42 protein-coding genes and 11 pseudogenes (1 of these 53 running past the window's edge) are annotated in these 57,671 nt (G+C 69.2%); 26 read left to right on the top strand and 27 right to left on the bottom strand.

Annotation, left to right across the window (positions count from 1 at the left end):
- Window positions 1-354 precede the first annotated feature (354 nt).
- A pseudogene (locus ACSURM_RS38030) lies at window positions 355-726 on the top strand (Scr1 family TA system antitoxin-like transcriptional regulator); the annotation flags it as partial.
- 148 nt (window positions 727-874) lie between these two features.
- On the opposite strand, the pseudogene ACSURM_RS38025 reads toward ACSURM_RS38030, so the two are convergent.
- A pseudogene (locus ACSURM_RS38025) lies at window positions 875-1,060 on the bottom strand (glycosyltransferase family 2 protein); the annotation flags it as partial.
- Between the two features lie 366 nt (window positions 1,061-1,426).
- Here ACSURM_RS38025 and ACSURM_RS38020 point away from each other — a divergent pair.
- The 5 genes and pseudogenes from ACSURM_RS38020 to ACSURM_RS38000 all read left to right on the top strand — a co-directional run bounded on the left by ACSURM_RS38020 (window position 1,427) and on the right by ACSURM_RS38000 (window position 15,753).
- Window positions 1,427-2,236, top strand: a complete 810-nt coding sequence (locus ACSURM_RS38020) for a sterol desaturase family protein (protein WP_436960812.1) — start codon at window positions 1,427-1,429, stop codon at window positions 2,234-2,236.
- 40 nt (window positions 2,237-2,276) lie between these two features.
- Window positions 2,277-11,755 (top strand): annotated as a pseudogene (locus tag ACSURM_RS38015) (non-ribosomal peptide synthetase/type I polyketide synthase).
- Window positions 11,756-11,780: 25 nt separating this feature from the next.
- Entirely contained in the window at window positions 11,781-13,469 is a 1,689-nt protein-coding gene (locus tag ACSURM_RS38010; RefSeq protein WP_436961270.1) for a phytoene desaturase family protein, read from the top strand.
- Window positions 13,466-14,524, top strand: coding sequence for an MDR family NADP-dependent oxidoreductase (locus ACSURM_RS38005; protein ID WP_436960810.1), 1,059 nt, complete (start codon window positions 13,466-13,468; stop codon window positions 14,522-14,524). Before ACSURM_RS38010 ends, ACSURM_RS38005 begins: the two co-directional genes overlap by 4 nt.
- 35 nt (window positions 14,525-14,559) lie before the next feature.
- Window positions 14,560-15,753 (top strand): cytochrome P450, encoded by a 1,194-nt coding sequence (locus ACSURM_RS38000; RefSeq protein ID WP_436960808.1) that lies wholly within the window; start codon window positions 14,560-14,562, stop codon window positions 15,751-15,753.
- Here the strand turns inward: ACSURM_RS38000 and ACSURM_RS37995 are convergent.
- The gene (locus ACSURM_RS37995; protein ID WP_436961269.1) at window positions 15,743-16,081 is read right to left on the bottom strand and encodes a hypothetical protein; all 339 of its coding nucleotides are present in this window, start codon (window positions 16,079-16,081) and stop codon (window positions 15,743-15,745) included. The genes ACSURM_RS38000 and ACSURM_RS37995 overlap by 11 nt on opposite strands.
- Window positions 16,082-16,088: 7 nt before the next feature.
- On the opposite strand from ACSURM_RS37995, the gene ACSURM_RS37990 reads away from it, so the two are divergent.
- The 7 genes and pseudogenes from ACSURM_RS37990 to ACSURM_RS37960 all read left to right on the top strand — a co-directional run bounded on the left by ACSURM_RS37990 (window position 16,089) and on the right by ACSURM_RS37960 (window position 22,047).
- Window positions 16,089-16,619 carry a hypothetical protein gene (locus ACSURM_RS37990; protein WP_436961282.1) on the top strand — a complete coding sequence of 177 codons (531 nt, stop codon included), beginning with the start codon at window positions 16,089-16,091 and terminating at the stop codon, window positions 16,617-16,619.
- A gap of 86 nt (window positions 16,620-16,705) precedes the next feature.
- On the top strand, window positions 16,706-17,179 hold the full coding sequence (locus tag ACSURM_RS37985) for a hypothetical protein (protein WP_436960806.1): 474 nt from the start codon (window positions 16,706-16,708) through the stop codon (window positions 17,177-17,179).
- A gap of 404 nt (window positions 17,180-17,583) precedes the next feature.
- Window positions 17,584-18,480 (top strand): M60 family peptidase N-terminal accessory domain-containing protein, encoded by an 897-nt coding sequence (locus ACSURM_RS37980; protein WP_436960804.1) that lies wholly within the window; start codon window positions 17,584-17,586, stop codon window positions 18,478-18,480.
- Between the two features lie 30 nt (window positions 18,481-18,510).
- Window positions 18,511-19,436, top strand: a protein-coding gene (locus ACSURM_RS37975; RefSeq protein ID WP_436952712.1) for an IS5 family transposase whose coding sequence is annotated in 2 segments (ribosomal slippage) — window positions 18,511-18,888 and window positions 18,891-19,436 — 924 coding nt in all. Because the reading frame shifts where the segments join, the coding sequence is not laid out codon by codon here.
- A 27-nt stretch (window positions 19,437-19,463) separates the two neighbouring features.
- Window positions 19,464-20,237, top strand: a pseudogene (locus ACSURM_RS37970) (M60 family metallopeptidase); the annotation flags it as partial.
- A gap of 639 nt (window positions 20,238-20,876) precedes the next feature.
- Window positions 20,877-21,092 carry a hypothetical protein gene (locus tag ACSURM_RS37965; protein WP_436960802.1) on the top strand — a complete coding sequence of 72 codons (216 nt, stop codon included), beginning with the start codon at window positions 20,877-20,879 and terminating at the stop codon, window positions 21,090-21,092.
- 604 nt (window positions 21,093-21,696) lie between these two features.
- Entirely contained in the window at window positions 21,697-22,047 is a 351-nt protein-coding gene (locus ACSURM_RS37960) for a hypothetical protein (RefSeq protein ID WP_436960800.1), read from the top strand.
- 618 nt (window positions 22,048-22,665) lie between these two features.
- On the opposite strand, the gene ACSURM_RS37955 is transcribed toward ACSURM_RS37960, so the two are convergent.
- Window positions 22,666-22,938, bottom strand: a complete 273-nt coding sequence (locus ACSURM_RS37955) for a hypothetical protein (RefSeq protein WP_436960799.1) — start codon at window positions 22,936-22,938, stop codon at window positions 22,666-22,668.
- A gap of 175 nt (window positions 22,939-23,113) precedes the next feature.
- Here ACSURM_RS37955 and ACSURM_RS37950 point away from each other — a divergent pair, with 175 nt between their 5' ends.
- Complete coding sequence (locus tag ACSURM_RS37950; RefSeq protein WP_436960797.1) at window positions 23,114-23,326, top strand: hypothetical protein; 213 nt, start codon at window positions 23,114-23,116, stop codon at window positions 23,324-23,326.
- Window positions 23,327-23,655: 329 nt separating this feature from the next.
- On the opposite strand, the gene ACSURM_RS37945 is transcribed toward ACSURM_RS37950, so the two are convergent.
- Together ACSURM_RS37945 and ACSURM_RS37940 are read right to left on the bottom strand one after the other, a co-directional pair.
- Window positions 23,656-25,002: a Vps62-related protein gene (locus ACSURM_RS37945; RefSeq protein ID WP_436960795.1), complete on the bottom strand. Its 1,347-nt coding sequence runs from the start codon at window positions 25,000-25,002 to the stop codon at window positions 23,656-23,658.
- A 255-nt stretch (window positions 25,003-25,257) separates the two neighbouring features.
- A pseudogene (locus ACSURM_RS37940) lies at window positions 25,258-25,632 on the bottom strand (Tn3 family transposase); the annotation flags it as partial.
- Window positions 25,633-25,707: 75 nt separating this feature from the next.
- Here ACSURM_RS37940 and ACSURM_RS37935 point away from each other — a divergent pair.
- On the top strand, window positions 25,708-26,001 hold the full coding sequence (locus ACSURM_RS37935) for a helix-turn-helix domain-containing protein (RefSeq protein ID WP_436960793.1): 294 nt from the start codon (window positions 25,708-25,710) through the stop codon (window positions 25,999-26,001).
- Between the two features lie 16 nt (window positions 26,002-26,017).
- On the opposite strand, the gene ACSURM_RS37930 is transcribed toward ACSURM_RS37935, so the two are convergent.
- The gene (locus ACSURM_RS37930; protein ID WP_436960791.1) at window positions 26,018-26,230 is read right to left on the bottom strand and encodes a cold-shock protein; all 213 of its coding nucleotides are present in this window, start codon (window positions 26,228-26,230) and stop codon (window positions 26,018-26,020) included.
- 261 nt (window positions 26,231-26,491) lie between these two features.
- Here ACSURM_RS37930 and ACSURM_RS37925 point away from each other — a divergent pair, with 261 nt between their 5' ends.
- The 4 genes from ACSURM_RS37925 (at window position 26,492) to ACSURM_RS37910 (ending at window position 30,153) form a co-directional block, all read left to right on the top strand.
- On the top strand, window positions 26,492-26,665 hold the full coding sequence (locus ACSURM_RS37925) for a hypothetical protein (protein WP_436960790.1): 174 nt from the start codon (window positions 26,492-26,494) through the stop codon (window positions 26,663-26,665).
- A gap of 229 nt (window positions 26,666-26,894) precedes the next feature.
- Window positions 26,895-27,923: a tyrosine-type recombinase/integrase gene (locus ACSURM_RS37920; protein WP_436961268.1), complete on the top strand. Its 1,029-nt coding sequence runs from the start codon at window positions 26,895-26,897 to the stop codon at window positions 27,921-27,923.
- A complete protein-coding gene (locus tag ACSURM_RS37915) occupies window positions 27,920-28,246 on the top strand; it encodes a helix-turn-helix domain-containing protein (protein ID WP_436960788.1) in 327 nt (108 codons plus the stop codon). Before ACSURM_RS37920 ends, ACSURM_RS37915 begins: the two co-directional genes overlap by 4 nt.
- Window positions 28,243-30,153, top strand: a complete 1,911-nt coding sequence (locus tag ACSURM_RS37910) for an XRE family transcriptional regulator (protein WP_436960786.1) — start codon at window positions 28,243-28,245, stop codon at window positions 30,151-30,153. Before ACSURM_RS37915 ends, ACSURM_RS37910 begins: the two co-directional genes overlap by 4 nt.
- A 22-nt stretch (window positions 30,154-30,175) precedes the next feature.
- On the opposite strand, the gene ACSURM_RS37905 is transcribed toward ACSURM_RS37910, so the two are convergent.
- Both ACSURM_RS37905 and ACSURM_RS37900 read right to left on the bottom strand, forming a co-directional pair.
- Window positions 30,176-31,402, bottom strand: a complete 1,227-nt coding sequence (locus ACSURM_RS37905) for a hypothetical protein (RefSeq protein ID WP_436960784.1) — start codon at window positions 31,400-31,402, stop codon at window positions 30,176-30,178.
- Between the two features lie 55 nt (window positions 31,403-31,457).
- Complete coding sequence (locus tag ACSURM_RS37900; RefSeq protein ID WP_436960782.1) at window positions 31,458-31,760, bottom strand: chaplin family protein; 303 nt, start codon at window positions 31,758-31,760, stop codon at window positions 31,458-31,460.
- A 236-nt stretch (window positions 31,761-31,996) separates the two neighbouring features.
- On the opposite strand from ACSURM_RS37900, the pseudogene ACSURM_RS37895 reads away from it, so the two are divergent.
- From ACSURM_RS37895 to ACSURM_RS37885, 3 genes and pseudogenes are all read left to right on the top strand, one after another.
- Window positions 31,997-32,365, top strand: a pseudogene (locus ACSURM_RS37895) (DUF6233 domain-containing protein); the annotation flags it as partial.
- Window positions 32,366-32,461: 96 nt separating this feature from the next.
- Window positions 32,462-32,950, top strand: coding sequence for a hypothetical protein (locus ACSURM_RS37890; protein ID WP_436960780.1), 489 nt, complete (start codon window positions 32,462-32,464; stop codon window positions 32,948-32,950).
- A 283-nt stretch (window positions 32,951-33,233) separates the two neighbouring features.
- Window positions 33,234-34,448 (top strand): esterase/lipase family protein, encoded by a 1,215-nt coding sequence (locus tag ACSURM_RS37885; RefSeq protein WP_436960778.1) that lies wholly within the window; start codon window positions 33,234-33,236, stop codon window positions 34,446-34,448.
- A gap of 151 nt (window positions 34,449-34,599) precedes the next feature.
- Here the strand turns inward: ACSURM_RS37885 and ACSURM_RS37880 are convergent.
- From ACSURM_RS37880 to ACSURM_RS37825, 12 genes and pseudogenes are all read right to left on the bottom strand, one after another.
- A pseudogene (locus ACSURM_RS37880) lies at window positions 34,600-35,012 on the bottom strand (transposase); the annotation flags it as partial.
- 179 nt (window positions 35,013-35,191) lie between these two features.
- The gene (locus tag ACSURM_RS37875) at window positions 35,192-36,040 is read right to left on the bottom strand and encodes a helix-turn-helix domain-containing protein (protein ID WP_436960776.1); all 849 of its coding nucleotides are present in this window, start codon (window positions 36,038-36,040) and stop codon (window positions 35,192-35,194) included.
- A 9-nt stretch (window positions 36,041-36,049) separates the two neighbouring features.
- Window positions 36,050-36,289 carry a hypothetical protein gene (locus tag ACSURM_RS37870; RefSeq protein ID WP_436960774.1) on the bottom strand — a complete coding sequence of 80 codons (240 nt, stop codon included), beginning with the start codon at window positions 36,287-36,289 and terminating at the stop codon, window positions 36,050-36,052.
- Between the two features lie 640 nt (window positions 36,290-36,929).
- On the bottom strand, window positions 36,930-37,193 hold the full coding sequence (locus ACSURM_RS37865; RefSeq protein ID WP_436960772.1) for a hypothetical protein: 264 nt from the start codon (window positions 37,191-37,193) through the stop codon (window positions 36,930-36,932).
- A gap of 97 nt (window positions 37,194-37,290) precedes the next feature.
- On the bottom strand, window positions 37,291-37,485 hold the full coding sequence (locus ACSURM_RS37860) for a hypothetical protein (RefSeq protein ID WP_436960770.1): 195 nt from the start codon (window positions 37,483-37,485) through the stop codon (window positions 37,291-37,293).
- Between the two features lie 1,402 nt (window positions 37,486-38,887).
- Window positions 38,888-40,267, bottom strand: a complete 1,380-nt coding sequence (locus ACSURM_RS37855; RefSeq protein WP_436960768.1) for an FAD-binding oxidoreductase — start codon at window positions 40,265-40,267, stop codon at window positions 38,888-38,890.
- Entirely contained in the window at window positions 40,264-41,202 is a 939-nt protein-coding gene (locus ACSURM_RS37850; protein WP_436960766.1) for an NAD(P)-dependent oxidoreductase, read from the bottom strand. The genes ACSURM_RS37855 and ACSURM_RS37850 overlap by 4 nt, the downstream gene beginning before the upstream one ends.
- Window positions 41,199-42,323: an aminotransferase class I/II-fold pyridoxal phosphate-dependent enzyme gene (locus ACSURM_RS37845; RefSeq protein WP_436960764.1), complete on the bottom strand. Its 1,125-nt coding sequence runs from the start codon at window positions 42,321-42,323 to the stop codon at window positions 41,199-41,201. Before ACSURM_RS37845 ends, ACSURM_RS37850 begins: the two co-directional genes overlap by 4 nt.
- A gap of 14 nt (window positions 42,324-42,337) precedes the next feature.
- Window positions 42,338-43,642, bottom strand: a complete 1,305-nt coding sequence (gene glyA, locus ACSURM_RS37840; protein WP_436960762.1) for a serine hydroxymethyltransferase — start codon at window positions 43,640-43,642, stop codon at window positions 42,338-42,340.
- On the bottom strand, window positions 43,635-45,032 hold the full coding sequence (locus ACSURM_RS37835) for a phenylacetate--CoA ligase family protein (protein WP_436960760.1): 1,398 nt from the start codon (window positions 45,030-45,032) through the stop codon (window positions 43,635-43,637). The genes glyA and ACSURM_RS37835 overlap by 8 nt, the downstream gene beginning before the upstream one ends.
- Window positions 45,025-46,458 (bottom strand): MATE family efflux transporter, encoded by a 1,434-nt coding sequence (locus tag ACSURM_RS37830; RefSeq protein WP_436960758.1) that lies wholly within the window; start codon window positions 46,456-46,458, stop codon window positions 45,025-45,027. Before ACSURM_RS37830 ends, ACSURM_RS37835 begins: the two co-directional genes overlap by 8 nt.
- 560 nt (window positions 46,459-47,018) lie before the next feature.
- Window positions 47,019-47,465, bottom strand: a pseudogene (locus tag ACSURM_RS37825) (IS5 family transposase); the annotation flags it as partial.
- Window positions 47,466-47,874: 409 nt separating this feature from the next.
- On the opposite strand from ACSURM_RS37825, the gene ACSURM_RS37820 reads away from it, so the two are divergent.
- Entirely contained in the window at window positions 47,875-49,110 is a 1,236-nt protein-coding gene (locus ACSURM_RS37820; RefSeq protein ID WP_436960756.1) for an IS110 family transposase, read from the top strand.
- Between the two features lie 35 nt (window positions 49,111-49,145).
- Here the strand turns inward: ACSURM_RS37820 and ACSURM_RS37815 are convergent.
- A pseudogene (locus tag ACSURM_RS37815) lies at window positions 49,146-49,552 on the bottom strand (IS5 family transposase); the annotation flags it as partial.
- A gap of 1,021 nt (window positions 49,553-50,573) precedes the next feature.
- On the opposite strand from ACSURM_RS37815, the pseudogene ACSURM_RS37810 reads away from it, so the two are divergent.
- Window positions 50,574-50,789: pseudogene (locus tag ACSURM_RS37810) on the top strand (DUF6207 family protein).
- 480 nt (window positions 50,790-51,269) lie between these two features.
- On the opposite strand, the gene ACSURM_RS37805 reads toward ACSURM_RS37810, so the two are convergent.
- The 6 genes from ACSURM_RS37805 to ACSURM_RS37780 all read right to left on the bottom strand — a co-directional run bounded on the left by ACSURM_RS37805 (window position 51,270) and on the right by ACSURM_RS37780 (window position 55,247).
- Window positions 51,270-51,641 (bottom strand): fluoride efflux transporter FluC, encoded by a 372-nt coding sequence (locus ACSURM_RS37805; RefSeq protein WP_436960755.1) that lies wholly within the window; start codon window positions 51,639-51,641, stop codon window positions 51,270-51,272.
- On the bottom strand, window positions 51,638-52,048 hold the full coding sequence (locus ACSURM_RS37800) for a fluoride efflux transporter FluC (RefSeq protein ID WP_436960753.1): 411 nt from the start codon (window positions 52,046-52,048) through the stop codon (window positions 51,638-51,640). Before ACSURM_RS37800 ends, ACSURM_RS37805 begins: the two co-directional genes overlap by 4 nt.
- Window positions 52,049-52,215: 167 nt before the next feature.
- The gene (locus tag ACSURM_RS37795; protein ID WP_436960751.1) at window positions 52,216-52,503 is read right to left on the bottom strand and encodes a DUF6510 family protein; all 288 of its coding nucleotides are present in this window, start codon (window positions 52,501-52,503) and stop codon (window positions 52,216-52,218) included.
- A gap of 30 nt (window positions 52,504-52,533) precedes the next feature.
- Window positions 52,534-53,277, bottom strand: a complete 744-nt coding sequence (locus ACSURM_RS37790) for a ferredoxin reductase (protein WP_436961267.1) — start codon at window positions 53,275-53,277, stop codon at window positions 52,534-52,536.
- Window positions 53,277-53,876, bottom strand: a complete 600-nt coding sequence (locus ACSURM_RS37785; protein WP_436960749.1) for a sulfite oxidase-like oxidoreductase — start codon at window positions 53,874-53,876, stop codon at window positions 53,277-53,279. The genes ACSURM_RS37790 and ACSURM_RS37785 overlap by 1 nt, the downstream gene beginning before the upstream one ends.
- Window positions 53,877-54,107: 231 nt before the next feature.
- A complete protein-coding gene (locus ACSURM_RS37780) occupies window positions 54,108-55,247 on the bottom strand; it encodes an alpha/beta hydrolase (RefSeq protein ID WP_436960747.1) in 1,140 nt (379 codons plus the stop codon).
- A gap of 452 nt (window positions 55,248-55,699) precedes the next feature.
- Here ACSURM_RS37780 and ACSURM_RS37775 point away from each other — a divergent pair.
- Window positions 55,700-57,144, top strand: a pseudogene (locus ACSURM_RS37775) (catalase).
- A gap of 76 nt (window positions 57,145-57,220) precedes the next feature.
- Window positions 57,221-57,671 carry the 5' portion of an alpha/beta fold hydrolase gene (locus tag ACSURM_RS37770; RefSeq protein WP_436960745.1) on the top strand. It continues 377 nt past the right edge of the window, so the window shows 451 of its 828 coding nt (coding positions 1-451); the start codon lies at window positions 57,221-57,223; its stop codon lies beyond the right edge, outside the window.

The following is a 57,671-nucleotide window of genomic DNA, read 5'->3' as shown; positions in this document are numbered from 1 at the left end:
CATCGACCCGGACCCGTGCGACCACCCCTTCACCCTGGAGGCCGCCGGGCGCATCCTCGCAGCCACCCTGCGCCGCTGGGCCCAGGCCGGACCCGACCGGCGTGGAAGACATCACCCACGCCATCATCACCTTCGCCCGGCAGGCGCCTTGTCGAGCGCTCCGGCGACCCGATGGATCGGCGCCCAGACCGCGGGGTCGTCGACAAGGCGGCTGAGGTCCGTCATCTGGAGCTTCTCCAGTCAGTGCGAAAGCACCAGTGCCTCGTCCCCTTGCCGCCCGGCTCGGCCGGCAGACGTCGAAGCTGAGCCGTTTGCAAAACGGCAAGCAGACTCCCACCCGCGACGACCTCACGCGTGGGCGCGTGCACTGGACCGGCCGGACGTCGAACCAGAGCTACACGGGCTGCTGGCCGGGTTCGACACGGAGCAGCGAAACCGGTCGTGGCGGAAGCAACTGGCCGGCGGGCACCGCGGTCGTCAGGAGATTGTGATACGGCTGACCGAGAACACCACGCAGATCCGCGGCCTTGTGCGTCCCGGATCCCGGCGCTCTTCCAGACACCGGAGTACGCGCGCGTCGTTTTCGACACCCTTGCCGAGTTCCGCGGCATCCCGGCTACGACTGATACGGCCGTGCACAAGCGCATGCGCAGACAGGAAGCCCTGTACGACCCGGAAAAGTTGTTCCGGTTCGTGCTGTGCGAGGCGGCCCTGTACCACCGCCCGCGCCCGGTGGACGTGATGGCGGAACAGCTGGACCGGCTATGCAGCCTCTCGGGCAGAAACGCGTGGAGCTGGGCATCATCCCCTTCGATGCGCAGCTGCACCGCACCGCCCCGCACGCATTCTGGATCTACGACCGGCGCCCGGTCATCCCGCCCTGCTCGGGCGCAGCCTTCACCAGGACACGTTCGTCCTGGCGGGCGAAGTCCCGCAGCAGGTCCATCGAGTCGTCCGAGGACGCGTCGCCAGTCATCAGCAGTTCGAGATCGGTGTGCGTCTGCGCCAGCACCGACCGGACTGAAGGCCCGAGCGTGGCCGCCGAGTTGTGTACTGGCATCACCACAGAAACACAGAAACCAGGGGCCACCGCGCTGCTCCTTACCCGGATGGGAGTCGTCACGGACGTTGTCGTCGCCGGCCAAGGCTACGTGGGACTGCCGCTCGCCGTGCGCGCCGCCGAGGCAGGCCATCCGGCGACTGCGGTTGGAATCCGTGACGACTTGGCCTCAGAAGAAACGTTTCTGGAAAATCACCGACCACCTTTAGGCTGATCGATTCTCATACTTATTTCGCACGGAGATTACCCTACCTCACAGAGGGTATCCCCGCAACGAAGCACCCGTCCGCGAGGAGGTGCACTCTGAACGGGAGCAGCGTCCGCCGCGTCGCACGTCAAATCGCCTATCCGGCACTCTTTCTGACAATGACCGCCGTCGCCTTGACGGCACTTTATTTCCATCTCGATCCGGGCCCGGTCACCGCTCTTTTCCAAGTAGCCGTCATTTGCTATCTCGCGGCACTGGAGCGGCTCATCCCCTACGATCGCGAATGGCATCCGAGCCGCGGCGAATGGGGTTGGTACGGCGCGTATTTCCTGCTGACCGTCGCCGGCAGCATCGCCGCGCAGCTCCTCGTGTCGCTCTGCGTCCGTGTCATCTCTCCGGCGAGACCGGAACTTCCACTGTGGGCCGACATTCCGCTGGCACTGGCCGTCGGTTCCCTGGCCAGCTATCTGGGGCACCGACTGAGCCACGTCAACCCGTGGCTGTGGCGGCTGCACGGGATCCATCACGTCCCGGACAAGGTCAACGTCGCCAGCAACGGCGTCAACCACATTCTCGACATCGCCTTGACACAGAGCGCCGTACAGCTTTCTCTGGCATGGGTCGGATTCTCCCATGACGCGGTGTTCGTGGTAGGCCTCTTCGTCATCACCCAGGGTTACTTCATCCACGCCAATATCGATGTGCGTATCGGTGCGCTCAACCAGATCCTCGCGAGCCCCGAGCAGCACCGTCTGCATCACAGCATCGATCTCTCCGAAGCCGGTCACTACGGCTCGGATCTGGCAGTGTGGGACCGGATATTCGGCAGCTACACCTGGTATGACGGCCGGAAACCGGAACAGGTCGGTCTGCACGATCCGGCATCCTTTCCAAGAACCGAGGCCATCGTCTCCAGCCATGTCCAGATCGTGCGTCGCCGAGCGGTACCCGGCCGACAGCCCACCTGACGACGAAAATCCGCCACTCCGGTATTGCAAGGATTCAGCCATGTCGGAATTACACCACGCACAGCGAGAAAAGATCGCCATCGTCGGAATCGGCTGTCGGCTGCCCGGCGGAGCATCCGACTATCGGACTTTCTGGCGGAACCTGATCGACGGTAAGGACTGCCTCACCCCGACACCCTCCGATCGGTACGACATCGCCACACTCGCCAGCCGGGACAAGTCGAAACCTGGGCGACTGGTCGGCGGCCGCGGCGGATACATCGACGGATTCGACGAGTTCGACCCGGCCTTCTTCGGTATCAGCCCGCGTGAGGCCGCCCATATGGATCCGCAGCAGCGCAAGCTGCTGGAGGTCGCCTGGGAGGCTTTGGAGGACGGCGGGCAGAAGCCCGCGGAGTTGGCGGGCCGGAACGTAGGCGTCTTCGTCGGCGCGTTCACGCTCGACTACAAGATCCTGCAGTTCGCCGATCTCAGCTTCGAGACCCTGGCCGCCCACACCGCGACCGGCACGATGATGACGATGGTGTCGAACCGCATCTCGTACTGCTTCGACTTCCGCGGCCCCAGTGTCTCCATCGACACCGCATGCAGTTCTTCCCTGGTGGCCGTGCACCTGGCCTGCCAGAGCCTGAGCCGCGGTGAGAGCGAACTGGCCCTCGCCGGCGGGGCGCTGCTGCACAGTGCCCCGCAATACACCATCGCCGAGACCAAGGGCGGCTTCCTCTCCCCCGACGGCCGGTCCCGCACCTTCGACGCCTCGGCCAACGGCTACGTCCGAGCGGAAGGCGTCGGCCTGGTCGCTCTCAAGCGTCTGGACGACGCCCTGCGCGACGGCGACCCCGTCCACGCGGTCATCATCGGCAGCGGCGTCAACCAGGACGGCCGTACCAACGGCATTACCGTCCCGAACGCCGACGCCCAGATCACCCTCATCGAGCAGACCTGCGCCGAGGCCGGCATCACCCCCGGCAGCCTCCAGTACGTCGAGGCGCACGGCACCTCCACACCCGTCGGCGACCCGATCGAGGCGGGCGCGCTCGGCCACGCGCTGTCGATCGGGCGCCCACCCGGCGCTCCTTGCTACGTCGGGTCGGTCAAGACGAACATCGGCCACTCCGAATCGGCCGCCGGTATCGCCGGGCTGGTCAAAACCGTACTCAGCCTGAAGCACCGCACCATCCCGCCACACATCAACCTCGACGAGATCAACCCCGCGATCGACCTCGCGTCGCTGCCCTACGAGATCCCTACGCGCACGGTTCCATGGCCCTGCCACGACGGTCCGGCGCGCGCGGGCGTCAACTCTTTCGGCTTCGGCGGCACCAACGCGCACGTGCTGCTCGAAGCAGCCCCCGCGCCTGAGGCGACCGACGCACCGCAGCCACTCCCGTCGCCCCCCGGCTACTCCATCCTGCCGTTGACCGCACGGGATCCTGAGCGCCTCTTCGACGTCGCCGAGAACATCCGGCAGGAGCTCTCCGGCGTCCACGGTCCCCCAGCGCCGCTGCCCGACCTCGCCTACACCCTGGCCCGGCGCCGCCAGCATCTGGAGTCGCGGCTGTCCGTCGTCTACGACTCGCCCGCCTCGCTGGACGAGGCCCTCGGCGCCCATCTGAGGGGCGAAGCCCACCCCCGCGTGCTCCTGGACCAGCAGCGCGAGGAGCGGGACCGGCGGCTGGTCTGGGTCTTCACCGGCATGGGGCCCCAGTGGTGGGGCATGGGACGGCAGCTGTTCGACACCGAACCGGTCTACCGGGAGGCGGTCGAGGCGTGCGACCGCGAAATCCGTGAGCTCACCGGCTGGTCGCTGGTGAAGGAACTGGCCGCCGACGAGGCCCACTCCAAGATGAGCGAGACCTGGCTGGCCCAGCCCGCCAACTTCGCCGTGCAGGTGGGCCTCGCGGCACTGTGGCGCAGCCATGGCGTGCGACCGGACGCCATCGTCGGGCACAGCACCGGTGAGGTCGCCGCCTTCTACGAGGCCGGTGTCTATACCCTGCGTGACGCGGCCAGGATCGTCGTCCACCGCAGCCGTCTCCAGCAGCGGTTGGTGGGCACCGGTTCCATGCTGGCGGTGAGCCTGTCCGAGACAGATGCCCTGCGGCGTCTGCAGCCCTACGCCGGCCGCCTGTCGGTGGCCGCCGTCAACAGTCCGGGCGCTCTCACCCTCGCCGGAGACGAGCAGGCCCTCACCGAGCTCGCCGACGAGCTGCGGTCCGAGGAGATCTTCGCCAAGTTCCTGACCGTGCGGGTGCCGTACCACTCGCCGTACATGGACCCCATCAGAGACGAACTGCTCTCCTCGCTCGCCGGCATCGAGCCGCGGCCGGCGAGCGTCCCGCTCTACACGACCGCGGGCGAGGAGGCGGCCGGCCGACGCGCCGAGGGTCCCGAGCTGGACGCCGACTACTGGTGGCACAACGTCCGTGACAGCGTCCGGTTCAGTGACGCCATCGACCGTCTCGCCGATGACGGCCACCGGGTCTTCCTCGAAATCGGCCCGCACCCGGTCCTGGGCCATTCGATCAACGAATGTGCCGGCGCCCGGGGCGGCGAAGTGCGGGTCCTGCCGTCGATCCGCCGCCAGGAGGACGAGAGCGAGCGCTTCACCCTCTCTCTCGCGGCGCTGCACAACCTCGGCGTCGACATCGCCTGGGACGTCCTCCATCCCACAGGCCGGCCGGTGCCGCTGCCCCGCTATCCGTGGAAGCGAGACCGGTACTGGACGGAGCCCAAGCCGGTCGAGCAGGTCCGTCTCGGCCGCCTGGACCACCCCCTGCTCGGGCGCCGCCTCAATACCGCCGAACCGGTCTGGGAAGCCAGGCTCGATGTGGAGTCCCTGCCGTATCTGCGGGACCACCGGATCCAGGGCAGCACGGTCTTCCCGGCGGCCGGCTACGTGGAGATGGCGACGCAGGCCGCCCGGGTACTGACCGGCGGCGACGCCGTCCTCGCCGACATCGACCTGCGCAAGGCGCTGTTCCTGCCGACCGGCCCCGAGAGCCCTGTCGGCGAGAGTGCGACGGTGCAGCTGTCCGTCTGCACCGAAGACGCCGCGTTCACCATCGCAGGCGTTCCGCGGGACGATACGGGTGAGCGGAGCGTGCACGCCCGTGGTGCCCTGCGCTCCGCGCAGCGCGGACTCCGTAGGAGCGCACCCCGGCTCGACACCGACGCGATCCGTGGGGGCGGCGCTCGTCGGATGGACGGTGCCGAATGCTACGCGGCACTCGCCGCGCTCGGTTACCACTACGGACCGGCGTTCCAAGGGATCGAAGAGGTATGGATCGGCTCCAACGAGGCGCTCGCCCGCATCCGACCGCCCGTGTCGATCGGCGACGACGCCGCCCGCCACCATCTGCACCCTGTGCTGCTCGACGCCTGCTTCCAGACGCTGCTGACGCCGCAACTCCTGGTCCAGGGCCAGGATGCCGCGCCCGGCACCGGCATCCGGCTGCCGCTCTCGATCGACGAGGTACGCCTCGACGCCGTCGGGGACCAGCCGCTGTGGGCGCACGCCACCCTCACCAGCCGCGCCGACGGCGAACTCGTCGGGGACATCGCCGTCTACGCCGACGACGGCACTCCACTCGGCGGTATCACCGGGTTCCGCGCCGCCGACGTCGAAAAGGCATCCGCAGCCGTCGGCCTGACCACCATCGATTCCTGGCTCGCCGACATCTCCTGGGTCGAGACCCCGCACGAGTCCGGGACGGCGAGTACGGCCGAAACTCCCGCCCGGGACTGGCTCGTCCTCGCCGACGCGCAGGGCGTCGCCGATGAGCTTGCCACGCAGATCACCGCCCTGGGCGGGCGGTGCCATCTGGTGCGGCCAGGCCCGGGCTACGGCATGTCGCCGGACCAGCGCGAGTCGACGGTCGCACCGGGCTCCACCGCCGACCTGGAACGTCTCTTCGCCGAGCTGAGCGCGGCCGGGCAAGGGCCCTACGACCACGTAGCCCATTTGTGGAGTCTCGACCTCCCGCCCATCGACGCGGTCCGGACCGCAGCCGGCCTCCGCGAGCACGCCGGCCTCGGCGGCTACGCACTGGTCGCGCTCGCCCGGACACTGCCGGTCCACCAACCGGGCAGCAGGCTGCACATCGTCACCCGCGGCAGCCAGGCCGCCACCCCCGGCGATCCGGTCGAACCGCTGTCCGCACCGGCCTGGGGCATCGGGCGCGTACTGGGGCAGCAGGAGCTGACCGCCCACCGCGGCAGGCTCATCGACCTCGACCCCGCCTCCGGCGACGACGACGCGGCCCGTTGGGCGGACGCCCAGGCCATCCTGCGGGAAGCGACCGCCGCCGACAGCGAGGAGGAGATCGCGCTGCGCGGCGACCGCCGCTACACCAGCCGCCTCACACCGGTCGCCGACCTGCCCCGCCCGCTGCCGCTGCGTCTGCGCGCCGACGGCGCTTACCTGGTGACCGGCGCGTTCGGCGCGCTGGGCCGGCACCTCTGCCGCCGGCTGGTCACCCGCGGCGCCCGCCGCCTCGTCATCGTCAGCCGCACCCCGCTGCCCGACCGGGACCAGTGGCGCACCATCGACCCCGCCTCCGCCGCCGGCGACCGCGTCCGCTTCCTGAAGGAGCTGGAAGAGCTGGGCGCCCTGCCGATCCTGGCCACGCTCGACACCAGCGACGAGACAAGCCTGACCGCATGGCTCACCGACTACAGGCGGCGGGAGTCACCGCCGATCCGCGGCGTGTTCCACCTCGCCGGCCAGGTCCTGGACACCCTCCTGCCGGAGATGGACCGGGCGGCCTTCGACGCCGTGTACGACCCGAAGGTCCTCGGCGCGTACCTGCTGCACCGTCATCTGGCGGACGAGCCGCTCGACCACTTCGTCCTTTTCTCCTCGATCGCCTCGCTGCTGACCACCGCCGGCCAGACCAACTACGCTGCGGGCAACGCCTTCCTCGACGCGCTCGCCCACCACCGCCGCGCCCGCGGCCTGCCCGCCCTCAGCCTGGACTGGGGTCCCTGGGCCACGGGCATGATCGAGGAGCTCGGGCTGATCGAGCACTACCGCACTCATCGCGGCATGAGCTCGCTGTCCCCCGAAGCAGGCATGGCCGTCCTCGAACGCGTCATCTGCCAGGACCGCTCACAGCTGCTCGTCGCCACCGTCGTCGACTGGCCGGTCTTCCTCGCCTGGTACCCCTCGCCCCCGCTGCTGGTCACCGACCTGGCTGCGGCGGCGGACGGCGCGTCCTCCGCCGCGGACAGCGACGGCAGCGGCCTCGACACGCTCCACGCCTCCTTCCGCGACGCCGACGCCGACACCCGCCGGGCGCTGCTGACCAACCGTTTCACCCACATCGTCGCCGGTGTGCTGCGGGTGCGGCCCGAACAAGTCGACCCCGACGCCGGCCTGGGCGCCCTCGGCCTCGACTCCCTCCTGGCGATGGAGCTGCGCTCCCGTGTCCAGGCCGAGCTGGGCATCGCGCTGCCGGTCGTCGCCCTGCTCAGCAGCGCGCCTGTCAGCGACCTGGTCAGCCAGCTGTACGACGGACTCGTCGACCTGGTCTCAGCCGACGCGGATGCCGCCGGGGACGAGGCCGTCGTCGAACTCTTCCACGACGAGCGGCAGCATCCCCTGACCCAGAACCAGAAGGCGTTGTGGTTCCTCAAGCAGCTCAACCCCGACGGGTTCGCCTACAACATCGGCGGCGCCGTCGAGGTACGCGTGGAGCTCGACCCCGACCTGATGTTCGCGGCGTTCCGCGCCCTGATCGAACGCCATCCCAGCCTCCGCGCCAACTTCACGCATCAGGACGGCCGGCCCGTCCAGAAGGTCGCCCCGCCCGAGGACGCCGTGTTCCGGCAGGACGTCGGAGTCTTCGACGTCCAGGACTGGCCGTGGGAGGAGATCCACGATCTGATCGTCAGTGAGTACCGCAAGCCGTACGACCTGGAGCACGACCCGCTGGTCCGGCTGCGCCTCTTCCAACGCGGCCGTGACCGCTGGGTGCTGATGAAGGCCGTGCACCACATCATCTCCGACGCCATCTCGACGTTCACCTTCATCGAGGAGCTGCTCGCGGTCTACGAGACGTTGAGCCGGGGCCGGCGCCCCGAGCTGCCGCCCGTCCCGGCCCGCTACCTCGATTTCCTCAACTGGCAGAACCGGTTCCTCGCCGGCCGCGACGCCCGGCGGATGCTCGACTACTGGAAGAGTCATCTGCCGGCCGACACGCCGGTCCTGAATCTGCCGACGGACAAGCCCCGCCCGGCCGTCCAGACCCACAACGGCGCCTCAGAGTTCTTCGTCCTCGACACCGACCTCAGCGCACGCGTCCACGCCCTCGCCCGCGAGCACGACGTCACCGTCTTCATGGCGCTCATCAGCGCCTACTACCTGATGCTCCACCATTACTCCGGCCAGGACGACATCATCGTCGGCAGTCCGGTGACAGGCCGCACCCAGGAGGAGTTCGCCGGGGTCTACGGCTACTTCGTCAACCCGCTGCCGCTTCACCTCGACTTGGCCGGCTCACCGACCGTTGCCGAGCTCCTCGCCCGTGTCCGGGACGTCGTGCTCGGCGGCCTGGACCACCAGGAGTACCCGTTTGTGCTTCTGGTGGAGGAGCTGGGCCTGCGGCACGACCCGAGCCGGTCCGCCGTCTTCCAGGCGATGTTCATCCTCCTGACCCACAAGGTGGCCACCGAGAAGTACGGCTACCGCCTGGAGTACATCGAGCTGCCCGAGGAGGAAGGGCAGTTCGACCTCACCCTCTCCGTGTACGAGGACGAAGCCGACCGGCGTTTCCACTGCGTCTTCAAGTACAACACCGACCTGTTCCTCGCCTCGACGATGCGGCGGCTGGCATCCCACTATGTCAACCTGCTCGACGCCCTGACCCGCGCCGCCCCCTCGCAGCCCGCCGGCCGGTTGCAGATGCTCGGCCATAAGGAGCGCGAGCGCATCGTGGGCCAGTGGAGCGGAGCGGGGCACCGGGCCGCCGCGCCGGACGTGCCGGTCCATCGGCTCATCAGCCGGATCGCCGCCGAGCGGCCCGGAGCGATCGCCGTCTCCGCTCCCACCGAGGACGGCGGGAGCCGACGACTGACCTACGGCGAGCTGGAGCACCGCAGCCACGGCCGCGCCCGGCGGCTGCGCGAGCTGGGTGTCGCCGACGGAGCGGTGGTGGCCGTCTGCCTGGACAAGTCACCCGAGCTCGTCGTCACCCTGCTGGCGGTGCTCAGGGCAGGCGGCGCCTACCTGCCGCTCGACCCCGACAACCCGGCCGACCGGATGGCGTACATGGTCTCGCACGTCGGAGCCGCAGTGCTGGTGGTCGACGACGCCGGACGCGAGCGGTTCGCCGGCCTGCCGTGCCAGGTGCTCACCCTCGGCGACCTCACCGTGGAGACGTCCGGTGACGCACGTGAGCCGGCCGTCGACATGGACGCCCCCGCCTATGTCATCTACACCTCCGGCTCCACCGGCAACCCGAAGGCGGTGTCGGTCAGCCACCGCAACATCGCCTCGGCGTACGAGGCATGGCGGGTGGAGTACCGCCTCGGCCACGAGGTCACCGTCCATCTCCAGATGGCGAGCCCGTCCTTCGACGTCTTCACCGGCGACCTGGTGCGCGCCCTGTGCTCGGGCGGCACCCTGGTGCTCATCGGACGCGAGCTGCTGTTCAACACGGCGATGCTGTACACCGCCATGCGGGAGGAGCGCGTCGACTGCGGGGAGTTCGTGCCCTCCGTCGTACGGGGCCTGATCGCCCACTGCGAGCACGAGGGCAGCCGCCTGGACTTCATGCGCCTGCTGATCGTCGGCTCCGACAGCTGGAAGGTCGAGGAGTACGACCGGCTCCGTTCCCTGTGCGGCCCGGACACCCGCCTGGTCAACTCCTACGGCCTCACGGAGGCCACCATCGACAGCACCTACTTCGAGGGGCCGACGGACGGCCTGGAGCCGAGCCGGATCGTGCCGATCGGGCGGCCTTTCCCGGGGACCGAGGTGTACATCCTCGACAAGCACGGCGATCCGGTGGCGCCCGGAGTCCCGGGCGAGCTGTGGATCGGCGGCGCGGGTGTCACCACCGGATACGTCAGGGACCCGGAGCAGACCGCGCACCGCTTCGTCACCCGCACCCTCAGCCGCGAGCCGGGTACACGGCCTGTGCGTCTCTACCGCACCGGCGATCTCGCCTGCTGGGACAGCGACGGGCGAGTGCACCTCCTCGGCCGCGCCGACTCGCAGGTCAAGGTGCACGGCCATCGCGTGGAGATCGGCGAGATCGAGTCCCGTCTCGCGCAGTGGCCCGCGCTGGCGCAGACGGTCGTCACCCTGCGGCCGGACCAGCGCGGGGAAAGCACACTGTGCGCGTACGGCGTAGCGGCTCCCGGTACGGAGCTGGACTGGCGGCAGCTCCGCCGCATCTCGCCGCGCACCTGCCGACGTATCTGATCCCCGCCGCTTTCACCGAGCTGCCAGAGCTGCCCCTCACCCTCAACGGAAAGGTCGACATCGCGGCGCTGCCCGCGCCCCGGTACCCCGCCGACGACGAACGGCACGACCCGCCCGCGACCCTCTACGAGACGCGGATGGCCGAGCATTGGCGAGCCGTCCTCGGCCTCGGGCACGTCGGTCTCCAGCACGACTTCTTCGAGTCCGGCGGGAGCTCCATCAAGCTGATCGAGCTGATCCACGGCCTGCAGAACGAGTTCAACATCACCATCCCGGTCAGCCAGCTCTTCAAGGTGACCACGCTGCACGGCATGGCCAGGACGGTGGAACACATCGTCACCGGAAGGCTCCCCGGCGCCCAGCCCTATCTGCGCTTCAACCGCGGCGCGGGGTCCGTCGTCTTCTGCTTCCCGCCCGCCGGCGGCCACGGACTGGTCTACCGGCTGTTCGCGGCCGAGCTGCGGGAGTACGAACTCGTCGCGTTCAACTACGTCACCGGTGACGACAAGGTGGCCCGCTACGCCGATCTGATCGACACCCTCCAGCCGCAGGGCCCCTGCGAACTGCTCGGCTACTCGCTCGGCGGCAACCTCGCCTTCGAGGTCGCCAAGGAACTCGAACACCGCGGGCGCGAGGTCGGTGACGTCGTCATCCTTGACTCCTACCGCATCCCCGCCTGCTTCACCGCCGACGCCGACCATCTGGAGGAGTTCGAGCGTGAACTGCGCGAGCACCTGCGCAAGCACACCGGGTCGGAGCACCTCGCCCAGGAAACCCTCGACCAGGCCAGGGACTACATCGGCTTCTGCGGCCGTACACCCAATCTCGGTATGGTGCGCGCTCCCCTCACCGTGATCTCCGACGAGCGTAAGGTCGCCTTCTACGCGGCCGGCGAGCGCGGCACCTGGGACGGCAGCTCCGCCACGCGCAGCACGGTGCTGTGCGGCTCCGGCGTCCACGCCGACATGCTCGACCCGGGACATGTCGCGCACAACGCCGACCTGACCCGCTCGGCCCTTGCCAGGTGTCCGAGCGAGACCGGCATCGGCGCCTACGACGTCGCGCTGGGAGGTGAGGCATGTGGCTCGTGACGTGCGCAAACGCCGACGCCAGACAATGATCGTCATCGGTGGCGGGCTCGGCGGTCTGTCCACGGGGTGCTACGCGCAGATGAACGGCTACCAGAGCCGGATCTTCGAAATGCACGAGATCCCGGGCGGCTGCTGTACCTCCTGGGACAAGGGCGACTTCACCTTCGACTGGTGCGTCAGCTGGCTGCTCGGGTCGGGGCCCGGCAACGAGATGCACCAGATCTGGCTGGAGCTCGGCGCGCTGCAAGGCAAACAGATGCGCAACTTCGACGTCTTCAACGTCGTGCGCGGCCGTGACGGCCGAGCGGTGTACTTCTACTCCGATCCGGACCGCCTGGAAGCGCACCTGCTCGACCTCTCCCCCACCGACGCGAAGCCGATCAGGCAATTCTGCCGCGACCTGCGGAAGTTCAGGCAGTGCATGGCCGTCTACCCCTTCCTCACACCGTTGGGGCTGATGGGACGGCTTGAGCGCTGGAGGACGCTGGCCGCGTTCGTCCCGTACATCAACGTCATCCGGCGATCGATGACGACGCTCATGACGGACTACTCCGCGAGGTTCACCGACCCGCTCCTGCGCGAGGCGTTCAACTACATTCTCTACGAGTACCACCCCGCGTTCCCGGTGCTGCCCTTCCACTTCCAGCTGGCGTCGCACGCGAACGCGACGGCGGGCGTGCCGGAAGGGGGCTCGCTCGGCCTTTCCAGGTCGGTCGAGGAGCGCTATCTGCGGCTCGGCGGGCGGATCACCTACAACGCCAAGGTCGAAGAAGTACTGATCGAGAACGACCGTGCCGTCGGAGTCCGGCTGAGCGACGGACGGGAGTTCCGCGCCGACATCGTGGTCTCGGCCTGCGACGGCCACACCACGATGATGCGGCTGCTCGGCGGCCGGTATCTCAACGAGACCTACGAGCGCCTCTACACGAAGACCATCAAGGAACGGGGGATGCTCTACCCCGGCTACGTGACCGTGTTCCTGGGCCTGGACCGCCCCTTTCCGGCGGGCGAGCCCTGTTCGACGTACCTGCTCGGCGAGGAGGAAGCGGCGGAATTCATCGGCATGGGCAAGCCCAGCATGAACGTCCAGTTCCGCAGCATCCACTACCCGGAGCTGTCACCGCAGGGGAGCACCGTCGTATTCGTCAGCTACTTCTCCGACACCGACGTCTGGCGGAAGCTGAGCCAGGGACCGGAACAGCGGAGCCGCATGCACAAGGGAAAGGAGGTCCACACCCTGGCGGTACGCCGCGGCCGTGCGTACTACGCCGCGAAGCGCCAGGTGAAGCGCGCCGTCACGAAATTCCTGGACCGGCAGTTCCCCGGGCTGGCGGAGGCGGTGGTGGCGCGTGACATCGGGACGCCGCTCACCCAGGTCCGCTACACCGGCAACTACGACGGAACCATCGCCGGCTGGCTGCCGTTCGTGGAGAGCGCGGAGACGGTCGAGGAGGAAGTGAAGAAGAACGGTCCGGTGGCGCCGGGCCTGGCGAACTTCTACCTCGCCGGTGTCTGGTCATCGATCGGCGGTCTCATCCGGGCGGCTGCGGCGGGCCGCCATGTCATGCAGTTCATCTGCCGTGACGACGGCGTGGAGTTCACCGCCGGCATCGACTGGTCCCAGCCGCCGCCCACACACATCGTCATCCCGGTCGGCCGGCGCCCCGCCCCGTCCCGGATCGCACCGGCCCCCACCGTCCAGGAGTCTGAATGAAGATCGAGAAGTGGACCGTGCGCGAGCACGTGCCGGGCTCTCCCGATGTCGACCGGATCTACGAAAAGGTGGTCGAGGAGGTGGACGTCTCCTCCCTCAAGGAGGACGAGATGCTCTTCAAGACCCTCTATGTGTCCGTGGATCCCTATCTGCAGGGCCTCGCCCTTGAGACGCCCATCGGCACACACATGGTCGCGCATAGCATCCTGGAGGTGATCGCTGCCGGCCCGCGGGCGTCCTTCTCCGTCGGCGACCTGGTGCAGGGCTTCGGCGGCTGGCGCAGTCATGTGGTCGGCACGGGTGCGGGGTGGCGGTGGGAGCATGGCGAGTTCCCCGTGCCGTTCCCCGCGTACCGGAGGCTGGATCCGAGTCACTACGACGAGGCGCTGCCCCTCTCGACGGCGCTCGGCGTCATGGGCCCGCCAGGCCTGACCGCCTGGGGCACACTCACCAGGTTCTTCACCGTGAAACCGGGTGACACCTTCGTGATCAGCGGTGCTTCCGGCTCGGTGGGCTCGTTGGCTGGCCAGCTCGCCAAGCGCTCCGGCGCACGGGTGATCGGCACCACCAGCTCACCGGAGAAGGCCGGGTACCTGGCCGGGCTGGGTTTCGACGATGTCGTCCACTACCAGCAGGGTGACGCCCCGGAGAAGGTCCGCGAGGCGCTGCGGGCGGCGGCCCCGGACGGCATCGACAAGTACTTCGACAACCTGGGCGGGGCGATCACCGATGCGGTGTTCTCCATGCTCAACGTGGGCAGCCAGGTGGCCGTCTGCTGGCAGTGGGCGACCCAGGTCGCGGGCGACCATGTCGGGCCCCGCCTTCTTCCCTACATCATGTTCCCCCGTACGACCGTGCGCGGGATCTTCGCGGAGGAGTGGTACGACCAGGAGACACTCGCCGCGATGCATGACGAGCTCGGAGGAATGGTCCGTCGCGGCGAGATCGCCTACCACGAAACCGTCCGCCGCGGATTCGACTCCATCCCGGAGGCGTACCGCAGCTTGTACGAGGACAGGGCGGCCAATCGCGGCAAGGTCCTGGTCCAGCTTTAGGCCTCCCATTTCTCCCCGAAAGGCGGACATCGACGGTGCCCAACCAGCAGGAGACGCTCGCGTATCCCTTTGCTCAGGCCGAGAAACTGAAACTCCACCCTGTCTACGCCGAGCTGCGGAAACGGCCGCTGGCACGGGTGCGGATGCCGTACGGCGAGGACGCCTGGCTGGTCACCCGATACGCCGACGCCAAGGCGGTGCTGGGCGACCAGTGGTTCAGTATGGCCGCGGCGGCCGGGAGGGACCGGCCGCGCGTGCGACCAGTGGCGGTGAGCGGCGGTGGCCTGCTCTCCACGGACGGCCCGGATCACTCCCGGCTGCGAGGCACGGTGGCCAGGGCGTTCACCGCACGTCGTGTCGAGCGGCTGCGCGACCGCGTGCAGGAGATCGCCAAGGACCTGGTGAACCGTATGACGAAGGCGGGTGCCCCGGCGGACCTCGGTGACCAGTTCGCCTTCCCCCTCGCGATCACGGTGATCGGCGAATTGCTCGGGGTGAATCAGGACGGCCATCCCCGCATCCGGCACTGGCTGGACGTGATGATGTCCCACAACGTGACGGCTGACGAGTTCCACAAGTGGAACAACACTTTCGCCGCGTATACGGCGGACCTGGTGGAGCTACGGCGGCAACATCCGGGCGATGATCTGTTCAGTGCCCTCGTACGGGCGCACGATCAGGAGGGGCGCATCTCCATGCGGGAGTTGCTCGCCCTCACGCCGGTTCTCATCAGCGCGGGGTTCGTGACGACGTTCAACCAGATCTCCAACTCCTGCTATCTCCTGTTGGCGCGTCCCGACCGCTTCTCCTCGCTGCTCGACCGGCCCGAGACGGTCCCCCTCGCGGTGGAGGAACTGCTGCGGTACGTGCCGCTGCCCAACGGATTCGCCTTTCCCCGTTACGCCACCGAAGACGTCGAACTGGGCGGAGTGCTCGTCCGCGAGGGCGAGCCCGTCCTGATCGACACGGCAGCCGCCAACCGGGATCCAGCGGTGTTCGACGACGCCGAGGAACTCATCCTCGACAGGGCCGCCAACCCTCACCTCAGTTTCGGTTACGGCCCTCACTTCTGCATCGGTGCCCACTTGGCGCGCGTGGAGCTGCAAGTGGCCCTGGAAACGCTGCTGGAACACCTGCCAGGCCTCGAACTGGCCGTCCCCGAAGACGCACTGCGCTGGAAGACGGAGAGCATGGTGAACGGCCTCCATGAGCTGCCGGTCACCTGGTGAGACGCCTGCGACGCGCGCCGTTCCAGGTTCTCCGGTGCGCGCAGCCACGTCGCCGGGTCGGTCGTCCGGCCCTCCACGTACTCCTCGGGCATCGCGGCCTGCTGGTGGGCGTGGACGGCGACGGCCCGCCGGCGCCCCACACCGGCTCGCCGTCGTCGTCCAGGCGCTGCACGCGGTTCAGGACCAGGCAGCGGTCGTGCAGGAGGGGGAAGCCGTCCCGGTTGTCGAAGTCCCGGAACACCGCGACGACCAGGGCCGGGCGTCTTGGCGCGCCCGCGGTCCGAGGAGCACCGGGTCTGTGCGACCTCGTCTCCAGCCAGCGCAGCACGGTGGCGATGGCCAGCTCGATGACCCGGCGCGTCTTGTTGGCTCCCAACGCCCACAACGGCGTGGAAGCGCTGAATCTCGCCCGGCGCGCCCGGCAGGTGCTGGGTGAGCAGCGCCCGGCTGTCGCCGACGCCTGGCTGCTGACCGTGGAAGCCCTCGGGTACGCGGTGGCCGGCGACCGGCGCGGGGCAGACCAGGCCCTGACCGAGTCCCGTACAGCCGCGGAGGCGCTGACCTCCGAGGAGGAACCGCCGCCGTGGCCGTGGGTGTTCTCCTTCACTCCCGACAAGGTGGCCGCCTGCCGCGTCACCTGCGGCGCACGCCTGGGGCTGCCCGAGTGGGTACTCGCCCAGGACGTAGAAGCCCTGGCCACCGGACACGCGAAACAACGCGCGCTGCTCGTGCTCGACATCGCCGACGGTCACATCGCCGGCGGGCGGGTGGAGGCCGCGTTCGCCCTCGCCTCCCCGCGCCCTCGATGCCAGCCTGCGGTACCGGTCCGGGCGGACCGTGGAACGCGCCCGTGCCCTGCGCCGTAGCCTCACCACCGCCTCACCGCCGAAGGTGGTGCGGGACTTCGACGAACGCCTGCACGGCGTCTACCTGTAGGAAGGATGACCACGGCATGAGGGTGGGGATCACCGGGCACCGCGGACTGAGCACGCAGGTCGAGGAGCACGTGCGGGCTCTCCTGGCCGACCAGGTCAGCCAGTACGACCCGGCCGGACTCGTCGGCGTCTCCTGCATCGCCGACGGTCCCGACGCCTGGTTCGCCGAGACCGTCCTGGAGCACGGCGGCCGCCTGGAGGTCGTCATCCCGGCCGCCGAGTACCGCCAGGGCCTGCCCGACTGGCACCACCCGGTCTACGACCGGCTCCTCTCCCGCGCAGCCGACGTCCACCACACCGGCATCACCGAGTCGACCTCCGAAGCGCATCAGGCCGGATCCGAGATCCTCGTCGGCCTGGTGGATGAGCTGGTCGCGGTATGGGACGGGAAACCGGCGCGGGGATACGGAGGCACCGCCGACGTAGTCGCCTACGCCGAACAAACCGGCGTCCCGGTGCGGGTGCTGTGGCCCGAGGGCGCCAGCCGGTGACACCGTTGAACGCAGTGCCGCCCGCCCAGCAACGCGCTGTCCGACGAAGTCGCCGCTTGCGCCAAGGCGGTGGTGCCGCACTTCGCCCAGGCCGCCCAGGATCCCGTACAGCGCGGCAGCGCTACGTCCTCCCCACCGCGCCCCAGCCCCGTACGAAGGCGGCCAGGCCGCGGCGCTGCTCTTCCTCACGGGCGATCGCTGTCCCGTCGCTCCCGGCACCCTGACGTATGGCGGCGTCCCGCGTACCAGGCTGTTGTGACGGGGAAAGCCGAGTGTCACCCATATGGCCGAGTCGGAGGTGTGAGTGGCTTGTACTCGGTGCAGCCTGACTCGCGGGAAGCGCCAGCGAGGTGCCTGGCAGCACTGATGCTGCGCCAGCCTTGTCAGCCGTGAGGAACAACGCAATGACGACAGCCGACCAGGCCCGGATGCGGATCATTCCCAGCAGTAACGGGGTGATTTACCCGGGACAGACGATTTACTTCATCCCGTATTTCAGTAACGACGGTCCGGGCACCGCGGACCGGGTCACCATGGAAAGCACCGTTGCGCCGGGCCTGAAGGTCACCGAAGTCTACGGTGGCCCGTGTCGGCAGACTGGTGAGGCCACGGTGGCCTGTGAGTGGCCGAGCACCCCGCCCAGGGACCGGTTCGGCTGGACTAAGATCTCCGTCACCCTCGATGCCGACCATCCGGCCGGCACCACGGTCTCCGCCACCTTGGCATTAACCGCCTACCGCGACGGCAGCGCCAGTGACCGGGCCGAGCACACCATCACCTGGCAGGTGAAACACGCGCCCACCTACCCCGGCCCAGACAGCAGCGCTTTCCCTCATCCACGCACTCTCACCGTGCGAGCTGTGCCGTCGGCCGAGTCCGAGCGACGTCGCTTGGCCCAGCAGTTCGTGTGGGCCGACTTCCAGCCCACCGGCTACTACCTGAACCCGCACACCGACCTTTTCGTCACCGTCACTGGCCTGCCCGCCGACGCCCCCTCACCGGAGCTTATTGTCGGCACGCCCGCGCTGGCCCAGCCGGAGAATGAGCACGACATCACCCCGTCCCCCCAAACCTTCCCGCTCACCTCGGGCACCACCACGGTCCGTGTCTTCTACGGCGGGCTGCTCTACCTGCGACACACGACCGAGCCCGGCCGCACCGTGCCGGACGTGACCGTGACGCTCGGCGAGCAGGCCCTGCCCGTTCCCCTGTACCGGCAGGGAATCACCACACAGGCACAGTGGGCGGCCATGCTGGAGGCGGCCACCGTGCCGCTAGGACTTGTCCGGCCGATCATGTGACTACTTTGCGCTCGGGTCGTTGATGTGGACATGGGGCGGGGTGATCTGACGGATGCCGAGTGGGAACGGCTGCGGCCGTTCCTGCCGGTCAGTAACAGGCGTTGTGGCAGGTGGCGGGACCACCGGCAGGTGATCGACGGGATTCTGCATCGGGTGCGGACCGGGGTGCAGTGGCGTGACCTGCCCGAACGGTTCGGGCCGTGGAAGACCGTCTACGAACGCCACCGGCTGTGGTCGGCCGACGGCACCTGGGAGCGTCTGCTCCAGCAGGTCCAGGCCGCGGCCGACGCGGCGGGTGAGATCGACTGGGACATCGCGGTGGACTCCACCATCGTGCGTGCTCATCAGCACGCGGCCGGAGCCCGGACCGAGCCGCCGCCGGCGTCAAAGGGGGCCGAAGAGATGGAACACCAGGGCGAAACGCCGTGGCAGAGCCTGCTCGCCCGCCTGGTGGAGGTGGTGCTGGAGGTGAGGGCCTGGGGCGCTCGCGGGGCGGGTTCACCAGCAAGCTCCACCTGAGCGCGGACGGTCGCTGCCGCCCGTTGTCTGTGGTGGTCACCGGCGGGCAGAGGGCGGACTGCACCCAGTTCAAGCCGGTCCTTGAAAAGATCCGCGTCCCCCGGACCGGACCGGGCAGGCCGCGCAAGAAACCCGACAGCCTGGCGGCCGACAAGGCTTACAGCAACGGACCCTGCCGCGAGTACCTGCGACGGCGGGGCATCCGCCACACGATCCCCGAGAAGACCGACAGCCAGGCCGCCCGCCTGCGAAAGGGCTCGCGTGGCGGACGGCCACCCGGCTTCGACGAAGACCGCTACAAGAAACGCAACACGGTCGAGCGGGCGATCAACCGGCTGAAGCAGTCCCGGGCAGTCGCCACCCGCTACGACAAACGCGGGTACGTCTTCCTCGGCACCGCCACAGCGGCAGCCCTGATCATCTGGCTGCGAACTTGATCGCCCGGACAAGTCCTAGCCGAGCACGCCGGGCACCGCGTCATCCTCACCGGCCTCCTTCCCTACGTCCGACGCCACCAGGACGAGGACCAGGAGGCGCTTCTCGCGCTGTACGAAGAGATCATCGGGGCGCAGGACGCCATCAGCGGCCTGAACGGACAACCTGGCGGGCGCGACGCCCCCAGTCCGCTGCGCCCCATGGTCGTCACCACCCGGCGCGCGACCAACCCCAACTCCACCAACGTCCGCGCCGCCATGCCCTTGGAAGGCGACGGCGGCGAGCTCTACCGCGTGGACCGGCTAAAGACCAGCTGGGGTCTGTGGCACGAACTCGGCCATCACCGCCAGCACACCAGCCACTGGAGCTGGCCCGCCCAGGGCGAGGATACCGTCAACATCTACAGCCTCGCCGCCCGCCGGCTCTTCCCCGACCGCACCGCCGAACACGGCACCCCTGCCGAGTGGCGCAAGGCCCAGCAGCACCTGGCCGCCGCCGACGCCTTCGACACCGCCAACCACTTCGTCCGCCTGGCCATGTTCGAACAGCTCAGAGTCCTATTCGGCGACACCTTCTACCACCATCTCCACCAACACGCCCGCAACTCCGCTCCCATACCGGAGTCCGACCGCAAACGCTGGTTCGCCGTCACGGCATGCCGTATCACGGGGCAGGACCTGACGGGCTACTTCACCGCCTGGGGACTCCAACCCGACCAGCGCACCCGCGACGAAATCGCTGCTCTGAAGCTCCCGGCCCCCACTGCGGACCTGACCACCACAGCCGTCTACCAGACCCCTTGACCAAGGACAGCGGCCAGCACGACTCCTCGCCGACAGGCAGCCCACACACAGATGCCCGAACGGTCGTAGACGTTCGCGACCCCCTTGGTGCGTAGCACGTCCCAACGTGGGATCGCCGAGTGCGTAACTGCAGGTGAATCGGGTATGCCGCCCGGCCTTTCACCGCACCGTCCCACTTACGAAGGTGAAATCGTCTGGCCTGCCTGCGCGGCCGAGCAGCCAGCCGCAGGCGTGGGCGCATCGCTCGGCCGCTCTGCCGTCGCCGTAAGGATTCACGCGGACGGAGCGGCGGCGGTGTGTACGGACGGATGGTGTCTGGCTGAGTTCCTTCTCCGCAGCGCAGACGATGTTGTTCTCGTCTGCGCCTACCAGTTGGGCGATGCCGGCTTCGACTCCCTCGGTGCGGCCCCTCACAGGCTCCAGGATCGCCGAAGACACCCGCCTCACCGGAAACCGGAGCTGGAGCCTTCTGTCGAGTGTCCGTTCTGACCGCTTGATTATGCACTGACCCCTTCGGGGTAGTCAGGTATGTCTGGAGGTCGGTCATCGCTCATGCTGAAAGCGGCTTCGTTGTAAATGTCGGCCGTCCAGTCAGGGCTGCAGGGCAGGTCGGCCGACGCGCTTCGAAAGGGAATTCCTATGGCATCCGGCACGTTGACCATCAACGGCACTACCTACACCGACCCCAGCGGCTGCTACAACGTCGACGGGGACTCCGTGCAAATCACCTACGACACCGACGCTGTCATCACGGTGTACTCCGAACGTGACGGCAAGGGGGACTCGGTCACCCGTATCAGCGGCGGACACGGCACGATCAACGCTTCGCCCGCAGGCAGCATCGTCGTCGGCTGATAACCACAAAACAAGCAGCACGGCTGCCCCGAGCGGCGGTCGGCTCGGCAGCACAGGTTGATCACGGTGCGCAATGGTGCCTGCATCGCCACACCAGGGCCAGCGGGCTGAATCTGAGCAAGGGGTGTCGGGCTGATGCGGTGCCTGGGACGGGGATGTGGTGGAGGTGCCAGCGGCACCCACCGTGGCCGACTTCGACCGCACAAACCGCCGTCACGGCATGCCGTATCACCGGGCAGGACCTGACGGGCTACTTCACCGCCTGGGGACTCCAACCCGACCAACACGCCCGCGATGGAAATCGCTGCTCTGACGCTTCCGGCCCCCACTGCGGACCTGATCACCACAGCCGTCTACGGGCGCACCTCATGCTGTCGGTCACGTGGGCCCCTTCGGTCGTGGTGGTCCAGGTCCAGGGCTGCGTGTCGGCGGCGTTGGCGGCCGCGATCCCGCGACCCGCGCCGCAGGCGAAGGTAGTTATCGGATTACCTCGTGCGCTGCTGGAGTACTACTTCACCACGGTGTGTGACTGCATCTCCGCTGGAACCTGCCTGGTGTAGCGCTTCACCACTCGTGTGGCGACTGGCCGGACAGGAGACAATCGATGTTTACTCGCGCCCTTCGTACCGCAACGACAGCGGTATGCACCGCTGTTCTGATCGCCGTGTCCAGCGGCTCGTCGTCCGCTCAGACCGGTGCCCTGTACCTGTCGGGCCCTTCCGGGATGTACCAGGTCAGCGCGATCCCCACCTGTGTTCCCCTGAACCAGCCCTTCCGGACGGAAGAGGCCTTCAACGGATCGGAACTCACGGCCGTGCTCTTCGAGGCGGGCCAGCCCGGCATGAACCCGTGTGACCCCACCCTGGCGATCCGTCCCATCCTGAATCACGACGACCGTGCTGAGTATGCGCCAGCCCGCCCGGTCGCGGCCGTGGCCTTCTTGATCCCTCGCTGACCCGCCCCAGCACTCGACATGCTGGCAGCGCGGCGGCGGACCGGATCGCCGACGCGCTCGGCGCCCCGAACCCGACCACGTACGGCGAGCGGGCGAACGTGAAGGCGTTGGTGGTGCGCCGGTTCGTCGGCCGCGGCCTGCTGGCCGACCTGAGTACGAGCCCGGACGGGACGCTGCGCCACCCCGGCGAAGTCGAGGTCTGCCAGCGCGAGGACTTGGCGGATCTGGTCGCCGCCGACCCCCTGCTCGGGACCGAGCAGGCCGCCGCCCGTCTTCGGGTACGCCGTGCTGACTTCGCCCGCATGGTCCGGCTCGCTCCCCGCAGTCGATCGAGGTCCGCTTCGACACCAGCCACGCCGGGGCCGGGGCCGTCGACATCGCGTACGCCACGGCGTCGTTGACGCGGTCCCCGCCGCACGCCCGGAAGTCGGCTGGCAGCAGTTGCGCGCGGTGGAGAAGGACCAGCGCTCTTCGCTGGCGGCGCTGCGCCCGGAACGGCGGTGGCACCTGCGTAATCCCTGCCGGATCGGAGGCGGCCCTCGCACCCTGGACGTCGGGTGCGAGGGCCGCTTCCTTTTGCCGCCGCGGTCAGGGCGTGTCGCCGCAGTGGTGGAAGCGTCAGCTCACCCCGGGGCCGGGAGAGCGCGGCTCGCCGGGGTGTGGGTCGTACAGGGCCCGGCCGCCGGGGCCGAACTGCCCCAGCTCGGTGGCCAGGGCGACTCCGGTATCGACCTCGTCGGCCCGCCAGCCGGTGATGTCGAGCAGTAGGCCGTCCAGCGGGCCGCCGGCCAGTTCGGCGTAGGTCCGGTGCGCAAGCGGGCCGGGGTCGGGATCGTCATGGTCGGCGCCGTAGACCCGGCGGCGTAGCAGCTGTTCGTCTTCACGGTCCATCCGTCAAGCCTGGCAGCGCCGCTGACAGCCGGGGCGGTCGTGTCACCCGACCCGCGGTCACTGAGCCGGCCAGCTCTCCCGGGAGGCCGCCGGTTCCCTCGAACGGGCGAGGTCTGCGGCGGCTGGCTCAGGCCTGCCCGGCCGCCGGCTCCCACAGCGGGCGGGCGTGATCGGCATGTCCGACTCCATCGGTGACACCGACGCCATCACCTACGCCGCACGCTTCTACGCGTCGGTGGCCGATGGCCAGTCGGTTCAGGGTGCGCATCTGCTCAGCAAGGCGGCCATCGCGCTCAACGGTCTCCTCGACCACGAGCTCCCCATCCTCGCGCACCCGGTGGACGTCGACCCGGGTGCAGCAAAGCTGGTGCCCCCTCCGCCGGCCTAACCAACACGTACGGGGCGAGGGCATTTGCCCTGTTCCGAGCGGGAGCCGGGAACCAGTCGCTGTCCCGGCCCCCGCTCGGAACAGGGCCAGCCACAGGCACCAGGTCCCGATCGCATGCGCACTGCCATCGGCTGTCCGTGGGGCTGTGGAGGCCCGGCCCGCTCGTCCGTAGGACGCCGACAAACTGAACCAGGCCACGGGCGGCCCTTGCCCGTGGCCCGCAATGACGACCACAGCAGTCACATGGCGCTATCTGCCCGTTCGCCGTGGCTGCACGAGCACAGGGCCGACTAGGGCGCGGGCGCCGGGAGGAGTGGGCGGCGTGTGGGTCAGGGGATGATGAGGTCGGTGGTGTCGTCGGGCAGGTTGTTCTCGATGGGACCGAAGGGGGCGAGGTCATCGCTGGTGTCCGCGGTGCCGTTGACGAGGATGCCGCCCTGCCCGACGCCGTCGCCAGCCTTTGGGTACTGGGTGTAGGTGCGTGATTCGATGTCGAAGACCAGGGACGCCTGGCCTACGGGGTCGCCGTCGGCTCGCACGGCGCGGATGCCGTGGCGGGGCGACCAGGCGACGGCGGCTGTGCCTGGGGCGGTGTTCAGGGTCCAGGTGAAGCGGTTCTCCCGGAAGTGGGAGACTTCGACGCGGGTGCTGTAGCCGAGTTCCTGGGCGATGCTGGTCTCGATCCCGGCGGACAGGCCCTTGATCTCGATGCCGGCCTTCGCGGTGACGGTGATGCTTGTCTTCTTCGAGAACTCCTCGCTCTTGGAGTTGGAGACTCCGGTGGCCACTTCCTGGCTCGGGTTCTGGGGCTGGCTGGTCTGGTTGTGGTTGTGCATGTGCGCGTAGAAACTGGTGCGCCGCTCCAGGGTGTAGAAGGGTGAGTTCTGCACCTGCCAGGCCGGGGTTTTGCCGGGGTCGGAGATAACCGTGCACGGGACGGTGACCTGCCGGTCCAGGACCTTGAGGGTCTCGCGTGGCTCGGGGAACTCGAAGCCGGTCTGCTCCGGGGTCTCGGCGGGGTTTTTCTTGATGACCACCGCAGGCAGGTCCAGGACCCACACGGTACGGTTGGGCTTGTCCCAGGAGCGGTTGGCGACGTGTCCGCCGATGTCGAGGAGGAGACGGTCGGTGCTGTCCAGGGGGTAGGTGGGGGTGCGGATCGACCACGCCGAGCAGTTCCAGTCGGCGCTGCTGCCCTTGTCGTGCCAGATCCGGGGCCCGATCACCCCTTCGCGGACGTAGCTGTGGCCGTTGACCGCCGACTTGCGGACGCAGACGATGCTCCCCACGGAGGGCTTGTCCCAGCTGTCGGTCCACACGTCGCTCAGGGCGACGTAGCCGTCCGGGGGGACTGGCCGCCACACCGATCCGTTCGCCTTCGCGCCGCTGCCCTTGTCGCGCCAGATCAGCTCGAAGTCAATGGGCTGTTTGAGCATCTCGTGGGCCGGGTTGGCACCGCGCGCGATGACAACGGCGAACTTCCCGCCCAGCTCCTCGTGATCGGGGCGGCCGACATACCCCAGGGTCTTCCAGCCCGTGAGGGCATCGACTAGCCCCATCGCGGGCCTGTGGGCGGAGAAGTCCTCGTCACCCTTACTGCCCCTGTCTGTCCATAGAGTACGGAACGACGAGGTGACAGCGATGTCGAGTGCGCCGTAGCGAATGCTGGTGGTCACCGGGGAGCCCCTTTCGGATCAGCGAACACACCGCGAGGACCACGGACCGGATCCCCGAAACGGGGTCGGACACAGGGCACCGTGCCCGATCCCGCCGCCCCACCCTCCCCTACCGATCCCCCTGGCATTCCGCCACTCACCCACACATGACGCAAAGTTCACCGCTCCTGGCGGCTTCCCAACTACGAAAGCGAACGAGCGGGCCCAGGATGATCACACAGCGCTGCATGTCCGTCCGCCGTAGAACAGGACCCACTAGTCCTGTCCGCTCCCGTCGTCGTCCTCGTCCAGCTCTGGCCCGTCCGGGCCGCGCAGCGGGCGCAGGGCACCGGCGGCCGGGGTGGAGGCGGTGAAGCTGTAGCGGCCGAGCAGGTTCAGGTTGCGGTGCTTGAGCGGGGAAAGCCGGGCAATGTCCTCCTCGCGGATCTCGTGGCCTTCGGCCTGGAGCTGCGCGACGGCGGCGTCGATGTAGCGGGTGGTCCAGAGCACGATGGCGTTGAGGACCAAGCCGAGCGCGCCGAGCTGGTCCTCCATGCCGTCGCGGTACGCCTGGTGGATGGTGCCGCGCTTGCCGTGGCACACGTCCCGGGCCAGCTTGTGACGGGACTCCTGCACGGTGAGCTGGCGGTTCCGCACCCGCACCCTGCGGCGACATCTCGACGGCACCGTTGCCGCCGCTCTGGAGAGCCAGAACCGGAGGCAGTCGTGAAACGCAAGGTCGGCTACACATGGAAGCTGCGCGAGGTGATGGCCGCGCACGGCATCTTCACCACCACCGAGCTGGTGCCAATGCTGCGCGACCGGGGCATCGAGCTGTCCGCCTCCCAGATCCACCGCCTGGTCTCCGGCACCCCGGAACGGCTTTCCCTCCAAGTGCTGGCCGCGTTCTGCGACATCTTGACATGCACCCCGGCCGACTTGGTGACAGCGTATGGGTCGGACACGGATGTCCGACCCATCCTCTCGGGCGCACACAGGAACCCCAGCGAGGTCGCTTGACTTGGGCCGGCTGGACCTACGACTCGGCGATGACTTCGTCCGCCTGCATGCCCTTCTGCCCCTGCACGGCGATGAAGGTCACTTTCTGACCCTCACGGAGGCTCTTGAACCCCGAACCCTGGATCGCCCTGAAGTGTACGAAGAGGTCCGGACCGCTTTCTGGCGTGATGAAGCCGAACCCCTTCTCCTCGTTGAACCACTTGACGGTGCCATTCTGCCGCTCGGCCATATCCACTCCTTCGTCCGGGGTTGGGCTACAGCCGCCCAACTAGTTGATCATCCTCTGTGATGAGGGCTGAGCGCACGGTTTGAGGGTGGCTGGCCGATAACCGCCTGGCCCTGAGGGAGACACCCCATCACGACTGCCTCACTCCGGAGCAGTGCTGCCCAGGTCGTGAGCATCGAACAGAGCCGGAAGCAGGTGCCTCCCATTCGCTGTCCGCTCTCATGGACAAAGCCATGTCCCGGCGTCCGTCCGTACGGTGGGGGTATGACGACGTCCTCCGCCCCCGACCCGGCGCCGGTGCCCATCAGGGTGCTGCTGCCCGGGGACCAGGAGGTCGTCGCCCGCCTGTGGTCCCGGCGCCAGGTGCCCGACGGCTGGAGGTACGAGGTGGGCCTGCTGGCGTACCGAAACGGCCCAAACGTGATGAATTGCATGTGATGCAACACTGCGCAGGCTGCGGGCATCTCAGTATCCGCTGGTCGGGCGCCCGGGAAGGTGGTAGCGGGAAGGTTCACTCGGTCCGGTGATCAGCGGCGGGAACAGCTGGCACAACAATGTTGCGTTGAATACAACAGCTTCTGTGGTTACTGACGCACCCGGTTCGTCCCGGCTTGTGCTGGCGGCGAATGTCGTTCATCTCGACCCGGCCAAGGCGGTGTTCGAGGCGATGAAGGAGGGCTGGGCCCGGCAGCAGTCGGCCCGGTTTCTGAAGGCGAAGACGATCGACCCGCGGCTGCGGCTGGTGGAACGGCTGGAGGAGTTCACCGGCCTGTACCCCTGGCAGTGGACGCTTGCGGAGGGGGAGGCGTTCATCGCCCATCTGCGCAGCGGGAGCACTCCGATCCAGATGTCTACGGCCCGTTCGTACGAGGTGACGATCGGGCTGTTCGTGGAGTACCTGCTCGATCCGCGCTACGGCTGGGGCGAGGTTTGCGCGGAGCGGTTCGGTGAGGCACCCCAGGAGGTCTTCCACGAGGGCAACTCGGTTCTGCACGCGGTGGAGTACGAGGGCGATCCCCGGCGCCGGCCGCTCACCTACGACGAGGTACAGGCGCTGTTCGACGCCGCGGATGCCCGGCCGGGCAGGATCCGGGGGCAGGGCCGTAAGGGGGCGCTGACGGCCCTGCGGGATGCCGCGGTCCTGAAGACGATCTACGCCTTCGGCACCCGCCGGACGGAGTCGTCCCGGGTGGATCTGGTCGATCTGCGGCGCAACCCCAAGGCTCCGCAGTTCCGCGGCTGCGGCAGCATGATGGTCCGCTTCGGCAAGGCCTCGAAGGGGGCGCCGCCCAAGCGCCGCACGGTGCTGATGGTCCCGGAGATGGACTGGGCGGTCGACGTCCTGGACGAGTGGGTGACCGAGATCCGGCCGCACTTTTCGCCCGGACGGCACCCTGCGCTGTGGGTGACCGAACGGGTGGGGAGGTTGTCTCCGCGCTCGATCAACGAGGCGTTCGTGACGGCCCGCGAGGACGCCGGCCTCGACGAGGACTTCGACCTGCACTGCCTGAGGCACAGCTACATCACGCATCTGACCGAGTTCGGCTACCCCGCCCGGTTCGTGCAGGAACAGGTCGGCCACTCCCACGCGTCAACCACGGCCATCTACATGGGGGTTTCGAACGAGTACCGCAACACGCTGCTGGAAGCATCGATGAGGAACCGGCTGGGCAACGACTGGGACGTGGTCTCGTGATCAGGAAGATGGGCTACCAGTGGCAGCTTCGGCAGCTGATGGCCGGGCAGGGCATGTTCCAGACGTCGGATCTGGTCCCACTGCTCGCGGAGCGGGGCATCACGCTCTCGCGTGAGCAGGTCTACCGGCTGGTGACCCAGACGCCGCAGCGGCTGAGCATGGACACCCTGGTCGCGCTCTGCGACATCCTTCAGTGCACGCCGAACGATCTGATCAAGCCCGAGGTGGTGAACACGCCGGTCCGCAAGACCGCCGACGGGCAGCCCGGGGACCTGCCGGTCGCCCGGCGCCGCACCGTCATCCGCCGCCCCGGACCATCATGACGAGCGAGCGGACGATCCGGCAGCAGCGGTGTGAACTCGAACAGGCCAGGGCCCGTCTGATCGAGCACGTCCAGGCGGCGACAGGACGGCGGCTGACGGCGGCCCGGGCCCGGACTGTTCTTGAGCAGGCGAAGGCATGGGCCCCGGCCGCCGCGCGGGAGCTGGACAGGCACCTGACGACGAGCCCGGATGCGCTGTCGGCCCCCACCTCGTACTGCCCCGCGACGCTGGTCCGCCTCGCCCATCTGCTGGTCCAGGCCGGCTTCGCCCATGCCGTCACCAAGGTGAAGTGCGCGCGCTGCTCCCGCACAGATCCACTACCCCTGCGCCCGTCGCCCGAGGGCCGGTGCTGCGGCTGGTGCGTCTCCAAGGCGCGGGTCAGGAACTGTGGCCGCTGCGGGCAGGACGGCCACATCGTCACCCGCCGCGAGGACGGCCCGATCTGCCGTCGCTGCTACAGGAGTGACCCGCTGGTCGTGACCGAGTGCGCCGGGTGCGGTCACCAACGGGCTGCGGGCACCCGGCTCGACGACGGCACCGTGCTCTGCACGAACTGCATCCCGCGGCCCGAGCGCGCGTGCACACGCTGCGGAATCTCCGGCCGGCACAAGTACAGCGCCGGAGACGGCGCCCCACTTTGCAAGCGCTGCTACCAGGCCCCACGGCGTCGCTGCGGCATCTGCGGCGAGTTCCGCGAGATCGCGGCCCGCCAGGCCGACGGGCGCACGGACGCCTGCACCCGCTGCTACCGAGGCCGCAAGGAAACGTGCAGCGCCTGCGGCCGGCTCCGCCACGGACGCCGCTCACTGGCCCGCGCGGGCGCCTTCCTCTGCTTCTCATGCTGGCCGCGGCCGATCTCGAAGTGCGCGGACTGCACCGAGATGAAACCCGCGCACACCACGTGGCCGCTCGGCACCCTGTGCTCCGGCTGCTACCAGCGGCGCACGCACGTCCCCGCCCCGTGCTCGGCCTGCGGGCGCCTGCGCGTCATGGTCGCCCGCGGCCCCGACGGCCGGGAGACCTGCCGGGCCTGCTGCGGCCTCGACACCCCCGCCGTCCGCTGCCGGCACTGCAAGGCCCCGGACGACATCTACGACGACGGCCGCTGCCCCCGCTGCGTCCTGACCGACCGCGTCCACGACCTGCTCAGCCCCGACGGGAGCACCGTTCCCGCACCGCTCACACCCCTGACACACGCCGGCAACCCCTATGCGGTCCTGGCCTGGCTGCGCCGCAGCCGCAGCGCGAAGCTCCTCGCCGCCCGGCCCACACTGCACCGCACGGTCGTCACCTTCATCCACTGGGCGGTGAAACGGCGCGTCACCGGCGAGCTCACCATCACCCGGCCGCCCAGCCAAGGCTCCAGCGAGGTCCTGAACGGACAGGATCTGCACGACCAGCTCCGGCGCTGCCTCAATGACGACACCCTGCCTCGGGAAGCACGGATCATCGGCGCCCTGATCAGGCTCTACGCCCTCCCCGTCAGCCGCATCGTCCATCTGACCACCAACCGCTTCCACCGTGACGAGAACGGCGCCTACCTCACCCTCGACCGCCACCCCGTACTGCTGCCCCCGAAACTGGCCCTCCTCATCGAGGAACAGATCGCCCAGCCCGTGACCGACTCACGCATGCGCCAGCAGCTCGACGACACAAACGGCTACCTCTTCCCGGGCAAGGCCCCGGGCCGGCCACGCAGCGCGGCCGCGACCCACCACCTTCTGAACGAGTGCGGACTGCCGGTCCGGTCCGCCCGGAACACCGCCATGATCGAAGCGGTCACCAGCCTCCCGCCCATCGTGGTCGCCGATCTCTTCGGCATCCACCCGAACACCGCGCAAAAATGGGCGAATTACACGAAAGATGACTGGAGTGCCTACCTCGCCGCGCGCATGGACACCGAGTAACCGTGAACATCCATCCCTGACCTCACGAACCTCTGCGAGTGAGGAGGAGGTCTTCGTAGGTGTGGTGGTGGCGGGTGGTGCGGCGGTGGTGGAGGAGGTGGGCGGCCCGGTCGGGTTGGCCGGCGTCGATGAGGGCGCGGGCGAGGGTGTCGGTGATGATCTCGCGTTCCACTCGTACCCCGCCGATGCGTTCGGTGTGCTCGCCGAGGGAGGTGAGCAGGTCGACGGCCTTGCCGGGGCGGCCGGCGGTGAGGTGGGCCAGGGCGTGGGCGACGGGCGCCAGGACCTCGGCGTAGTCGGGGCGGTCATCACTCTCCGCGCGTCGAGCCAGAGCGGTGAGGCCGTCGGTGTCGGCACTGACGGCCAGGGCGAGGGCGAGCTGGAAGGTGTGGAAGACCTCCGCCCAGCCGCCGGGTTCGGCCAGCAACCGGTGCGCGTGGTCCAGGTCGGTGGTGCGGGCCGGTGTCTGTCCGGCCAGCAGCAGCCGCCAGTTGGTGGCCGCGCGCATGCCGACGTCGGTGCGGGCCAGTTCGGCGTCCGCGCGACGGCGGGCACCCTCGAAGTCACCGGCGGCGATGGACTGCAGCGCGGCGTGCCATTGCAGGTGGCGGCGCTGGAGCGCGGCCGGGTCGGCGGCCAGCCAGGCGTCGATGAAGGACGTGTAGGCCGGTCCGGTGCCGTGGTCGTGCTCGGCGTGGGCACGAGCGTGCGCCGCCGGCCCGGAGCGCGGATTGAGGCGCAGGGCACGGTCGGCCAGCTCCCACGCCTCCTCGGACCGTCCCTGCTCGGCACGCGCCCCGGCCAGCCACGACGTCCACGGCCACGACTGGTCACCGGCGAGCCGCCACTGCCGCTCGGTCAGCGCGTGCCCGTGGTCGCGGTAGGCCAGGGGGCCGGCCAGGTCGAAGGCACCCAGCATGCTCCCGGCGACCTCGTCGGCCGGCCACTGCGCGAAGTGCACCACCAAGTGATCGGCCGTGGCCCGGTAGTGCCGGTGGGTGAAGAGATAGATCCCGTAGACGAGGGACTGCTCACGCGCCCCGGCCGTCTTCGCCAGGTCGTAAGCGGCCACCAAATCCCGGCGCAGTGTCGCATCGTCCAGAACCTCGCTGTCCGCGACGGTCACGAGGGCGCGGGCCACGCCGTCCTCCGGCCGCCTCCGGGCAAGGTCCCGCAGCCCTTCGACGGCCTGACCGGTCATCGCCAGCCAGCCGGCCACCGCCGGATCACCCATCCTCAGCCCTGGCATCACACTTAACATCCCTGCCGCCACCGCAGATCACCGCTGTCGCGCAACCAACCGGTCAGAAAATAGCGCCACCGACAAAGGGCTGCTGCAAGCAGATGATGCCGCTGTTGCCACACCGGTTCCGCGGCAAGTCCAGAGGCAACTGCGCGAGGTTTCCGGCCAGCGACCCGCTGCCAGCGACCGTCGCACCCGACGCCTGCGAGGCGCCGGCGTTGACGCACGAGTTACCAAACACGGCATCGCCCACGGCAACGATCCCGGCGCTCGCGGGCGCCGCCGCGGCGGCCACCGCCCCCACCGCCGCCCCCGCGAGCACCACACCCTTGCGCCAAGACGGCGCCAACGTCAGAGCAGTCACAGACAGCACATCCCTTCATCACCAACACTGCCCAGCGCGCTGGGCTCCTGCCGCACGCCGTCGTCACCCGCGGCGAGACCTCACACCGCTCACAGTCCAACGATCCACTTGTATGAGCGACACGGTCCTGACCAGGATGCGCACCGCCTCGGGTCAAGAGTGATCGAAGCCGTACGGCAGCACCTGCCGCCCCGACCGAATAGTGCAGGGCTGGAACACCACCTCTTCACCAGTCGGACGGCGACGTCCAGGCCGCTGAGTACCGGGTGTGGGTGCGTGCCCCCGAGCACGTCCGGCCGGTCGACGGCGTCTCCTACGACATGGTGCCCACCGAGCGGCTGCCGCCGCCGTCGGCGGTGCGCGAGGTGCTGGGGCCGCGCCGGCCTTCGGGGTGGGTGCTGCAGAAGGCCGGCGGCCGCAGGCCCGGCGGCGCCGTGCTCCACGCCGTCGACTGCACCGAGGCTCCGCAGAACGCGCCGCTGCTGCCCCTGGAGCGGGCGCTGGACGTCGCGGAGCAGCCCGGCACGCGCCTGTGCTCCCTGTGCGGCGCGGCCGCCGAGCTGGACCCCGTGCTGCGCGGCTTCGACCGCATCGACGGCGGCTGATCCCCACCCTTGCGGGTGACGGCGCCCTGGTCGGCGCGGACGCCGGGCCGCTACGGTCCCCCTGACCTGGTGATCGAAAGGGGGGAGGGCGTGGGGATGGGCGAGCAGCGGGGCGCGTTACGGGGCCTGCGGGTCCTGATGTGGGTGGTGATCGCCATCGAGGTGCCGGTGTACCTGGTGTGGCTGGTCCGGGTCGGTTACCTGACCGGGCAGGAGCTGCCCCGTGGCGACGTCGCGCGGTGGGCGCCGCCCGTGCTGCTGCCGCCGGTGGCCGTGCTGTTCTGCGTGATGGCGGGCTGGACGTGGTGGCTGAGCGTGGTGGCCCGCACCCGGTCCCCGCTGCGGGAGGGGTGGATCGTCGCGTCGCTGGTGTTCACCGCGGTCAGCTCGGTGTTCTGCGGGGTGGCCTCGGTCGACGACCCGTCGGTGTCGGTGGGTCTGCTGAGCGCCGCCGTGACCGGGCTCGGCATGATCGGGCTGTTCTTCATCCCGGCCGCCGCCCCCCGCCAGCTGCCCGACGTCATCCGCCGGCGCGCAGCCGAGCGGCGTGCCGGTGCGGGCCGGCCGGGACTGGACGACGCCTGATCGCCCGGACCGGTACGCCGCGGGGGACGTGGGTATCAGGAGATGGCAACTTCCCAATGCCGATGTCAATCCGTTACGGCGTCGCCGAGGGCAGGGTGACGGCCACCGCCGAAGCCGCGCGGCTCAGTCCCGGATTCCTCCGATGGGATGAAAATCCCGGTATGTCGCGGCCGTCTGACAATCGTCCTGCCAAGGATGGTGCTGTCTTTGCGCCGCTCACAGTTTCCCAGCCCGCCTTCAAGGCGGGCTGCTGTGCCATGCGCGCGCACGGAAGGAGACGATCTTGGCCGAGAAATGGCAGGAAGAGCAGGCCGGGGAGTTCACCCTCGCCACTCCCGTGAGCGCCGAGCCGCCGGCCGCGGTGGCGTACACGGCCCCGGAACCGGACCAGAAGTGGGAGGAACTGCCGAAGGGTTTCGCGCACGTCTTCTACGGCGAGGGCAACAAAAAGCTCACCCGGCCGGTGATCATGGCCGATGGCTTCAGCCTCGGCAAGAGCGACCTGAAGTGGCTGTACTCCGGGCTCGACCGCGACTTCCCCTTCCTGAGGGAGCTGCGCCGCCAGGGCCGCGACGTCATCCTCGTCGGCTACGACGAGCGCTCCGCCTCCATCCTCGACAACGCCGAAACCGTCATTGGCGCCATCATGCTGGCCCACATGCAGACGGGCGGCGCGTCGCCGATCGTGGGCGGTTTCAGCATGGGTGGCCTGGTCGCCCGCTACGCCCTGGCCAAGCTGGAAAAGCTGGAGTTCGACCACGGCGTCGACCTGTACTTCTCCTACGACACCCCGCACCGCGGCGCTGTCGTGCCCATCGCCCTCCAGGCGTTCGCGCACTTCATCCCCTGGCCGAACAACCCCTTCGCCCGGCAGATGAACAGCCCGGCCGCCCGGCAGATGCTCTGGCGGCACTACGACCCCAAGACCAGGAAACCCGTCATCGCCCCCGAGCGCACCCAGTTCCTGGCGGACCTGGCAGAGGTCGGCGGCTGGCCGAGCCGTCCGAGGAAGATCGCGGTCGCCAACGGCCGCGGCGACGGCGTGGGCCTTCAGATCCCGCCCGGCGAGAGGGCGCTGAAGCTCGGGCGGGTCTACCCGGACACGGCCTTCTACACCCAGGCCCAGGGCAAGGACGCCACCGTTGCCGAGCTGAAGCGGTGGTTCCCCCCGTTGCAGTTCACGGTCAGCACGAGTGACCTCCCCGAACTGGACGGCGCCCCCGGCGGCACCCTCCACTCGTACCGCATCGTCGCCGACGCCCTGAAGAAGGTCGGCGCCACGACCGACCTGCGGCACGAAAACGTCTGCTTCGTCCCCACCGTCAGCGCGGTCGCGATCCGCGACATCGACCAGCAAAAAGACCTCTACACGAACATCGACGACCTGGACCCCGAGGAGAGCGAGGTCGACGAGTTCATCTGCTCCTCGGACACGACGGCGCACACCGCCGTCACCCCGGAACTCGGCGAGTGGCTGCTGAACCAGCTGCCCTACTGATCCGCCGCAGCACACGGGTCGGGCGGGCCGCCCGCAAAGCGGACAGCCCGACCCGTGCACCAGCAGGACCGGACCAGCAAACACCGCCGACTGGCACGCCCCAGCCTGGCCACGTCGGTCGCTGGCTGAGTCCTGCCGGATAGCGCCTGCCTCACGGCCGGCGGGATGTCCGGAAGGGAGTGTGGTCGCGGATCATGGACCATAGGACGTTGACGTGTCGGCGCGCGAGGGCGAGCACGGCTTGCTTGTGTCCTTTGCCCTCTTTCCTCTTCCGGTCGTAATACGCCTTCGAGGCCGGGCACCAGAACACGCTGGCCTGGGCGGAGAGGAAGAGGCACGTTGGAGGCCGCGGTGGTAGCGGCGGGGCCTGCGCAGATTGCCGCTGACCTTCCCGGAGCCCCAGGGGACCGGGGCCAGGCCGGCGAAGCCGGCCAGGCGGTCGGCGCTGGCGAAAGCGGTCAGGTCGCCGCCGGTCGCGGCGATGAACTCGGTGCCGAGGGTGGGCCCCATGCCTGGCAGGGTGAGGATGACCTCGGCGTCGCGGTGGTGGCGGAAGCGGGCTTCGCGCTGAACGCCGTGACGTACGAGGACTACCAGCAGGCCAAGAAACAGCTTGCCGGGAAGAAGGCCGCCACCGGCTGACCCGGCGACGGCATATGGAAGGGGCCCCGCACCGGCGCAGCAGCGCAGGGCGGGGCCTCACGGCATCCCCAGGCCGTCCGGCCCCGGCGGGCCGGCCAGTTTCACGGCGGTGGGACTGCGCACTCGCGGCACCCGTTGCCCTGCATGACAGCGGACAGGCGGAACCGGCCGAGCAGACCGCAGGTCACACACTGAGCCGCCCAGGGGGCGGTGACGGAGCCGGGGAAGGGTTCGGTCGGGCGTAGTCCGGCGCCGAGCATGATCTCGGTGGCCTGACGCCGGCCTTCCCACCCGCGCCATCTCCTGCGTTCTTCGCCTTCGGCCGTCTGCTTGACCGTCGCGTCTTGGTACTCTTTGGCCTTGACGCGGTGATAGGCCCTGATCCAGACGGGGAACCGGCGTTCCTTGACTTGGCAGGCGTGCAGGTACGCCCGGAGCTGTTCGACGCTGCTGGGCAGCTGCTGACGGTGGGAGATCCGGTACGCGGCGCTTCGGGACAGGAACGCGAACCGTTTCCGCCTCTCGTCCGCGTCCCGTATGGCGCCCACCCGGTCTTCCATGGTCTGCATGGACGGGCGGTTGTCCTCCTCCCAGGCTCTGGCCAGAGCCCTGCCCAGCTCCTCCGCTGTACTCACCATGCGCGGATGCGGAGCTGGGGTCAGGGGGCGGCTCTGCCGGCCGGGGGACCGCGTGGCGTTCTCGTAGAGCAGTCGCGCTTCTTGGGGATCGAGCCCCAGCTTGGCGACGTATCCGTCGATCACGCACTTCTTGGGGACGACAGCACCGGCTTCGGCTCGCTGAACTGTCGAGGTTGACTTGTCGATGGCGTCGGCCGCCTGCGCTTGAGTGAGTCCCAGCGCGGCGCGGCTGCGCCGCAGAGCGGAAGCGAGCTGACCCACGGGGCCGTCCGGCACCTTCTTGAGGCGCCGGACCTTCCGAACGGTGGACATGGTGATGGGTCAGGCGGTGGTGGCCTGCAGCTCTGCCCAGGTGGGGCGAAGGAGCGCGGGCAGCTTGCTGGTGGTGCAGGCCTGCACGACAGCGGCTCCGAAGAGGCCGGCGCAGCCGACGACCAGCACGGCCTTGACCGGCTCCATCCCCATGATGACCAGGAGGGTCACGAGGAGGACCATGACCGTGATGATGACGGCCTCGGGGAAGTTCGGTCGCGGCCTCGGGCCGACGACGGTGGGCAACATGGAAAGCTCCTGCACTATGTGATCGTGGCCGTTCGTGACGGCAGGGTGGTTCGGGTTCCAACAAGGTTGTTCCGCTGGGCGGTTGGCTCGCCGGTCGCGGTGACGGAAATGCTGCCACCCCGTGACCACACGTCACGACCGATAGCCTGATTTCATTCAGTCTCATCTCACCCAATAATTCGGTAGCCCATAGGCATATGCGCGGGCCTCAAGGCGGATCGGAACGGATCCTTGGCCAAAGGACCGGAACGCTCCGTGACGAAGAAGGCGCCGACCAGGGCGGTTACGGGTTCGCTCGCCAGTACCAATCCGGGGGCACGCCACAGCCGTGCGGATGATCATGTAAACACCCAGACGTAAACCAGTTTGGGTTGCCCCGGACGCTTCAACGCTGCGAGCATCCCGCTACGCCCCTGCACCACGTGGTTCCAACGAGGTTGATCAGGGACATCGTGCGGGCCCTGGTTGGCTCCGGGTCCGCAGCAACGAGCCGACAGCACATGCTGTCGGCTCGTCCGCGTTTCCCTCAGCTGTACGGCCGGGCAGACCGGCTGACCGCGGCAGTCCCTCCGTAGGATGCGAAACGCCGCGTCCCCGGCAGCTGCCATGCCGGGGACGCGGCGCTCGTGCGGGAGCCGGCCTACAGCTCGATCTCGATGTGCTCCTCGTCGGTGAACTCCACGCCCAGGCCGTGCGCCCGGCTGTTGTCGGCGCGGAAGTACATCTGGGCGAGGCCGTCGGCTGCGATCTGCTGGAGCTGCTTCTCGGTGGCGCCCTGCTCCCGGGCGGTGAACAGGCGGTCAGCGAACTCGGGTGGCAGGGCCTGGGTGATGTCGCGGATCCGACCAAGGCCTGCGCCGGGCGCTGCCCCGGCACCGCCAGGAGCTGGACGAGATCGCCGCACTCGCCCGGCCGCTGATGCCCGCGCGGGTGCAGCCAGCCCGCCTCGGCCGCCCGCACCCGCCCCTGTGGCCCCTGCCCGTACCGAGCAGGGCCTCGGGCTACGTCTCCTTGAGCTCCTTCAGCCGGGCGGCGTAGACAGCGGCAATCCGACCGGACTCCTCCGGATCCGCCGTCGCCAGCTGCGCCCCGTCAGCGAGGGCGGCCTCCCGGCCCGCCTTCAACTCCTCCATCCGCTCCTCGTCGGGCACCGACGCGCGGCGCTCCTCGAGGAGCTGGATGTTGTACCAGTTCACCACCTCCTGGATGGCCTCCCCGGCCGCCTGCTCCTCGCCGCCCTCCAGGCCGGAGAAATCAGAGCTGGGAGTGTCGGACCCTGTCCACCACCTTCGTATTGATCTTGACCCGCTTCGCCATGGGCTGGAGTGCTCACGGGTTCAAGCGCCAGTGGGGTGTGAAAATGACTCGCACCGTCTTCCGGGTCAAGATCTACCATAAGCACTACGACTGGTTCCACGGAGGCTTCCTGTAATGCAACCGAGCAGTCCCGTCCGTTGGGCAACAGCAGTGGAATCGGCTCTCAGGAGATCTGACGCCGTTCCGAACACCGTCACCCCGGAAAGGACAAAGCTCGGTGGCTGGTCCATCGACTGGGAGGGACAGTGCGGACGAGCCCCCGTGTGGTTCACCCTGTACGGCGGTCACCCTGACTCACCCACGGCTGAAATACGCATCAATGACTGGATCTTCACGCCTGTGAGTCTCGGTCAGGTGGAAGAGCTGTTGGTGAAGGCCTTTTCTGGTGATGCCACGCTTCGGCGTGGCATCCCAGGGATCGGCTCCTGGCGCCTGGAAATCATTGTTGGGGAAAAAGTCATCACCAGGCGTCCGGGATTCGGTGTTAACCGTCGGCTCGCATTCGCCGCCGGTAACGGGCCAAGATCGGCAGGAAGCGATCACTGCCTGGTACCGCTCCCTCGGCCAGTGCGGGCAGTCTCCACGTTGACGAGCGATGATGCATGTCCTCGACGGCGGGTCCGGCGGCCAGAGACCGCGAGCTGCCGGCGCCGACCGAGGCCATGGCTCAGGAAGCGGCCCCTACGGCGTCCTGGACCATGTGTAGGCAACTTTCGGTCTCGCACACTGATTCAAGACAATCCTTTGTTCACGCCTTCCAGGGCACCGGCACCCCCGCCGGGACGCCCGCGGCCTTCACACTGAACGGGAAGGACTGCGGCTGACCTGCCTGGCCGGGGAGAACCGGTGACCGGGGCCCGGCTTCCGGCGGTGCAGCGGCCGCGGTTCTCCTCTCCGAGTCGCCGTGCGAGCACGAGCGGATCCATACCCGTCGGCTGAAGCAGCTTCGGGATGATCCGCGTACCGCCCCGCATCCGGAGGCGCCGGTCATCGACGACTCCGGCGCTCCCCGCTCGCCGCCCTGGCGAAGCAGGCCACCTCCGGCCTGACCCGTACCGCCGTCCGGTAACACCGCCTCTCCCCAGTGTGGCGCCCGCCGGGTGGGGTCCGCCGCGCACGATGCCGTCCGCTCCCGGACCGGTGACGTGCGTCGTGGTGCGTTCTCGGCCTCCGCCAGCCCCAGCCCCGCCAGCTTGGACGTGCGCGGTGTCCCGGCCGGCACTCGTCGCTACGGCGGGTGCCGGCCGTTGCATACATCGAGTGGGGTGTCCGCCGGGGAGTTCACAGCGTCGCTGAGGTAAGCGCGGCTCGATGGCCTCGTGCGAACAGGCGGTCCGGGTCGTACGTCTCCTCCAGCTGTCGCAGGACGTCGCCGAGCCTCCGGTCGCCGCCGGCCACGCCCGCGTGGGAGTCGGACGCGTCGGAGTAGTTGGAGTACGCCCGCACGCCGTCGTGCCCGGACCGAAGCCGCTCGGTCCAGGTGCGCCCCCAGCGGACGTGTGTGTCGTCCTCCGCCTGGTCCGGCCACCTCGCCGACAGCAGAACGCCCATCCGTGACTCCCGCAGGGGGTAGGCGGATCCCTCGGCGTGGGCGTGCAGGGTGTCGGTGTTGAAGTACTCGACGAGTACCGAGCACCCGGCGGTGGGCGCGGCGCGGAGCGCGCCGGTCAACAGGTCGGGATCGAACGCCAGACGGGTGGAGTGGGTGGACTTCCAGTACCCGCGCATGGGCGGCAGGAAGGACGAGTCGAAGTGTGACTGCCAGCGCGGGTATGCCCGCTCCACGACATCCGACCAGTCGCCCCCGATCCTCCTTCTGAGCCGGGCGGTTTCCCTGGCCGTCTCCCGGGCGTCGCCGTGGCAGCACAGGTCGACGGAGAGCTCGGGCACCCCGTCGCGGTGTACGAGGGCCGGGGCGAGGGTGAGTGAGGTGGGTGTGCGTTCCTCCAGCAGTCCGTGGATCCGGTGGAGCACGTCGGCTGCCCGGTCCAGTGGGAAGCGTACGGAACCGGCGGTGATCCGGGGCAGCGGGAGGGTCCGGAAGCGCAGTTCCAGGATGATCCCGAAGGCACCGGCCCCGCCGCCGCGCAGCGCGTGGAAGAGGTCGGGATGATGGTCGCGCGACACTTCCAGGACCCGGCCGTCGGCGAGCAGCACGCGAGCACCGCTCAGGTGATCGCAGGTCAGTCCGTGACCGGCCACCAGCCATCCGATCCCGCCGCCCAGGGTGAGTCCGGTGATTCCGGTGTCGCTGACCGTGCCCGAGGGGACGCAGCGGCCGTAGGCGGCAAGCCGTGCGTCGAGGTCCCCGAGGCGCGCTCCGGGCCGTACCCGGGCCGTCCCGGTGTCCGGGTCGTAGGCAACGTCCCGGAATACCGAGAAGTCGATCACCAGGCCGCTGTCGACGGTCGAGAACCCGCCGATGTGATGGCCGCCGCTGCGCACCGCAACGGGGACTTTGAGCGTGGCCGCGCAGGTGAGGGCCTTGCGCAGCACCGTCTCGTCGAGGCTGCGCAGGATCGCGGCGGGCCGGTGGTCGTGCATCCGGTTGTACACCTGCCGGGCCGCGTCGTACCGCGGTGACGACGGCAGGACCAGACAGCCGTCCGGCACGACGGTTTTCAGCTGTTCGACCAGGGCCCGGGCCGCCTCGCCGCTCACGGCGCCTCCTCGTCGAGGACGGCGAGCAGGTTGTCGACCGCCGCGTTCTCCATACGGCTCCAGGACGTCGCGGAGGACGCTGCGATGTGGCTGGTGACGAAGAGCGAGGTGCCGTGCAGACGCAGCAGTCCGTGGGGGTCGTCAGCCGGGTCCGGGACGGGTTCCCGGTAGTAGCCGTCCAGCGCGGCGCCGGTCAGGGCGCCCGTCTCCAGGGCGCGGCGCAGGGCGTCGGGGTCGATCACCCGGGGGTCGGCTGTGCAGACGAGATAACGCGGTGCGGGCCCCGTGCCGAGGAGCCGGTCGTCCACCAGATGCGTCGTCTCGTCGTTCAGGGAGCAGCAGACGAACACCGTGGTGCTGCGCGTGAACAGTTCCGTCAGGCCGACGTGGGTCAGGCCGAGCGCCCTCTCGTCCCGTTCCTTACGGATGCGGGAGTGGTAGAGGACCTGGCAGGAGAACCCGCGGACCAGCATCCCGGCCAGCGCCGCGCCGGTCGCGCCGAGGCCCAGGATGCCGGCCGTCGCCCCGGTGAGTTCGGTGGAGGTCCGGGCCGGCTGCTCCCGGTTGTGCAGGTCGGGAAGGGCCCGGCGCATCAGGCCGACGGCCAGTCCGAGGGCGAACTCCGCGACCGCGACGCCGTTCACCCCTGGTGTGGTGAGGACGCGTACTCCTGTGTCGCGCGCCGCGTCGAGGTCGATGAACGAGCCGGCGCCGGTGCCCGTGAAGGAGACGCAGCCGAGGGAGCGCGCGGACTCCAGGACGGCCCTCGACAGCCGCTCGTCACCACCGAGGAGGTAGTGGTCGGCGTCCCGGACGCGCCGGCACAGTTCCTGTTCCGTGGGCGGCGCGTCCACATGGTCGACGACGATGCCCCGTCGACGGCAGTACTCGGCGAGTCGTACGGGTACGGACCGGCCGGACACCACGATCTTCACCGGCGTACCGCCTTGTCGAAGTACTCGGCCATGAGGGCGAGTCCGCGCTCGAACTCGCTGTCCGGTTTCATGAGGCTCACCCGCACGTTGCGGGTGCTGTCCGGGGCGTGCGGGCAGTCCCAGAAGAACCCGCGTCCGGGCAGCACGCCCACGCCGTACCCGCGCAGTTCCCGTACGACGGTCCGGTCGTCGAGGCCGGTGCCCGCCGTGGACAGCCACTCCACGCTGATGCGGCTCGGCCGGGCCTCCCGCTCGACGAGGTCCTCGCCCAGCGTCTGCCGCAGCCGGGTGCGCCGCCGCGCGACGAGGGAGTGGAGGGAGCGGTGGAGGCCGGTGACCCGTGCTTCCTCGAAGAAGTCTCCGAGGACCCGAAGGGTGAACTTGGAGACGCAGAGGTAGATCTCGTTGTAGATCTCCCGCAGCGGGGCGCGGTGGTCGGCCGAGCAGGACAGGAGGCTGGCCTTCATGTCCTGGGTCGGGAAGATCTTGCCGGTGTCCTCGAAGACGATGTACGAGGCGCCGAGGTCCTGGAGCACGCGGTAGGCGTCCCAGGTCTGCGGGTAGAACAGCCTGAAGCTCGCGTCGATGACGATCGTGACGGCGTGCTCGACGCACACGCGCACGAGCGCGGTGAAGGCCTCCTCGGACAGGTTGGTGCCGGTCGGGTTGTTCGGGTTCACCAGGAACAGGACGTCCGTGCCGGGCAGCCGGCGGGCGAGTGACTCGCCGTCGGAGATCTGCCGTTCGGAGACGGGAGCAGGGTCCGCGCCGCGCCGGCGCAGGATCAGGGCGAGATTGTCGAAGGTGGGACAGGTCAGCAGGACGCGCTTGCCGGTGAGGGTGAGATACGCGGCGACGAGGTCGATCGAGTTCGACGCGGTCGGCAGGATCAGGTGCCCTGGGGCCGCCTGGAGTCCGGCCGACCCGATCAGTTCCGCGTACCGGTCGATGTAGCGGTGCTCCGATTCGGGGATCGACTCCGCCTCGGATTTCCGCCAGGCGTTGCCGAGCCGGTCGACGATCATCTCCTGGCCGGTGGTGAGCCCCTGGTAGGCGTGGCCGTCCGCGAGGTTCGCCCCGGTGAGGAAACCTATCTGCTCGTAGTCCGTGAGTGTCTTCACGCGTTGGTCCCCCATCAGTTCGCCGCCGGTAAGAGTTCCGTCATGCCGCGCACATCGCCCGGCCGGTCCCGGCCGGTCAGCTCGCGGAACGCGGCGGCACACGTTTCGCGGTCCCGGCCGGAGAGCGCGTGCACCACCAGTCCGCCCAGCTCCTCCGCGTCCGCGACGGTGTAGCCGCAGGAGGAGAGCCAGGCCGTGCCCAGTCGCAGTCCGCCGGCGTCCCTGAACCGGTCGGAGGGGTCGTGCGGCAGCGACTGGCGGTTGGTGAGGACGCCGAGGTCCTCCAGCAGCGCCTCCGCGCCGCGCCCGTCGTGCCCGAAGACCCGTCGGGTGTCCAGGAGCAGGTAGTGCTTGTCAGTGCCGCCGCCGACGACGGCCCGTGCGTCGTGCGCCAGCAGCCGCCGGCCGAGCGCCCGGGCCAGCGCGACGCTCCGGCTCGCGTACTCGGCGAAGGCGGTTGTCCGGCTCTCCAGGAGCGCCGCCGCCGCGTCGGTGAGCCTGCGGATGGGGAAGCTCGACTGGGTCCCGGGGTGGACTGCGGCGTCCATGCGGTCGGCCAGCTCGGCACGGCACAGCAGGGCGGCTCCGTGCGGTCCTCTGAGTGTCTTGTCGAGCGACATCGTCACCACGTCGGCGGCCCGCAGGTCGCACGCGAAGGCGCCGCCCGCGATCAGCCCCGCCTCGTGCGACAGGTCGAGGTGCAGATAAGCGCCGACCTCGTCGCAGAGGGACCGCAGTTCGCCGAGGTCGTAGCTCCACGGGTACGACGACGAACCGCAGATGACCAGCCGGGGGCGGAATTCCTTCGCGGTGCGGCGTGCTTCCTCGTAGTCGATACGTCCGTCCGGGCCGACCCCGTAGAACCCGAACTCGTAGTCGCGGCCGGAGAAGTTCGCCCGCATACCGTGCGTGAGGTGCCCGCCCGCGCGGAACCGCAGGGCGAGCACGCGGTCCCCGGGCCGCAGCAGGCCCTGGTAGACGGCCTGGTTCGCCTGGCTGCACGAATGGGACTGGAGGATCGCGTGATCCACGCCGAAGACCTCGCACGCGATCTCCGCCGCGACGCGCTCCAGTTCGTTGTGCAGGGCCGCGCCTGCGAAGGGTCGCTTGCCGACGATTCCCTCCTGGATCATGTCGCCCCCGTAGGGGAGCGAGCGGGCCCGCCACCCGGGCACGGCGTTGTCACTGGCGATCAGGTTGATGACGGAGCGTTCGTACGCCTCCTGTCGTGCGCCGAGCTCGAAGAGTTCGGTCCGGAACCTCGCCCACTTGTCCGGTGCCCCTGACGTGTGGAGGGCATTGCTGTCCGTGTCAGTCACGCGCCCACGCCCCTTCGGCGTAGATGAGACGTCGTTTCCCGGAGACGAACGTGTCGAAGGCGCCGACATGGACGATGTCGATCCGCATCTTCTCGTGGAGGAACAGCGACGAGAGCTCGCGGACGAACTCGGTGAGGAGCACGTTGTCCTCGGTGCCCTTCCGTGGGTCCGACAACTGGAGCCGCACTTCGATGCGGTCCGATGCCACCTGGACGATCTGGTACTGCAGTACGTTCGACTCCTCGACGACCAGGGTCCGGTCACACAGGCCGAGAACGGCGTCGGCCGGCACCGTGCGGCTCCGTCCGTCACGCAGTTTCTCGTCCTCGCGGCCCCGGAACGCGTCGATCATCCGGAAGCGGGAACCGCACCCGCAGGTGGCGTCGGGGTTCGCGAGGCGGACGATGTCCCCTTGGTCGTACCGGATGAACGGCATGAACGCGTTGCCGAGCGAGGTGCCGACCATGTGCCCGAACCCGGTCTCGTCGGCCAGGGCGACCTCCATGTACGCGCTGTCCTCCACGAGGTGGTAGTGGCGCTCCCGGCACTCGTAGGCGATGAGTGAGAACTCCTCCGACGAGTACTCGTCGAGCACCGGGACCCTGAAGATCCGGGAGTACTTCTCCCGCTCCTCCCGGCTGCTGCGCTCCGAGTTGGTGATGATCGTCTCCACGCCGAGCGCGTCGAGTGCGACGTTCTCCTCCGCGAGCCGCTGTAGATAGCTCGGGAAGCAGAGCATGACCTGGGGGCGGACCTGGGCCAGGTTTTCCAGGAGGACGTCGGTGGGGCACTCCTGGGCGACGGTGACGTAGGGGTAGGCGCCCAGCAGCGAGGTGAGCCGCTCGGCGGCGAAGTACACCTGGTAGCGCCAGTCGTCCGGCTTCAGGGCGCGACCGAGGGCGAGTTCGGCGTGGCGCATGTTCAGCAGCACCCGGTAGTCGGTGCTCGCGTTGTCCTGAAGGATCGTCAGGTTGAGTCCGCTGGATCCGGAGGTGCGGGCCGAGTGGACGGTCCGTGTCCCGGCCGCGTTCCTCGTCTCCTCGCTCACGCCCGCCTCGATGAGCATGCGTTTGTCGATGACGGGCAGCTGCTCGAAGTCGGACCAGGTGACGATGTCCCCCGGTTCGAACCCGACGGCCGAATACAGTTCCCGGTAGAACGGAATCGTCGTGTAGGCCCCGTCGACGAGGGCACGCAGGCGGTCGAGCTGCCAGGTCCTCACCTCACACGGGTCCATGCGGGGACGTTCACGCAGCCGGGAGTTCTCCAGCTCCCATTTACGTTTGATGCGTAATTGCTGCTTCGGGGTTTCCGGTACCAGCCGGTCACTCCTGCGGATGTACGGGGCGATTCTGTCGTTCGTTGTGATGTCGCTCTCGACGTCACGCATTTCGGTGCCCATGTCGGCCGGGGCCGAAAATTTCGGGTTCGGCATGTGCGTCTCCCTTTTTCCGCGTGTTTTTGATGACGGCGATATGGCGTCCGGTCCGCGCGAAAACACCTATCCAGATTCCGCATCCGCCGGTGATGACACCGAGCCACAGGCCGTAGAATCCGAGGGGTGTCAGTTCGCTCAGGAGGATTCCGGTTCCGAGACCGATGATCCAGTAGCCCACACCGACCACGATCGTGGGAATTCTGGTGTCCGACAGACCCACCAGATACCCCATCGACATGGTGATGAGCGTGTCGACGATCAGATAGGCGACCACGAGCGGGAGAAGTTTGTGCACCATGCTCTCCGTTCCTGGGTCGCGCAACCCGAAGAGCACGCGGGTGATGAAGCCCGACGTGGCCAGGATGACCACCGACAGGCCGGCGGAGTAGCCGAGCCCGATCGTCAGCAGCGCGGACCGCAGGTCCCGAAGGGCCCGCCAGTCGCCGTCCTCCCGGGCCCACGCGGCCAGGGTCGTCGCCGCGCCGGAGAAGCCGAGAGCGAAGACGACCACCAGAGTCTCCAGGCGCAGACCGATGGCGTGGGCGGCGGTCGCGTCGGCTCCGAAGCGGCCCACGAAGAACGCGAGTACGGGGAGGAACCCCTCTCCGAGCAGGATGCGCACGCCGATCCAGGAGCCCACCCGCAGCAGTTCGCCGAGCAGGGGGAGGCGGGGGGCGAGCGACGCGTTCCTGAGCCCGAGCTCGCGAAGCCGGCCGGTGAGGAGCAGGGCCGTGACGGCGAGGACGATGAAGGCCCGGACGAGTGTGCTCGCGAGCCCGGCTCCGAAGACCCCCAGGCCCGGTATCGGCCCGGCGCCGAAAGTCAGTGCGTAGCCGAGGGCCAGATTGAGGGGGACGGCCGCCAGCATCACCCAGGTCGAGGGTCTGGGCCGGCCGATGCCGGTCAGCAGGCATCGGGCGTCGACGTAGAGGAGGAACAGGGGCAGACCGACGGCGGCGCCCTCGTTGTAGTCCTGTGCGATATCCGCTGTCCGCGGGCTCTGCCCGATGAAGGTCAGGATGTTCCCGGTGTTCAGCAGTACCGCCATCCCGAGGATCCCGACGAGTACCGCGAGCCACGCGCCCTGCACGAACCAGGTGCGTACGGCGCCCGTGTCGGCCGCGCGGTAGCCGGCCGCCAGTCTGGGGGTGACCGCTGTGACGATTCCCAGACCGAAAAGCATGGTCGCGCTGAAAACGCTCAGCGCGAGGGTGACTCCTGCCAGCTCGTCCGGTCCGAGCCTGCTCACCAGCGCGGCGTCGGTGAAGGAGATGGCAAGCTGTGCGACGAAGCCTATGGCCAGGGGAAGACCCAGGGGCAGAACCCTGCGTACCATTCCCCGTCCGGAATTCTGAACTTTCGGTACCGGCTCCGTCACCGCCGCATCACCAACGGGGCCTGCTTTTTCAGACGCGTGCGGGTCGAGAGGGTCGAGATGTTGGATCGACAGGAGCGAGTCAGCATGATGCGTTCCTCCTCATTGAAAAGTAAATTACAATTCCGAGCGTAGATCACGGCGGCTTCCCCGGCCAAGACCCTCCGGCGAACTTGGCCGGAAAGTCCACGCCGTGCGACAGCGGGTGGGAAAGGTAAACGGCAGCACTGCCGATGTGCCGGGCCCCGCCGGTCCGCTCCGCCGGGACCGGGTGCCGGTCGGCTCCATGGTTCCCCGGGCCGCTGCGAACGCCTCCTCGCCGGCCGCCCCCGCGGCTGATACCCCGCAGGTGCGCTGTGCGGCATCCGTGACCGATGCTTGCGGGCGCCCTTCGGCCATCCTGTCCACCGCACGAGGCCGGAGACGAGCTTGCGGACATCGGGCAGGCCGAGACCGAGGACCGCGGGGACCCTTGCCGCCGCGCCGGTCAGGTGACGGAGATCGGTGCGGTGGACGCTCTCGAGGCAGGAGGACAGTAGGTCGGCTAGGTTCTGTCTCTTTGGTCAGCGCCGTGTCCAGATGAGGATGGCGGCGAGGTGGAGCGCGGCCTGGTAGGCGATCGCGAGTTTGTCGGTTCGTGTGGCCAGGCCGCGCCACTGCTTGAGGCGGTTGATGCACCGTTCAACGGTGTTGCGCTGCTTGTAGGTCTCCGCGTCGAAGCTGGGCGGGCGCCCGCCTTGGCGGCCCCGGCGCAGACGGTGACCGACCTGGTCCGACGGTTGCGGGATGACCGCGCGGATCTGGCGGCGGCGCAGGTGGCCGCGGATCGCCCGGGATGAGTAGGCGCGGTCGGCCAGGACCATGGTGGGGCGGGTCCGGGGCCGGCCGGCGCCGCTTCTCGGCACCCGGATACGGGTCATCACCGTCTCGAAGGCGGGCGCGTCACCGGCCGGGCCCGCTGTGACGGCCAGTGCCAGAGGCCGTGCATGGCCGTCTGCGGCCAGGTGGATCTAATAGTTCAGCAGTGAGCCCGAGCACGGAAGCGCAAGGGCCCGCTGTGTGAGGTGGAAGCCTGCCCCCGTTCCGGGACTGTGATCCCTCGGGTCAGACCGGCTCCTCCTCACCGTGCCGCCGGGTGGTGGCCCAAGGTGGATCCGGGGACGCGATCCCTTCAGCAAGACCGCGCCCCGCCCGGTGGCACCGCACCCAGCCAGGTTTTCATGTCCCCAGCCCGCCGGCAGGGGCCGACCTCTCAGAAGTTCGCGAGCCCAGAGCTCTCCAGCAGACCGAGGTCCCTGCCGGTCGCTGGAGACACGAACGGCTCATGAGATGGCGTGCCCCGAGCACTTCTATCAGAGCGCCGCGTGCTCCGCACCGAGCCGACCAGCACACTCACAACGCGCAAACAGGAGAACGAGGTTGAGCAAGGTCTTCTGCGGCATCGACTGGGCTGAGAACCACCACGACATCGCGCTGGTCGACCAGGACGGCACCCAACTGGCCAAGCTGAGGATCAGCGACGACAGCGCCGGCTTCAATGCCCTGCTGGAGCTGCTGGCCCGCCACGGCGACAGTCCTGAGGAGCCCATACCCGTGGCAATCGAGACCCCGCGCGGCCTGCTGGTGGCCAGTCTGCGGGCCACCGGGCGGAAGCTCTACGCGATCAACCCACTGGCCGCCGCACGCTACCGCGAGCGCAGCAGCGTCGCCCGGGCCAAGTCAGATGCCGCTGACGCCCGCGTCCTGGCCAACATCCTCCGCACCGACATGGCCGCCCACCGGCCACTGCCCGCCGACAGCGAACTCGTCCAGGCCGTCGCCGTCCTGGCCCGAGCCCGTCAGGACGCGATCTGGGACAAGACCCAGATGGTCAACAGAATCCGCTCTCACCTGCGCGAGTACTACCCAGCCGCCCTCCAGGCGTTCCACGGTTCCGGCACGCTGGGCCTCGACTCCAAGCACGCCCGCGCGGTCCTGGCCGCGGCACCCACCCCGGCGGCAGCGGCCCGGCTCACCCGTAGCCAGCTGCGTGCTCTGCTCAACCGTGCCGGCCGGCTGCGGCGTGGAGCCGAGCCCAAGGTGGAACGGCTCCGGGAGATCTTCCGCAGGGGCTGCCTGCACCAGCTGCCGATGGTCGAGCAGGCCATGGGCAAGCAGGCCCAGGCCCTCATCCAGCAGCTCGACGCAACCTGCCGGAGCGTCGACGACCTTGCGACGGCCACCGAGGAAGCGTTCCTGGCCCACCCGGACTCGGAGATCATTACCAGCTTCCCCGGGCTGTCGGTAACGTCCGGGGCGCGTGTCATCGCCGAGGTCGGCGACGACCGGGAGCGGTTCGCCGACGCCCGGGCCTTGAAGGCATACGCAGGCGCCGCCCCGGTGACCCGCGCCTCAGGTCGCAGCCGCGTCGTGGTCGCCAGAGCGGTCAAGAACCAGCGGCTGGCCTCCGCCGGCTACATGTGGGCCTTCGCCGCTCTGCGCTCACACGAGCCTCGCGAGCACTACGACGCTCGACGCTCCACCGGTGAACGACACACCGCCGCCTTGCGAAACCTGTTCAACAAGCTCCTCGGCTGCCTCTACCACTGCCTGCAGAACCGCACGCCCTACGAGCCCAAGCGGGCCTTCACCGCACCTGTTGCACTCGCAGCCTGACCACCGAAGTTGACCTCCAACGACACATGAGATGTCTTGCTGGTCAGTCCGCCTCGGGAGCGTCCGAGGCCGGGGACGCGCAGCCCCCTTTTCTGGCCCCGGCGGCGTGCTGGTGGGCACGGACGACGGTGGAGTCGACCGACACCAGCCAGTCGATGTTCCCGGCCGCGTCCGCCCGCGCCTGGGCGGCACGGAGCATCCGCTCGAAGGTGCCGTCCAGGGCCCAGCGGCGGAAGCGAGTGTGGAGCGTGTGCCACGGACCGTACCGCTCGGGCACATCCCGCCAAGCGGTGCCGGTCCGGAACTTCCACACGATCCCGTTGAGCACGGTGCGGTCGTCCAACCGCTTCCGCCCCCGCAAGGACTCGGGCAGCAACGGTCGAACGAACTCCCACTCAGCATCGGACAGTTCATGGCGACGTATCACCCAATCATGATCCACTACTCAAGATCATTTGAAGACACGGCCTAGGGGCCAGAGCACGCAAAGCCGCAAAGCCGCTATCAGGCCCTCTGAAGGGCATCCTCGTTGGGTAACGAACTGCGTGGTGGCGGGTCACGGCTGCGGTCCCGGCCCTGACGGGCTGCACTCCGGCACGGTGCCGCCGACGACGCGTGCCCGCACGACGGCACAGCAGACGAGGCGCCCCCAACCGTGGCGCAGCTCCGGCCAGGGCGCCGCAGGCCGGACCGTCCCGGACGGCGGCACCGGGCATGTCCGGGACGCCGTCTTCGCCGAAGACGCCAGCCGCATCCGCACTGGACGCGGCCCGGAGAACATGGCCACTCTGCGGAACTTCGCGATCAGCATCCTCCGCCGGGCCAGACACCACAGCATCACCGCAGCCCTCCACCACCTCTCCCACCAGCCCCACACCCGACCACCCGACTTTGCAACAGCCCTGTGCCTCTGGGCCGGGCCGGCGACTTCACCGGGGCAGGGCGATGCTGGGGTCGTCCCTCTGGATCTGGAGCCTGTTAGTGATCACATTCCGTGCCACGTACTGCTCCTGAGGCAGACCTAGGTTGCCGCACTGGTTGATCGGGGCGAGCGAGGGCAACGCAAGCCGTAGGCCGTCGGCTGTTCCGGAGCCGTGCACGGTGGCGCCATCAGCACGGGTACCCGAGGTTGTGTTGACGCAGGTGTTGTTTGCCGCACTGTTCCCAAAGCCGATGATGGTCGTTGCATGTGCCGGGGCAGAGGCCAGGGCCATCCCGGCCGCCAAGATCCCGGGAATTGAAGTACGGAAGAGTGTCATGTGCTGTAGAACGTGCTGCACGATGCGAAGACACCCTCTTGAGGACGTTCAGGACCTGCACAGCCCTCACCGGGCATGCGGGCCCTTCCTCGCCCGCTCCTTGCGTTCGCTCGACAGGCCTAGCCGCGCTTCGCTCGTGTACTCGGTCGGGTGAAGCCGACCGGGCGGGAGAACTTCCCTGAGCGTCGGCACGTCGCCTGTGGCATGAGGATGAGGCAGTTCAACGAAGCTCACGTGGCGGTGCCGGGCCTGGCTGTGGTCGAGGTCGCGGCCGCCGATGACTAGACCGCCTTCGCGGTCCAAGAGCTGCTCGCCGCGCGGTGCGCGATCGCGCCGGCGGACCGTACGATGCGGGAGCCCGGCGAGCCTGGTGTACTGCTGCGCTTCTTCCTGGACCTGCACCAGGAGCCCGGCTCGTAGCACTGCCCACGGCGGCCCCACCCCGCCGGCCAGCCATGGCCGGGGTTGGACAGCCAGCCAGCCGACCGCGGGGAGTCCGCAGGCAACGGCGGCCGCCGGGTGACCGTCAGGGCGTGTCGCCGGAGTGGTAGAAGCGGCAGCTCACCCCGGCGCCGGGAGAACGCGGCTCGCCGGGACGCGGGTCGTACAGGGCCCGGCCGCCTGACCACCGCGCGAGCTCAGCCACATTCGAGGCAAATGGATCTGCTGCTCAACGTGCGCGAGCGCCGAATTCACGTCTCGCGCGCCGCCGCCAGGCCACCGCAGCGATCAAGGACGAACCGCATGAGCACTCCGCGCTGCCCAGGCGGTTGTGGGCGCTCAGGGGAGACTTCTTTCCACGCGGGGGTGGCCGACTCCGTACGGACGGGCGGCTGTCGTCACGGCGCGGGACGTGCTGGGTGCGATTCCACACCCCGCATCGCCCACACGGTGGCGGTTTCACCAGATCCAACGTCCGGCCATGGTGCCAGCCCAGGCCAGCGTGACGCCCGCGAGCAGACTCGCCGCGAGATACAGCGCGCCCGTGCGGAGTCGGTCGGTGCGCAGCAGATCGACCGTCTCCCAGGCCAGCGTGGACCATGTGGACAGGGCGCCGCAGACGCCGACAGCGACGAGTGACTGTACCCAGGCCCGCGGGACCCGCATCTCCAGGGCGATTCCCAGCAGCAGGCACGCGGCGCAGTTCACGGCGAAGGTGCCGGCCGGGAAGGGACGCCGACGCGTCGACTTGGCGGCGGCACCGGCCCAGTAGCGGACCGGTGAGGCGATGGCCGCGCCGAGCGCGAGCCAGGCCCAGTCCGCGGCATTCACCGGTCACCCCGGGTGCCCCGGCGGAGCAGGCCCGCCGTCAGTGCCGCGCCCGCCGTTGTGGAGGCCAGTGCGCCCGCGACGGTGGCGGCGGCGTAGACGACCGCAGTGGGCGCGTGGCCGTCGGTGAGCAGGCGCTGGACGTCGGCGGAGAAGGCCGAGAAGGTGGTGAAGCCACCGAGGAATCCACTGCCCAGCACCGGGCCGGCCCACATCGGGCGGCGGCCGGGCTTGTGGTTCAGAAGGGTCATCAGTACGCCCATGAGCGCGCAGCCGGCCAGGTTGACGGCCCACGTCGTCCACGGGAAACCCGTTCCGGTCGCGGGGCCCGTCAGGTCGGCTCCCGCACGCGCCGCCGCTCCGGCCGCGCCGCCTGCCGCCACCAGGAGCGTCATACGTGTCCCGGTCATCCCGCAGTGGTGCGGGTGCGGGAACAGCCGTGGGAACAGCATCGTCCGGTCTTCGCGGGGCGGTCCGGCCCGTGACGGGGAGGGACCGCTCCCGCCCGCCGGCCGGCCCTTCAAAAGGTGACGCGCTCCGCGACCGACCGGGGTCCGCGGCGTCACCGGGTTCCGGGTCACGGCGCGGCCGTCGGCACGCCGAGACGGAACGCTCCGCCTCCATTGCCCAGTTGGAGCCAGAGGAAGCCGGGCTGGGTGACGACCCGGACAGCGATGTCGGCGCAGCCGGGGCAGCGTCCGGTGAGACCGGGGCCCGGGCCGTACACGTGCAGTTGCCCGAGGGTTGCCGGCATGCGGCAGGTGGGGCACAGACGCCAGGCCGTGGTGGGATCGACGGTGAACACGTCGGCGAGCGGCCCGGCCAGTGCGTTTCCGTCGAGGTGGCGGGCGGGGGGCTGGTTCACGGGTTTCTCCTGACGAGGTAGGGGGGCGGTTCAGCCGAAGCGTTCCGTCCTGATCCGGTCGGCGGGGTGGCCGGCGGCCCGCAGGAGGTCACCGGCGTGTTCGACGAAGCCCGTCGGACCGCAGACGTAGCAGCGGGCGCCCGGCGGTGGCAGGCCCTCCAGGTCGTCCCGGGTGACGCGGCCGGCCGGGCGGCTCGCTCCACCGGGCGCCCGGCGGGTGTAGAGCACGCGTATGGACTCGTGGGGCCGCGGTGTGCCGAGTTCGTCGGCGTACCAGACCTCGTCGGGGTCGCGTACGGAGTAGAGGAGGGCGCAGGGTGTTCCGGTGGTGGTCTGGCGGCGGGCCCGCAGCATGGCCATGAGCGGCACCACCCCGCAGCCGCCGGCGACGAGCAGCAGCGCGGAGTCGGCTGCGCCGTCCCACACGAACCACCCGCCCAGCGGGCCCTTCATCTCGATCCGCGCGCCCACCGGCAGGTCATCGGCGAGGTACGGCGACACCTCACCGCCAGGCACCGCCTGGACGCCCAGTTCGACCACGTCGCCGTCGGCGGGGCGGGCCAGGGAGTAGCTGCGCACCGCCTGGTAGCCGTCATCGGCGGTGAGCCGGACGTCGACGTGCTGCCCCGGCAGGTGCCCAGGCCACCGGGGCACGTCGAACCGGAGGGTGCGTCCGGTCGCCGTCTGCTCCTCCCGCTCCACGAGCCGGGCCGGAAACCATCGCCCCGGCCGCGGGGGCGTGACCGGGCGGCCCGGCGCGTCCGGCGTGCCCATCAGTCCCTCCAGGTGCGCTGCTCGCGCCACGGGTCTCCGTAGTTGTGGTAGCCGACGGACTCCCAGAAACCCGGTTCGTCCTGGAGCGTCAGGCGCAGGCCCTTGACCCATTTGGCCGACTTCCAGAAGTACAGGTGCGGGATCAGCAGGCGGGCCGGTCCACCGTGCTCGGGTGAGAGGGCGTAGCCGTCGTAAGAGTGGACCAGCCACGCCTTGCCGCCGGTCACGTCCGCCAGGGGGAGGTTCGCGGTGTATCCGTCGTAGGACTCGGCGACGACGAAGCCGGCTGCCGTGTCGATGCCGTCCAGCAGGACGTCGAGGGAGACGCCGCGCCACCTGGTGGCGAACTTCGACCAGCGCGTGACGCAGTGGATGTCCACCGTGGGTTCCTGTTGCGGCAGGTTCATCATCTCGTCCCACGTCCAGGAACGCTGTCGGCCGCTCTCGTCGGTGACGGTGAAGGACCACTGCGCGGTATCCAGGTGCGGGGTCGGCCCGGCGGACAGCACGGGAAAGGACTCCGTCGGATACTGGCCCGGCGGAAGACGTCCCTCGAAGGCGTGGGTCCGGCCCCGGAAGCCCGGTGAGAAGCCTGTCATCGTGTTGCTCCTCCTGCTCGGTCCACGCCGGACGACTTCGCGGCGGACACGGCGCGGAGACGGGGAAACATGCGGGGTACCGGTGGGCCCGGCAGCCACTCCAGGAGCACCCGGGTGCGGCACCGGGCTTCGGGTGCCGAGCCGTCAGGAGCGGCCGGTCCGGTGGCCCGTGTGCGGGCCGTGCCCGGCCGGCGGCACGATGACGCCTCCGGCCGGGTGCGGGAGCCTGCGTCAGCCGTTCAGTGCCTGACGGAGGGCGGCGGTGGTCTTGGCGACGGCGTCCTTGGCGGACGGTGTGTCGCGCAGGGCGTTGAGCATCATGAAGTCGTGCACGGTGTGCGGGTAGTGGTGGTGCTGGACGTTGACACCCGCGGCGCGCAGCTTGCCGATGTAGGTCTTGGCCCCGTCGAGCAGGACGTCGGAGTCGGTGACGACGACCGCGGGGGGCAGGCCCCGCAGTTGGGCGGTGGTGGCCTTGTCGGGCGAGGCCAGCGGGTTGTTCCGGTCGGTGGCGTGGGGGGCGTACTTGTCCCAGAACCACTTCATGTTGGCGCGGGTGAGCCAGCAGTTCTCCTGGAACCGCTTGTACGAGGCGGTGTCGAAGTCGGCCTCGGTGACGGGGTACAGCAGGACCTGCTGGCGGAACTTCACTCCGCCGCGCTGTTTGGCCATCATGGTGACGGCCGCGGTCATGTCGCCGCCGACGGAGTCGCCGGCGACGGCGAGGCGGTTGCCGTCGATGCCGATCTCCTTCCCGTGCCGGGCCACCCACTTGGACGCGGCGTACGCCTGCTCGATGGCGACGGGGAAGCGGGCTTCGGGGGAGGGCGTGTAGTTGACGAAGACGACCGCCGCGCGGGCTCCGTTCGCGAGCTGGCGCACCAGGCGGTCGTGGGTCTTCGCGTTGCCGAGTACCCAGCCGCCGCCGTGGATGTAGACGAGACCGGGAAGGGTTCCCTTGACTCCGGCGGGACGGACGATGCGCAGGGGCACCTGCCCGGTGGGTCCGCCGTTGATGGTCTTCTCGGTGATGTCGGCGGGGAGTTCGGGCACGGGGCCGGCCTGGAGCTTGTCGAGGACCTTCCGGGCTTGCTGGGGCGTCAGCTCGAACAGCGGCTTGCCGCCCTGGTGGGCGAGCTGGTTGAGGAAGGACTGGGTGGTGCGGTCGAGCGAGACGGACGGCATCCCGCAGGGGACGTTGCCGTTGGACGTGTCGCCGTCACTCGTGCCGCCGCCGGTGATGAGTGATGCCGGAAGGGCGGACGCGGCGCCGGGCGCGGCGCAGTAGCCGGCGAGGACCGCGCCTGCGGCCACGGTCGCCGCCACTGCGGACAGGGTCCTGCGGCGGGCGTGTCCGTCGGTTGCACGCATCAACTTCTCCTTGCGGGTGAACTTTCCCCCTCCGCATACCGTTGCGAGCAACTTCCTCCGCTGCCCGGCAACCGTGCCGTTCAGGTGATCGGGGCCCGCCGTCGGGGTGACAGCCGGTGTGAAGCGGTTTGAGTCCGCCCGCCGCGGTTCCTGCCGCCGATCCCGCTGTTCGTCGACGTGGTCCGCGCCCGCAGGAGGCCGCTGGCGAGGGGATGGTCCTGCCCGTGCCCGGAACACCGGCGGCACGGGTGGAACGCCCGGATTGCCGCCCCGGAGCCGAGCCCGGATAGTGGTAGGGAATGCGAAAAGCGACCTCGCCGTCGTGGACGCGGTCGTGCGTGTGTGTTCCTGCCCGCCGGCGGTGCATGGCCCTGACCGGCCCGAGACTCCGCTGTCCGCCGTGGCCGCCACCTGCCCGCGCATAGTTCCCTGTCATCGTGGAGGAGTGCGTCATGGCCGACCCCGTGTCCACCACCAACACCGGCATCCCGGTGGAGAGCGACCAGTACTCGCTCACCGTCGGCGCCGACGGGCCGATCCTGCTCCAGGACAACTACCTCATCGAGAAGATGGCCCAGTTCAACCGGGAGCGGATCCCCGAGCGGGTCGTGCACGCCAAGGGCAGCGGAGCATACGGAACGTTCGAGGTCACCAACGACGTCACGCAGTTCACGGCGGCCGATGTCTTCCAGCCCGGCCGCCGTACCAAGATGCTGGCCCGCTTCTCGACGGTGGCCGGCGAACAGGGCTCCCCCGACACCTGGCGGGACCCGCGCGGCTTCGCGCTGAAGTTCTACACCGGCAAGGGGTGTACGACATGGTCGGCAACAACACACCGATCTTCTTCATGCGCGACCCGAGCAAGTTCCAGGACTTCATCCGCTCCCAGAAGCGGCATATCCGCGGAGCGCTGCGCGACAACGACATGCAGTGGGACTACTGGACGCTGTCCCCGGAATCGGCCCACCAGGTCACCTACCTCATGGGCGACCGCGGCATCCCGCGGTCCTACCGGCACATGAACGGCTACAGCTCGCACACCTACATGTGGATCAGCGCCTCGGGGCAGCGGACCTGGATCAAGTACCACTTCAAGTCGGACCAGGGAGTGGAGCACCTGACCGACCACGAGGCCGCCGAACTGTGCGGTCAGGACGCCGACTACCACCGCAGGGACCTGCTGCAGGCCATCGACCGCGGCGAGCACCCCTCGTGGACGCTGTACGTACAGCTGATCCCGTACGAGGACGCCCCCGGCTACCGGTACAACATCTTCGACGTCACCAAAACCGTGCCCCACGCCGACTACCCGCTCACCGAGGTCGGCAGGATGACCCTGCACACCAATCCCGGGGACTTCTTCACCCACATCGAGCAGGCCGCCTTCGCCCCCTCCAACCTCATCCCGGGCATCGGCCCCTCACCGGACAAGATGCTGCAGGCCCGGCTGTTCTCCTACGCCGACACCCACCGCTACCGGGTCGGCACCAACTACACGCAGCTGCCGCCCAACCAGACCCTCACCGATGTCCGCTCCTACGCCAAGGACGGAGCGATGCGCTTCAGCGAGCCGCAGGTCGCCCGGCCCTACGCCCCCAACAGCTACGGCGGCCCGAGCGCCGACGAGGACCGCTACAACCACCCGGCCGGCTGGCGGGTGGAGACGGCCGAGATGGTACGCGCCGCCTACACCCTGCACGCGGACGACGACGACTTCTCCCAGCCCGGCCACCTGGTCCGCGAGGTCATGGACGACGTACAACGCGACCGGCTCGTCGGCAACGTCACCCGCCATCTGCGCAACGGCGTGTCCGCGGCGGTACGCGAGCGGGCCTTCCAGTACTGGAAGAACATCGACGCCACGACCGGCAGCCGCATCGCCGACGCCTTCGCCTGAACCGTCCCGCCCACCGCCTCCCGGCCCGAACCTCGCCGGAGGCGCCCCGAGAACCCATCACCGAGAGGACCCGACCATGCCGGTGTGCACCACCCGCGACGGAACCGACATCTTCTACAAGGACTGGGGCCAGGGCCGCCCGGTCGTGTTCATCCACGGCTGGCCGCTCAACGGCGACGCCTGGCAGGACCAGCTCAAGGCCGTCGCCGACGCCGGATTCCGCGGCATCGCCCACGACCGCCGCGGCCACGGCCGCTCCACGCCCGCCTGGGACGGCTACGACTTCGACACCTTCGCCGACGACCTCAACGACCTGATCAACCACCTCGACCTGACCGACGTGACACTGGTCGCGCACTCCATGGGCGGCGGCGAACTCGCCCGCTACATCGGCCGTCACGGCACCGGGCGCCTGCGCTCGGCGGTACTGCTGTCCGCGGTCCCGCCCGTCATGGTGAAGTCCGACGACAACCCCGAAGGCGTCCCGGACGAGGTGTTCGAGCAGATCAAGAACGGCATCCTCAACG

It is taken from the genome of Streptomyces sp. SudanB182_2057 (genome assembly GCF_964272715.1).
Classification (GTDB): Bacteria; Actinomycetota; Actinomycetes; order Streptomycetales; family Streptomycetaceae; genus Streptomyces; species Streptomyces rubradiris.
This window is presented reverse-complemented; position numbering and strand designations above follow the sequence as displayed.

Coding starts and splice junctions, on each gene's coding strand:
- ACSURM_RS38020 (WP_436960812.1), top strand. CDS start 1,427: ATGACCGCCGTCGCCTTGACGGCACTTTATTTCCATCTCGATCCGGGC.
- ACSURM_RS38010 (WP_436961270.1), top strand. CDS start 11,781: ATGATCGTCATCGGTGGCGGGCTCGGCGGTCTGTCCACGGGGTGCTAC.
- ACSURM_RS38005 (WP_436960810.1), top strand. CDS start 13,466: ATGAAGATCGAGAAGTGGACCGTGCGCGAGCACGTGCCGGGCTCTCCC.
- ACSURM_RS37990 (WP_436961282.1), top strand. CDS start 16,089: ATGGCCAGCTCGATGACCCGGCGCGTCTTGTTGGCTCCCAACGCCCAC.
- ACSURM_RS37985 (WP_436960806.1), top strand. CDS start 16,706: ATGAGGGTGGGGATCACCGGGCACCGCGGACTGAGCACGCAGGTCGAG.
- ACSURM_RS37980 (WP_436960804.1), top strand. CDS start 17,584: ATGACGACAGCCGACCAGGCCCGGATGCGGATCATTCCCAGCAGTAAC.
- ACSURM_RS37965 (WP_436960802.1), top strand. CDS start 20,877: ATGGCATCCGGCACGTTGACCATCAACGGCACTACCTACACCGACCCC.
- ACSURM_RS37960 (WP_436960800.1), top strand. CDS start 21,697: ATGTTTACTCGCGCCCTTCGTACCGCAACGACAGCGGTATGCACCGCT.
- ACSURM_RS37955 (WP_436960799.1), bottom strand. CDS start 22,938: ATGGACCGTGAAGACGAACAGCTGCTACGCCGCCGGGTCTACGGCGCC.
- ACSURM_RS37950 (WP_436960797.1), top strand. CDS start 23,114: ATGTCCGACTCCATCGGTGACACCGACGCCATCACCTACGCCGCACGC.
- ACSURM_RS37930 (WP_436960791.1), bottom strand. CDS start 26,230: ATGGCCGAGCGGCAGAATGGCACCGTCAAGTGGTTCAACGAGGAGAAG.
- ACSURM_RS37925 (WP_436960790.1), top strand. CDS start 26,492: ATGACGACGTCCTCCGCCCCCGACCCGGCGCCGGTGCCCATCAGGGTG.
- ACSURM_RS37920 (WP_436961268.1), top strand. CDS start 26,895: ATGAAGGAGGGCTGGGCCCGGCAGCAGTCGGCCCGGTTTCTGAAGGCG.
- ACSURM_RS37910 (WP_436960786.1), top strand. CDS start 28,243: ATGACGAGCGAGCGGACGATCCGGCAGCAGCGGTGTGAACTCGAACAG.
- ACSURM_RS37905 (WP_436960784.1), bottom strand. CDS start 31,402: ATGCCAGGGCTGAGGATGGGTGATCCGGCGGTGGCCGGCTGGCTGGCG.
- ACSURM_RS37890 (WP_436960780.1), top strand. CDS start 32,462: ATGGGCGAGCAGCGGGGCGCGTTACGGGGCCTGCGGGTCCTGATGTGG.
- ACSURM_RS37875 (WP_436960776.1), bottom strand. CDS start 36,040: ATGTCCACCGTTCGGAAGGTCCGGCGCCTCAAGAAGGTGCCGGACGGC.
- ACSURM_RS37870 (WP_436960774.1), bottom strand. CDS start 36,289: ATGTTGCCCACCGTCGTCGGCCCGAGGCCGCGACCGAACTTCCCCGAG.
- ACSURM_RS37835 (WP_436960760.1), bottom strand. CDS start 45,032: ATGCGTGACGTCGAGAGCGACATCACAACGAACGACAGAATCGCCCCG.
- ACSURM_RS37800 (WP_436960753.1), bottom strand. CDS start 52,048: ATGACCGGGACACGTATGACGCTCCTGGTGGCGGCAGGCGGCGCGGCC.
- ACSURM_RS37790 (WP_436961267.1), bottom strand. CDS start 53,277: ATGGGCACGCCGGACGCGCCGGGCCGCCCGGTCACGCCCCCGCGGCCG.
- ACSURM_RS37785 (WP_436960749.1), bottom strand. CDS start 53,876: ATGACAGGCTTCTCACCGGGCTTCCGGGGCCGGACCCACGCCTTCGAG.
- ACSURM_RS37780 (WP_436960747.1), bottom strand. CDS start 55,247: ATGCGTGCAACCGACGGACACGCCCGCCGCAGGACCCTGTCCGCAGTG.